The organism is Ktedonobacter sp. SOSP1-52 (assembly GCF_016587395.1).
Window position 1 is genome coordinate 2,749,075 of record NZ_BNJH01000001.1, and the last position, 57,671, is coordinate 2,806,745.

Genomic DNA, 57,671 nt, shown 5'->3' on the forward strand with positions numbered 1-57,671 from the left:
GTGCGTGCCTTCGTGCGTAAACCATCTGTTGCTGAAAAGCTGGAGGCGCAGGGCGTAGAAACATTTTTAGGAGATATGACAGAGCGAGAAAGCGTCCAGAAAGCGCTTCAGGGAATCGAGCGCGTCTCTCTTATTTCCCCCACCGGTATTGTCAACGTAAAAAAATTCGTTGATGAGCTTTCACCACGTCGATGCCACATCAACCAGAATTCTCGAGCAACCAAGGCAAGAAAAAGGGCGCAATCCCCACTTTGAGGCCTGTTTCTCTTCTATAAGCTCTACAATTTCAATGAAGTTGACAATACCCATCATTGGAATAGATTTCTTGAGGTGAGAGCAGGAATGCGTCTTCGTTCTCAGGGATGGGGGTACGTGAAAGGGAGAGCTACCGCACGATGTCGAATACCGAACAGACCCAGCGTCTCACGCCTGCGTCGAGTGAGACGCTCCTCACGCTTCTTGAGACGCTTCCTGGGGCCTTGTTTGTCGTCGATGATGCCGCAAAGATTGTGTATGCCAATGCGAGCGCGCAGGCCCTGCTCGGCGCCACACGAGAGGACGTAGTGGGCAAGCCCTTGTGGCGCGGTGCTTCCCAACTGGTGAGCACCGCACTCTACCAGGCTGTTCAGCAGACCAGACAGACCCGAGCACCCGCCGAAGTGGAGTATGTGTCTCCTGTGACCCGAACCTGGCTGCACGTGCAACTCGCTCCCACGGCTGGGGGCTTGATGGTGCAGGTCCACCAGGGCAGAGCCGCAGCCCGACGAGAGGCGCCGGTTCCCCAGGGCGAGCGTTTCTCCATCGAGGACCTGAATGGCTTGTATAGCAGAATCGGCGTGCTGACCCCCGAGGGGATCGTCCTAGAGATCAATGAGGTTCCCTTGGCGGAAGCGCGCGTCCGACGCGAGGAGGTCATTGGTTACCCGCTCGCCCAAACCCGGTGGTGGTCCTGTGCTCCGATCAGTCGAGAGCAGTTGTGTGCCGCCATCGCGCGAGCTAGCAGGGGAGAAACCGTGCGGTTCGAGGCGGTGGTTCACCTCAGAGAAGGCCTGGACCGTCACCTGGAGGTCGCGATCACTCCCCACAAAGATGCGGATCACCACATCGCGTACCTCGTCATCGCTAGCATCGACATCACCGAGCGCAAGCGCGCCGAAGCGGAAATCCATGCCCTCATCGATGCCATCCCCCAGCTGGTCTGGACCACGCAACCGGACGGCTCTCAGGACTCGTGTAATCAACGCTGGCGCGACTATACCGGCCTGAACACCGAAGAGGCCCAGGGGAGGGGTGGATGCAGTGTCTGCATCCGGAGGATCGGTCACGCGTCCGCTCCGCGTGGCAGCGTGCCGTCCAGACCGGCGGGGTGTATGAAACGGAACTGCGCCTGCGTCATGGCACGACCGGGGAGTATCGCTGGTTCTTAGCCCGCGGCATGCCTGTGCGTGATGACGCAGGCCAGATCCTCAAGTGGTTTGGCACGTGCACCGATATTGGGGCGCAGAAACAAGCCGAGCAGCAGCTCAAAGAAAGCCGGGAAGAACTTCGCGTTTTGCTGGAGACGATGCCTCAGCTTGTGTGGACGACGCGACCGGATGGCTTTCTGGAATATGGCAATCAGCACATCCTTACCTATCTGAACGTTCCCGTTGAAGGGGTCAATGGAGACCAGTGGTTGCATTTCGTCCATCCCGATGATCGACAAAAGACGTGGACTGTCTGGCAGACGCAGCTCCGCACCGGCCAATCTCATGAGGTCGAATATCGCCTGCGCGAGGGCAAGACGGGGAACTACCGCTGGTTTCTGGTACGAGGCATCCCTTTCAGAGATGAGCAGGGACACATCCTGAAATGGTTTGGCACGTGCACCGACATCGAGGACCAGAAGCGGACGGAGGAAGCCTTACGCCAGAGTCAGGAGCGCGCGAGCGTCCTGATGAACTCCAGCATTATCGGGATCAATATCATCGAAGGGGAGCAGATTGTGGACGCCAACGACACCTTTCTGCGCATGACCGGCTATACCCGCGAAGACCTGCGTGCCGGGCGCATGAACTGGATGCACATGACGCCCCCAGACTACCTGGCTCGTACCCAGCAGGCCCATCAGGAACTTGCCACGCAGCAGTCGATAACGCCCTATGAGAAAGAGTACGTGTGTCAAGATGGCAGCCGTCTTCCTGTGCTTGTGGGGGCCGTCGTCTTCCAGCATCACCCGTTCCAAGCCATCGCCTTTGTGCTGGATAATTCGGCCCGCAAGGAACTGGAACAACGCAAAGATGACTTTATCAGCATGGCCGGCCATGAACTCAGGAACCCGCTCGCCGTAGTAAAGATGCAGACCCAACTGGTGCGAAAGCGACTGGAAAGGCAATCCCAGCACGAGGCTGCCACAGCGCTTTCCCGGGTGGAGGGACCCGTCAAGCAACTGGAACGCCTGATCGGCGAGTTACTGGATGTCTCCAAGATCCAGGCGGGCAAATTGGAATATCGGCAGGAGACGGTCGACCTTGATGCGTTGCTTCATGAGGTGGCAGACACCATGCAGCAGATACATACGACGCATACCATGGTGGTGCGAGGTGCCGCCCCACGCTCACTGGTCGGGGACAAAGACCGGCTCGGACAGGTCTTCACCAACCTGATCAGCAATGCCATCAAGTATTCTCCCGGCGCAGAGACGGTCGAGATGGATCTCTCCACCTCCGAAGAGACGGTCACGGTCCGTGTCCGTGATCATGGCCTGGGTATCCCACGAGAGCAGCGCGACAAGATTTTTGAGCGCTTCTATCGGGCCTCTGGTCCCAGGCAGAAAGCGATCCCAGGCCTGGGCATGGGACTCTACATTGTGCAGGAGATCGTCAAACGCCATGGGGGAACCATTACCGTGGACAGTGAAGTCGGTAAAGGATCGACCTTTACGGTGACCCTTCCCAGGAAGAGAGATGCCTGAGCGATACGAACAGGGAACATCCGCCCCAGGACGACATTGGTCTTGAGATGGTACGTCGCGACTGGACGACCTACCATGACTAGACCCGGTGGATCCTGGAGAACATGCTGACCTGATGGTTGCTGCTCCAGCGCGATCGAGGTCACGAGCACGACCACCTCCCCTCCGTTTCAGTGCTGCTTGAACCGAGGGGGTGCCTGGCTTACGAGATGTGCAATGAGCTAAGCGCAAGGAGAGCTTTGTCTTCAGGCCGAGTAAAAACCAGGAGGGATCTGCTGATAGTGCGAAAGAGGCATCTGTTCCTTAACTCCTTCTGCTTCCACCCCCTCTGATTGTGCTCTCTTCTCTCAGCTTTTCTCTCGCCAATCTCAGCCGTTTTGAGGAGGAGACCCCGCCTGGGGAGACGATGACAGAAAGTTGCACACAACGAGATGTATCTATGACTGAAGTGGCTCTCGAACGTCCTTCATTGCTGTTATGCTTTCTGTGAAGAAGTGACATTCCCCCTCTTGTCAACAAGCAAATGCTGTGGCCAAGATGGCTTCTGAAGCCGTTTCGCACTCTACCAACTGTATGCTGCTGCAATCTCGTTGCGCAATCCGTGGGTTCAGCGCGTTCAAGTACATACCCAATTAGGGGGAAGTATGTCCCCCTATAATTGAAATATAGAGGTTATCTAAACTTCTCCGGGATAGCACCGTGCGTCCCGTTTCATGTTCCTTACACGACCACACGAAAGGAGCAGATATGTCCTATCTTTTACATTACATACGACGAACCATCATGTTTGCTCGTCAACATCGTAGGCAGCTGTGCATACGACGAACTATCATGTTTACTCGTCAACATCATAGGCAACTGCAGGGAATGCTCCTCATCGTTGCTCTCCTGGCCAGCATGATCCTGCTTGCCCACTCCCTCGCTATCACCCAGCAAACGGCAACGCACTATGCACCCTCGTTACATCCATCTATCGGCTATCCACATGGTGCTAGTTCCCCCGCTGCCGTTCCGCAGAACTCGACCCCCCAGGTCGTCTACTCGGATGGCGCTAGCTCCCCCGCTGCCGTTCCGCATAACTCGACCCCCCAGGTCGCCTACTCGCATGGTGTTAGCTCCCCTGCTGCCGTTCCGCATAACTCGACCCCCCAGGTCGCCTACCCGCATGGCGCTGGCCTCCTCAATATGACCTATCCTGGGTGGACTCGCTCCTATCATCGTCTATCCTGGCGACAGCCCATCCATCGCCTATCCTGGCGACAGCTCATCCATCGTCTATCCTGGCGACAGCTCATCCATCGCCTATCCTGGCGACAGCTCATCCATCGTCTATCCATCTAGCGGCCCTTCCGCTCAGCTGAAATAGCAACCTGTCACGCAGTGTTGTTGGAAAGACGCAGAATCCCGTCGGTTCCGTTGCGACCAGTGAATTGTCACAAGCAGTTCACTGGTTTCTTTGTCTTCAAAGACCCCTTTGAGCATACCCACATTGGGCACGAATGCCAGGCGGGGTTTGAGTGCAGGAATCATTTTCAGTTCGGTATCGTAGTAGAACCCCTCTGGCCCCATCTGGATGTCCAGATGTTGACGGTGGAGACGCAAACAGGTCCGTCGAAGGTTTCGTCTGCTCCAGTCTCGCCAGAGCAGCGGAGCCGATCCCACCGGCAGAGGATGAAGCAGGAGGCTCATCGGGCGCGGTTTGGTCGTGGTGCTGCCGTTGCATTGGCACTGTTCGCGCAAGGAACACGGACGGCAATCGTGAATGCTGGCCCCATAGACCACGCGCAGGGTGCCATCGGCTTTGCGGCGGTGTTCGTGCGGGAGGAGTGTGCTGCAGCCAGGGAGGGAGAAGATCGGTGTACTGGTCCTCTTGACCTGGAAGGAACAGCGCGAAGAGCCACATGGTCGACGCTTCGCGCGTTTTCTTGTGTTCGCGACTGGAAGCCATCTTTAGTGGCTTTGTCCATGAACGGTGGAGGGTTGGCCGGCGGCATAGGAGCTGCTCACGGCTGTATTAGGCATGCTGGTTGAGGTGCAGGGTCATGGATGCCTGACGGGGTCCTGTGGGTTATAGAGCAGGTGTGCTTGCTGGCGTAATCATGGCTTTCGAATATGAGGCCAGATATATGCCTGATGAGCGCACCGTTCATGGTTTGGAGGAATGCTTCGGGAGGAGACTGTTTCAGGAGCAGAACAGGACCGGAACAGGGGGATGATGGGGGTGAGGTGAGTGAGAGGCGAGATGAATCCATTCACTTGCGAAAGATCCTTTTCCGCCAAAAAGAAGCGAAGAGCATTCTCCCCTGTCGCGGGGAGGATGCTCTTCGCTTCTTTTCTCGCTAGAAGAGACTACTGACATCGTGATAAGAAACTAAACTGAGTAGCCGCATTGCAGTGAACAACTACGAATAATGTCGCGTTTGTGACGTAATCGCTCTTTTGCTCGAAGCAGCTCTTGATACAAGTGATCGAGGTCCCGACAACAGAGATTGCCCATCTCGACGCGCTTGAGATACTGCCAGATGCCCTCATCTGGGTTGAGGTCGGGAGCGTAGCCTGGAAGTTGCTCCAAATGCAGTCGTTTGCCCATCTTCGTTTTGAGAAAGGTCTTGATCTCATGGTTGCGATGGATGGGAGAGCCATCCCAGATGATCAGGACCTTGCCGCTGATCTTACGCAACAGCACTTTCAGAAATCCGACCACTGCCTCCGCATCATAGGAGGTCTGGCGCACTTGCATGAAAAGCCGCCCATCCAGGGTAATCCCACTGATCGCGGAGAGGTGATCCCGTGTCAGTTTCACGCGCAGAAGAGGCGTTTGCCTGCGCGGAGCCCAAGTACGAACCGCCATTGGCAGCAGATAGAACCCAGCCTCATCTACCCAGAGGATGGTGTATTTCTCGTTTTCGGCTTTTTTTTAATCGCTGGCCAACGATCTTCATACCACTGCTTGATAGCTTCTTCATTCCGTTGCGTCGCCCGTTCGATTGGCTGTTGAGGACTCCAACCAGCTTCTCGTAACAGTCGTCCGGCGTGATCGGGATGGTAACGGACACCAAAGCTGCGATAGATCACTTCCGCGATCCGCTTCCCTGTCCAGACATCTCCCCGAAATCCATAGGCTTCTGCCCCCTCCACCAACAAGCCAGGAATCTGCGCTTGTTGCTCAATTGACAGTTTTGGCTTCACGCCTTTAGGAGGATGTGCTTTGAGTGCTTCTATGCCGCCTTCTCTTGCTTGTTTCATCCATTGGCTCACGGCTCCCTTACTTACCCCTAGTGCTTTGGCTATATCCTTTTGTTGCCATCCTTGTTGCTTCAGTTTCCATGCTTGTTTGCGTCGTTCTTCTCGCCAATCGGCTTTCTTTGGTGCTCCCATGCTGCCGATTCTATCACAGTTTACTTGCTTCCGTCGACGTCAGTAGTAGCGGTCGCGATAACCACCACCATTTGAGCTGCGACCGCGGCTCTGGTAGCCACCACCGGGAGCGCGACGCTCGCGGGCCTCGTTGACCGTAATGGTGCGGTCGCCCAAGGTTGAGCCGTTCAGCTGCTCAATAGCCGCGCGGGTCTCGTCATCGCTGCTCATTTCAACAAAGCCGAAGCCTTTGCTGCGCCCAGTCTCACGATCGGTGATGACTGTGGCGGAGGTAACCTGGCCGATCTGCTCAAAAAGCTGGATCAGATCCTGCTCGGTTGACTGGTAGGGGAGGCCCCCAACGTAAATTCTCATCTTAATTCTGCTCCTGTGCTGACATCTCCCGACAATTGATGCTCGTGAAACCAACTCTCACAGGAGCGATCTAATTCTTTCTAATGCCATACGTTATCAAAAACAACAGAGAGGGATAGTCTATTCCCTGATATGAGACGGTTTTGAAATCGTGAGATCGCATCACGCTGTGTGGCTTCCCGACCAACATACGCTCCTGCCATTGTCATAGCACATGTGACAAACACAGGTATGGTTGGTTTGAAGGCGTCGTGTTCATGACTCAGAGGGGAGATCGAGGTCAAAGTCCACAATGTGATAGCGTCCGTCGAGGGGGGAGTGCTCGACGACGCAATACGGTTCGAGCGGCGGAAGGTCGAGGGATGGAGGAGATTGCCGGTACGTGAGCCAGGTCGCGAGCGCCTCTGGCAGATCGGGCAGAGAGGGAGAGAGCCAGGCAACGCGCGTCCAGGGCCTGCTCTGGGGTCAAGTCGATGCAGCGGCCATCGGGCAGCTGCATGTGTAGGGTGTGGTCCACGGTCATGAGTATCTCCCAGCGTGAGTGTGAGCGTGGTCAGAGGATGTGTGTGTGATTCACCTCTTACGAGGGTATTGTCAACTTAAAAAAATTTGTTGATGAGCTTTCACCACATTAATGCCACATTCGCCAGGATTCTCCAGAAAACACGGTCAGAAAATGGGCATCATCCCCACTTTTGGGTCTGCTTCTGTTGTTTAAACTCTACAATTTTGCTTAAGTTGACAATACCCTTAACACAACCTCGACGATCGTGCGGTTTCCTCTCCTCGGACAGCTCTGCCTCTCCGAGCAAGACCTCGTGCCCTTTTTTCTGATGGACTCTCGTTTTTCTCATCTCTTTTGGCCTTTCCACCCTCCATTCCTCTGCTACTGCTTTCTCTCAGCGGGGGATCGCCCAGGGGCGCGCCGTTTCTTTCCCTCAGCTAGCAGATTAGCTCTTCAACACACTCGTTGCGCAACTCGTGGGTGATGCGCCTGATAACGTAGCCGCCACCAGGGTGAGGTGCATTATTCCATCTCAAGGAATAAGTAGAGAGAGTTTACCCGAGGTCACTCAAGATCTTGTATTCCTCCTCGCCTGCGTGCTCGGGATCTTGCACGAACCGACGAATAACCTCCAGATGCTTCCCACGCACAAGCTCCCGTACAATATCCCCATCCGCATCTGATTGCTGTTTAATGAACGAAAATACCACTGTATCGTCTGCATCGGGTGTTTCACGTAGGACGTTTAGCAGGTCTATGGCTAGATAGCGGTATTTGCTCGCGCTATCTGGGTGAAGTGGGAGTCGCCAATCGGTCCAGGTGCGATCAGGTTCTGGCCTGTGAATGCGGTTGTAGATCAGAGCAGCCACGGCCTCGGTCCAGGCCGCGCTAAGATATGTCTTGCCCATGCGCAAGCTCCTCCTGTTCTCTTTGCCATCGATTGATGGCCCTTCGCCATTGGTAAATATGTATCAAATTTATAAGTGTCTTGGCCGCGAAAGCACCGACCAGCACCGCTAGTATCACCTTAGAGCATTGCACGATGAACGTTTCATCCATCTCTCGATCACTATTACGGTGGCGCATTATCCGCCTGCCACCAGCAAATGGAACAAGATTGAGCATCGGCTCTTTTCCTTCATCTCGATCAATTGGCGTGCTCACCCCCTCACTTCCCTGGAAGTCGTGCTTGAGCTCATCTCTCACACGACCACCACAGAAGGCTTAACGGTGACCGCTGTCAAAGATAGTCAGATCTATCCCACTGGTCTGAAAGTCACCGACGAGGAACTGGCTGCACTCAATCTCTTCAGAGATGCCTTCATGGGGAGTGGAACTATACCATCAAGCCTCAAGGCAGCTTGCGCGATGCCCAATGCTCCTGCTCCGCTGGTCAACGGTTGCTGGAGCGCAAGCCAACTTGCCACCGAGGCGATCAGGAGGATTGCGCTCAAACCGCCTGAGATTCCTACGCTAGTGAGCGTGACGAGCAGTTTGCTCCCGGCGAGTGCTCCTTTGAGTCCTGCCAGGCCGATGCTTTTCCCTCCGGCAGCAACAGCTTGCATAAATGTGAACCACCTTTCATTGAAGCTGAAATGCCCAGTCGGTATGAGGTGTGAGGAGGAATATGGCTAATTTCCTTGCCTCATCAGGTAATGCCAGTAATGGCGGCTACGGTTTTAGCGCTACTGATGATGGACTTGGTCGTGTTCGTCACATCGCGATTGACTGCGCCGAGTGAGGCGCTCACGGCCTCTGAGAATAACATCCCGGGGATTTTAAAAGCGACGTAGATAATCGCGGTCCCTAAAAAGATGGAGATGGGGGTGGCGCTTGCAGATACGCTCGCGTGTCCAAGGCGATCCAAACAAGCCTGCTTGGCCTGGTCGGACATGTTGGCGCAGATATCGGGTGCATTGATGTTGACTTTGCTGAAATTGGCAATGAGCGCTGAGCCGAGACCAAGGATAATGACTTGAAGTGGTTGAACCAGAAGCGCTGAGAAAAAGGTTGTGGCCCTAGTCGTCCCCAGTTACGCGTCAACTCGTTCCCCAGCAGGACAATCCACCAGGGCGCGAGCACAATGCAGATGTCGAGCACGGCCAGGCGGACCATCGCGATGAACACATAGCAGATGGACGCCGCAAAATCGATGAGAATAAATATTGCCCAGACCACCGGCTGCTCTACCCAGTTAATGCCTCCCAGGGGTAACGTAAAGTCTCCTGCGGAGCGCCCTAAGATCCAGCCCAGGAAGGACATACTGATAAAGTTGCACAGCTCGATGAGCTGTGGAAGGATAAAGTAAAATCCCAGGTTCGCCGCAATGGCGGCGGCGAGGATGCGTGCAACCGATCCCATGAGACTTTTTTCTTGGAGGTCGAGATACCGGTACATCATCACCTGGTAGCCTGCAAAGATCAGCAAGAGGGCTACAAGCCCATTCATCGCTGTCAAGGCCCACGCTGAGCCTGCCCAGGGCTTTTTGGTTTACCCGTATTACCGTGATAACTTGCCACACAGCAGTTGCAAGGCCTCGCGAGGCTGAGCACAAAAATGCCGCATAGCAGAGGCGACATTGTTGACCTGCAACCAATCCATCATGGCGAGTACCCCTCCATTAAGGGCTGCTAACGCCGCTGGAGCCCCTGCCAAACGGACTTGAGAGGCATCTTCACCCATCGTCACATCACGCCGATAGTGGAGGCGGTTTTCAATACACCAATGGGCTTGCTGCAACTGGAGTAAGCGTGCTGCGTTGGCCAGACGAGGCGGCAGATTGGTGAGACCATAGACGATCTCCTCACGCACCTTCCCATCCTTTCGATGCGTCGTGTGCCTGCGCAACCGGAAGACCTGTGCCACACCTGCCCATTGCGGCTCAAACCAGTCATTCATCAGCGTGCTGCTCCACAGTTCTCTGATTTCCAGACGTCCATGCCCCTTTTGAACGCTCTTGACATACTGCCACTGCTGGCGGGGAGCGTCTTCTTCCTCAAAAAAGTCGCGGAGATCTTCATAGAGTTGTGGCTGATTAAGCTTGGCAATCAGCAGATAGTAGCCTCCATAGCGCTCAACCGCCGCACACCACTTTGTTTGCGTATGCATGGCATCGGCACTAATGATACGCCCTTTGACCAAGGCGGGATGCAACAAGGCAGCCGCCGCACTGATCTCATTTTCTTTGCTGCGAACCTCACGTTGGGCGAGGACAATGCCGCTTTGGCACTCATAGAGGCAGAGCAGATGGACAGGAGGCTGCTCACTGCTCTGGTGTCCTAAGGTTCCTCGCATCTGTTTGCCATCCATGGCTGCCTGAATGAGCGGCTTCTCTTGACCTGGCTTGGAAAGCCGACCAGATTCCTCACCGCAGTGCTCAACCGCTCTGGCTTTCAGTACAACACCAGCCAAGACGGTGGCAATCTCCTGGTCATTACACTGACTGAGTGCAAAGGTGTAGGTCGAATTCGTTGGAAAGCGCCTCGGCCAGCCCAAATAGCCCTGAAGCTGCTCCTTTCTCTCGTCAATCCACTCCACAATCCCGTGGATACTGCTCTCTCCTGCCAGCTTTCCTAACAGCAGCAGCGTCAATATCAACGGAAGGGGATAACGTCTCCCTCGTTTGCCACGTCGATCTTTCACCTGAGCAAAGGCGGCGTAGAAGGAGGTGGGATCCACGTGAAGCGCTTCGGGAAAGGCTTTTTTCATTTCGTCAGATATGGTAAGGTACATCCAAGGTCATTTCTCGCTTTCTTAGGGGTGTTTTGAGTTTTCCTAAGTGTAGCAAGAAATGACTTCTTTTTCACTCTTTTCGGGTAAACCAAAAAGCCCTGTGAGCCTGCCAGGATCATGGGGTTTTTATAGGAGAGGTCCGCCGGGGTGACATACATAAAACCAAAGCTGCTGGCCCAGTCAATAATTTGCTTTTGAAAAAAGTCGACAGCCGTCCGCCAGAATTGATTCCAAACATAGGTTAAGCCTTGCCAGAGCCATTCCCCTGGGTTGGGAAAAGGATCTAGCGTGCTCGATTGGCTGCTTTGTGCCTGGGATGTGGTGCTGCTGGTCAGCGGTACTTGTTGTGTTTGTTTTTGGAGGTTTACCGTTGGCGCGGGCGCCGTGGGCGAGGAAACAGCTTGTGCTCCTCCAAAGCCAGTCGGTGTTGTCGCTGCAGCTTGCGACTGGGTGGCCAGAAAAAGCACCAGAAAGCAGCAGCTGAGGCTAAGGATGACGACCGGCCTCGCATAGTGCCAGAAAGATCTTGCGGAGTTGCGAGACTTCTTCAGGTGGGACCTGGATGCCCAATGATGCATGATTTCTTTCTCCTCCCTCTGTGCGCGGCGATCCCAGCCCTTTGAGCAAGGCTAGAGAACACCGTATTGCAGAATAGCTTGCTTCTGTTCAAGCATAGAGGAGGAGGGCAGGAATAGGAAGGACCACTTTTCTGACCTCCCTCGGGGGAAGGAGAGAGAATGTTCCTACAAGAGAGAAGAGATATACCACTGAGTGGCATACATATAGCCACTAGCAGTAGTTACCAAGCCTAAACTGCCCAGGTGAACGTTCTCGAGAAACTGGCTAGGCTGGCTTCTCAAGCCCCTACTGCGTGACGAAAAGGTATCATTAGCTTTTTCAACTAACCAATAGTGTCTTGCAGTGGGAGATAGAAACGCGCACTAAAAAGTTGCTGGACTGCTATGCTGAAGCGTAAAAGTTTGTTTGAACTTGAGGCAGCTGTGGTGTCGAAAGATTTACGTAAGCAGGGAAACTTTTTATACATTCTTTCGCGGGGCTTCGTCCTCCTAGAGAGTCTGTTCTCTGTTCTCTGCGACCGTATCTGCTTGATCGTTTCCTATAGCTATGATATGGTAGTGGTGATTTGAATATCAGGAGCGGCGCAATGGATGATAGCCAAAAACTAGTATTCGTCTTATCTGAAAAAGACTTGCAAATAATGAGGCTCGTCGAAAAAGGGAAGACAAACCCAGAGATCGCATCAATCCTCGGCATGAGTAGCAAGGCCATTACGAATCGCCTGCAGAAAATATATGCTAGATTGGGCGTGACGAGCCGAATTGAAGCAGTTTGGGTCTGGCGCGGGAAGATATTGCTACGGCAATATTTTCCCTACCCTTTCAATACATTAACAGGTTCAGAAATGCAAGTTATGTGCCTGCTGGCCGAAGGCAAGACGAACCAAGAGATTGCAGAAGAAATTAAGAAAGATCATAGAACAGTTGGCACGCATCTCACAAATATTTATTCCAAACTACAGATATCTAGTCGGGCAAAGGCAATCTTACTCTTTCAAAAGAGTATAGAACAAGCAAAGCTGGAACACAGAGAACACGCAGAGAAGTCCGCCAACACCCCCAACAATACAGAGCTTCATCAGGTTAATCTCCTGAATCAATATATTGCCCTTCATGGTCCTATCCCGATCACAATTCTCAACCAGCCAGGAACCATACAACTGGCGTTTTATAATACCGGCGGCTTTCATGTCGTCTTCAAGCCTGCTCCTGGTCGATCTCCCCGGCAGGTACTTCTTTATGATGAAGCACAATGGCAGGCTTTGCTGATGCAAATTGAAGCGTGAGAGCCAAATTACGAGAAAGTATAGGGAGCCAGGAGGGTTGGGATTCCATTTCGTTGAAGCAAGAAGGCAAGCAATCTTTTTCATTGCTTGCCTTTCTCCTGTTTATTCCCTGGCTCTCTGAGAGGATCGTGGGTCAAAGGGAGCCACTGTGTTGTAATCAATTGTCTTGCCTTGCAATGCGGCAATAAGCGGGTCAATTTGTGTATGAGTCAGGCCGATGCGAGGATTGTGATGTAGAGCATCCGCATGCTGAATTGACTGAACGGTCTTGTTGACCGCATACTCCACACGTTGCAGCTCTTGCTCGGCTTGCGCTGCTCGCTGGAAACGAACAAGCAAGTTATTCAGTGCTCTTGAAATCTGCCAGAGAACATTTCCCTGGGTAAGTGGCGCACGTGCATTCAGGTTGCCGTTTGCCACCTCAATATGGATGTCCAGAATTTGTTGAATACCTTGCTCAAGTTCTTGTTTCTGATCCGCCAGTTCATGCTCCAATTTGGCTATCATTTCCGCTTTGTCAGCGCGCTTAGCTGCCTTGTTCGTTCCACTCACCCATAAAAATGAGACAAACGCAACGAGCAGTTGGACCGCTATGGGCCTGATCAAGATGGGGAGAAACTGAGATTGCATATCATGCATGAGAACCTGGTTGTGTGGCTGCCAAATGAGGCTTACAGCAATGACCGCCATATTATAGACCATGACGATAAAGACACTGCCTGGAGCAAGGAGCGAAACGCAGAGCAGTTCGCCAAAGACAAATAGTTCATATTGTTGGATACTCGGTTCGTCGAGGGGCCAGGTTGTGAAAATGACCATGGTGAGAGCCGCTTCGAATGCGAATGTAAGCAAAATGCCTGCGGCCTGGAGGTGTCTGGCGCGATTTAAAATGAGCGCGGGAATCGAGAGCACAAGCATCCCCAGGTCCGCATAAATTACATAGGGGTTGGGTAAAGCAAAGCAAGCAGGGATAAACAAAATAAAGGACACGCAAAGCCAGAAAACAATGGTGCTCAAAAGATGTGATTTTCTGGCGGCTTCTCGCTGCGCGAAAGAAGCATTTGCGGGAGGTTCTGGGATGGAGGTCAGATTATACCACCATTGTACTAACCCATGTCGCTCGCTTTTCTGTTCCACCAATTCATTGGGAGACCATCCTTGATTGGGCATACCTTTATTCATTGTGCCTATCCTTCCTTGATAAAGCTTAGGTTATAGTGATGAGTTTGAGGGCTAAGAGTACACGAAGCGCTTCCTCCGTGACCTCTGGCCGCAGTGGCATCTCTCTCTTTATCGCCTCAATGCTTCGTTGCCCATCGATTGCTCTATACACTGTCGTTAACATCAGCTTGTGCTGGTCTGTCCAGCCATGTAATGTTGTCACATCGAGCGGCGCAACGATTCTGGGGACAGGAGTGCTGTGCTCCGGGCGAGGAGAAGAGTCTAATCGTGATGTTGGTGGCGTTGGTGAAGGTGGTGCTGGAAGAGGGAAAAGTTTCCACTCAAATGGCCCCTTCTCAGTATCGACTGTGATTAGGGTATTGAGTGCCATCGGTTGGCGTTCCCCGCTCCTTGCCTCAACATAACAAGAGGTGACCACCCTTCAACGAGCTGTATATATCCCATACAGCGACCACTAATGCCAGGTACATGATGAATCTCGGCCCGCAACAGGCCGTTTTTCCGGTATCGCTCAAATACGCTGAGACTAAAAGCTAAGCCAAGGCTCGCATCGAAAAGATCTTTACTCATGTCGCGCCTCTTACCCATTGCTGAAAATATTGGCATTCCCTCCTCTCCACGATCTTTTGCAGATATAGCGCGTTTGATCTCTGTGAAACGGAGATCTTCATACTCCACAAAGAGTTAAGACGACAAGGGTCAGCCAGAGCCAGGAGAAGCCCTATCCCATGGGACTCAGGTTAAATGTAGCATATTCAAACATAGAAATCTATAAGGTTGAAGGTGAATGCTCTATTAGCGTTCTATCAGCGTCTCATCACTAGACTTCATTTGTTTCGGAAGAAGCAGAAATAAATTTAGATCGTTTGGCTCCCTAAGCCACTTGAGCTGCATTTGCTCTTGATAGAATTGATAACTTTTCGCAGCGTTGAACGCCCATTAAGAGAATTCTGACCATTTTTTGAATCCTAGCAAAATAGTCTCATATAAATGCTTGAGTTTATTAGCATGCTGGTTCATATTTTGTATATTTGTATCTGCTTTATAGCACTTTTGCGCTATCATGGGGAGATAGTTAGACAATATATTGGTGAAGTGGTATATACAAATAAGGTTGAACCATTTGCACTTTTATCGAGAGAGGAACGTTTTTTTCTAAATATGGTCTATTTTTCAGGCGGAAAGGCATGGATTGCCGTGTTCTTCCCTGTGCATCGCAACAATGTACCGGACTCTCGGCAGAGATTCGCCTGAGAGATCCTCTCCTCGTGCCCCACTGCTTTTAGATATAGCAAGTGAAAGGAGCGATTTTATAAAATGCAGGAAGTACAGGAAGCGCAGGAAGCGCAGGAAACATCTACTGTGACGGAGTCACTGACCACACCGGCTATGCTGGAATCCCCTGCCATCCACATCCTATTGCAAACTCTTGAGGAGGTAGGTGTTACCCATATATTTGGAGTTCCAGGCGGCCCCCTGGTTCCACTCTTCGAAGCCCTTGCGCAACGGCAGCGTATTCAACCCGTTTTGGCCAAACATGAGGAAGGAGCCGCATTTATGGCCGAGGGCTATGCACGTGTGCGCCGTGGATTGGGGGTCTGTTGCGGGACTAGTGGTCCTGGTGCGACGAATTTGCTGACGGGCATCACCAGCGCAACGAGTGATTCTATTCCCGTGCTGGCGCTCACCGGTCAGGTCGCAACAAGTGTCTTTGGCAAAGGTGGCTTGCAAGATAGCAGCAGTGGGAACCGGACCATCGATATCGTTGAGGTCTATCGTACTGCCAGCAAATTGTCGCTGATGCTCCAGAGTGGCCAACAGATGCAACATATGATCCGCCGGATGGTCCGCGCTGCTTTGACCGGGCGGCCTGGCGCGGTGCATCTCAATCTTCCTGCCGATGTGGTCAAGCAATCCGCTCCCGATGATGGACTCCCTGTCACAAAATTTTTCTCTCATACACTTCCCTCGGGCGATCCAGTGGCGATCCGGGATGTAGCCGCTACCTTGCAGACAGCGCAAAGGCCTGCCTTGCTTGTTGGACATGGGATTAATCTTTCTGGTGCGTGGGCTCCTCTCCAGCAAGTGGCGGAAGCGTTACAGATTCCAGTTGCTACGACGCTGAAGGGCAAGAGCGCCTTCCCGGAGCGGCATGCGCTCTCGCTTGGAGTGTTTGGCTTCGGCGGTCATCCCCTGGCGGAAGCATATTTGTGTTCTGAAGAGGTTGACGTTCTGGTGATCATTGGCACGAGCCTGGGAGAATTTCAAACGAACGGGTGGGATAAGAGACTCGCGCCCCCTCACCGTACCATTATCCAGATTGACCTTGATCCCCTGGCAATCGGCAATATCTATCCTGTTGATCAGAGCGTGACTGGTGATGCGAAGGCAATCCTCGAAGCGCTTGCGAAGGCATTTGGTACGCTGACTCCGCTCCCACAGGAAAGGCCGCACCCGACAGAGAATATAGTGGAAAGTATGCGGACAGAGACCCCTCGCTACTATGATGTCGAAATGCTTCAGAAAGGGGCTTCCATCCTCAAGCCGCAAGCGGTCGTCTCGAAAATGAATGAGGTGCTGCCTGACGAGACGTTGCTCTTTGTCGACAATGGTAACTGCCTCTCGTGGGCAGGTCAATTTTATGAAGCACGCCAACCTGGAACGGTGTTTTTCGCGACTAATACGGCATCGATGGGCTACTCTGTAGCCGCGGCCATTGGTGGCAAGATCGCAGCCCCCAGGCGACCGGTCGTTGCACTGCTTGGTGATGGGGCCTTTGGCATGCACGGTATGGAGATCCATACGGCTGCGGAATATCAATTGCCGATCATCTGGGTGGTACTGAACAACGGGGGTCATGGGATGGTGTACAATGGCGAGAAATTGCTCAACGGGCAATCGTATCTAACTACTTTTAGTACCCCATTAGATGTGAGTGCCATCGCCTGGGGTGTTGGTATAGATGCTTTTAAAGCTATGAATCTTGCTGAGTTCGAAGGCGCTCTGCACCACGCGCTTGAGGCGCAGGTGCCTTGTGTGATTGAAGTCATGGTTGATCTCGAAGAAGTTCCGCGTTCATTGCAACAACGCGCGGATACACTGACCGCCTTCTTTGGCAAAAAAGGGTAGGCACGTTTCACTGTGACAAATCCCGTCTCAGATAGAAAGTACCTGTAGCCGCGAACCCGATTGATCAGGTTCGCGGCCTATTTGAATGGGCCTATTCAACCTGGATCCTTTTGTGTTTATATCAAATATTTAAATAAGCAAATTACAAAGAGAAAAAGAACAAGCATGCAGCAGCTACTGAAACATTTGGTTAGTCAGCCCAAAGCAATGGCTCAGAGCAGGCAAAGGAAAAGCTTGAATCGCATAGGAATCAAAGGGTGCGGCTTTAGCGTTCCGCCGAACATTCGCGTCAATGACGATCCTATTTTTCATCAGGTCATCACAGAAGCAAACGCCCAGGGGATCGCCGAAAAGGACCTCTTTACTGGCATGAAAGAAAGGCGGTACCTGACTCAAGGTGAGCGGCTTGAACCACTGATGGTTGAAGCGTCTCGGTTAGCGTTCCAGCGAGCGCACGTGACTCCAGAAGAGATTGATCGGCTCTACGGATATGCGTCAGTCCCTGAATACTACACACCCAATAGTCTCTATCTGGTACATAAAGGTGCCCAATTGCCCGAACACACTCTGGTTGTGCCAATCAATAACGAATTTAGCACCTTTTTGCTTGGCGTGCTTGAAGCATGCACTGCCATTACAGCGGGTTGGAGCGATCATGCATTGATCGCCTGCGGAACTAACTGGACACAGTATATGGATTACACGCAAGGGCATGCGCTCAGTATTGGCGATGGTGCGGGTGCTGCAGTTGTTGGGCCAGAGGCAGATTTTGAGTTGGTCGACTACGCAACGCAAACGCTGAGTGCTCAATATGGCGCGATGACCATGCAAGCGCGTGATACCCCACGCGCGACATACAAGATCACGGAGGATACAGGCATTTATTCCTTCCAGGTTTCGGCAATGGAAGGGATACCCACGATGGTTCAGAGCTTACTCAACAAACATGGGTTAACGGGGGAGAACATCGCCCTTATTACCCACCAGGCATCGCGAGTTTTGATGGATCACTGGGCAGAGCGTCTTCAGCCCAAACAATATCTGGACACCCTGGAACAGTTTGGGAACCTGACGCTGGCCTCCTATCCTGTCACTCTTGCCTACCATTATTTAAATATCGCGACCGACTACCTGGTGTTCGCGGCGGTAGGCGTGGGCTATCATCAAACGGCACTGCTTTTAAAGCGACACAACCGCTAAACATGTGGCATACCCAGGCTGAAGAGACGAAGTAAGAAGAAGGGGGGCGATCTCTCCTCTCTCACGCACGTATCTACGCTTTGTGGAGTTTGGCCACCTTTGTAGGAGTATCTCTATGTACTGGGACATTGATCCGTATAACACGCTCGTTGAATTTTCCGTGAAGCACCTGATGATTAATGTCGTCAAAGGACGCTTTAATGAGGTACAAGGAACTATTTATCTGGATACCCAACAACCGGAAAATTCTTGGGTCAAGGCATCGGTCAACACGGCCAGTCTCTCAACGGGTATTGAGCAGAGAGATGCACACCTGCGCTCTGCTGATTTCTTTGACGTCGAACATTATCCTACCATTACCTTTGAGAGCACGCGGGTCAGGCGTACTGCCTCCAAAAGCTGCGTTATCACTGGGAATCTGACTATGCGTGGCATGACGCATACTGTTAGTTTTCAAACAGATTTCAATGGCTACGCACGCGATCCCTTTAGCGATGGTTGGAGACTTGGCCTCCTCTCAATTGGTATTATCGACCGGCGCATGTTTGGTATGCAGTTCAACCAGGTCTTGGATATGGGCATCTCCCTTGTTGGCTACGACACGCGCATTGAGCTCTGCATAGAAGCTGTCAAGAAGCCGTAAAGGCCTCAATACAGCTACAGGAGTGGCAATGGACACTATGGATAATCAACAACGGTATTGTCAACTTGACTGGAAGCCTGCTTGAAAGCTGGGCAATATGATACAATACGCCTTATGAAAAAGAACAGCTCAGCATCTCCTTACAAGGGATACCGCTTTCCACCCACTGTTATCAGTCATTGCGTATGGGTATATTTCCGTTTTTCGCTCAGTTTCCGTGATGTTGAAGCGCTCATGGCAGAGCGTGGGGTTGTGCTCACCTACGAAACCATTCGTCACCGATGTATGAATTTGTCAAGAAAAAAAGCAAAGAGAGATCTTCCCAGCTGCAATCTGATCTTTTCCCCAAAAAACGCGCATGCGACCCTCTGCCATGCTGAATGAAACAAGAAGGAAAACGGTTGTTTGGTCTGTTCTTAACATGGCATCAAACAGGAGATGGCAGTGGCCGATCATTTGGCGCCAGATGAGAGAGGGAGACCAACTCTATCCAGATGACTGGAATGGTGCTGGTTCACCACCTTCAACCTCGGTTGCCAGTCCTAATTGCCGGAGATAATCCTGCAACAGGCGCGCTCGTGTCCCTGGAGCACGATGTTTTCCTGGAGTGATGCCCGTCCGAGAAATCCATGCGAGCAACGGGGCGCGCGTACCGCCTGCCGATCTGCGTGCCGATCTGCTTGTTCATGCGAGAGGATATGCCAGATGGCTACCAGTAATTTGCGCGCGATCGCCACAATCGCTTTCTGCTTGCCAATACGGTGAGCCAACCGTTCAAACTGCTCTTTCCAATGGGAATGGTGCTCCACCGCCATCCAGGCTGCTTCTACTAATGCGACCCGCAGGTCACGGCGTCCTTCCTTAGTAATGCGGCCACCTCGATGCGTCTGACCCGACTCGTGAATACTCGGTGCCAGCCCAGCATAGCTGACTACCTGCCGAGCTGTGGAAAATCGCTGAATATTGCCAATGGCTGCCAGGACTGTCATGGCATTGAGCACCGCAAAACCGGGGAGTTGCAACAGCAATGGCATCCTCTTGATCCAGGGGTTCTGGATACTGAGGGCATGGATCTGTTCATCAGCTTCCTCAATGAGCGTTTGCAAGGTCTGGAGAAGACGTCGATCCTGTTGCATTTGCATGGTTTCGACTGGCGTCAAGGGCAATTGGCTCCACCAGGCCGAGTCGGACACCGTTGTGAGAAAACGTTGATGTTCGGGCTGCTCCAGGTTATGGCGTTGAAGCAATCCATGGAGCCGATTGAAAGCTTGGGTGCGTTGCGCCACGAGCCGTTTGCGATGCGCGAGCAGCGTTCGCATCTCTCGCACATCATGGGGAGGAACCCAGACTGCTGGAACGAGACGGGCGGCGAGGAGTTGAGCCAGCTTGATGGTATCACGAGCATCGGTCTTGATACGAACTGAGGCGAGGAGTTTGACGGTAGACGAGTGGGCAACGGTCACATTGGCTACCAACGGGACCAGGCGATCGTGCATTTCCCACGCGTTGGTGCTTGCTTCCAGAACGACTGCATCCGAGAGAGACAAGTGTTCTGGCGCCCAGGCCCAGAATGCCGCGAAGCCAAAGCGGCGTGGAGTTAACATGATCTGCTGGCTCGCGTCGACAGCCCCAACAACCAGGTAGATGCGGTGAAGATCCAGGGCCACAAAACGCGTCACCCCGGCGAATCAGAACGAGTGTGCATGCAAAAATCCTTTCCTGTGCATGAGAAACCATACCAACAAAATCAGGATGAGGCACGTGTTCATGGGCAAGAGGTGATCATTCACCGATACGAGCTCTGGAGTCTTCTCCAGTCTCAGTTGAGAGATCCGGGTGGGCAACCAAACAGTGGTACGAGCTCCTACGTCTCATGACGAACTTCGGTTGGCCCAAACACCACATTCCCCTGAGGCGTTCCCACCTTCTCTACGGGAGTAGGATACCATCCACGTGCCTTCATCACAACATTCTAACAGTGGTGTCTCACATTCGGCCAAATGTACGCCAATGAGTTGAAGCATCGACGCTCGAGACCGGGAGACAAGTGGTATCTGGATGAGGTGTTTTTGACGATCAATGGCAAGCGAAGCTATTTGTGGCGCGCGGTGGATCAGCATGGCAACGTGCTCGATATTTTGGTGCAGTCTCAACGCGATACAAAGGCCGCCAAAAAGTTCTTCCGCAAGCTTCTCAAAGGGCTGGAGTACGTGCCTCGTGTGATCATTACTGACAAGCTTGCGAGTTACGCCGCTGCCAAGAGGGAAATTCTGTCCAGTATCGAACACCGACAGCACAAAGGCTTGAACAATCGAGCGGAAAATTCCCACCAACCCACTCGACAACGAGAGCGGACGATGCGACGGTTCACATCTCCTGGCCATGCGCAACGATTTCTCTCGGCCTTTGGACCAATCTCTGACCATTTTCGACCAAGAAGACATCGACTCTGTGCTTCAGATTATCGTACCCTCATGCAGGAGCGCTTTGAGACTTGGAACGATATCACCGCTAGAGACAGGGTTGTATAGCAAGCCCATTTCTCCAGTTTCTTCCCTGCCATTGCTCTCCCAACAAGCTTTTCCTCAGAACGACGCTCTTCCCCATACAATAACTTGACAACACCTTCATCTGGATGTCTTGAAGAGCCCACACTAGGGGAAGAAAGGGAGGTGAGCCATGTTTGTGTTGAGTCGACGGCAGCTCCGGGTCATGATGCGTTTTCTGCAGGCACTGGCGGGGCAGGGTGTGGTGTTGGTGGTGCGCCAGGTGATGAGGTGTGAGACGAGATGAGGTACAATAGAGACGTATTTTGGGAGAAGGAAGGTATGCAGGATTCATGCGGTTAACGAAGACAGAAGAGGGGGTGATGGTCCATTCGATCTTGCCATGGGAGGAGGAGCAGCTGGCGGCACTGGCGGCGCAAGGAAAAGAGAGAGGGGAAGCGATCTGGGTGCCACTCTTGAGCATGGGAAAGCAGATGCGGGTCCTGGGCAAGATTCACAGCCAATCGCGCATGATTCAGTTGGGGCCAGGTGTGGAGATTGTGGATCGGCAAGTCGTGGTGTTGGGTCCGATGGAGTCGACCAGGCGGTAAGTAGAGGAGATGCGATGAGCGGGAGTTCGCGGGAGGTATTGATGCGGCCGCGTGAGTGGCCGTGAGTGGCTAAGAGGGGTGAGCATGTCCTTGAGGGTGAGGGGATATTTGGAGGAGCAGTCGCGCCACTTCCCGTCCTCAAATCTTTTGGCCCGCTTATTGAAAGCGATAGGAAGGGATGGAGGACTTCTACCTGGGACAAACAGGTGCAGGAAATGCTTGCCCATGCTCATCAAAGCAGTGACGTTAATGCTCAGCAAGAGGCAAAAAAATTGCAGAACGTCTACTTGCTCAAGGGTATCAGACTATCTCGTTTTTACAATGTAAGAGCATGTTTGGGAAGGTGAGTTCTACTGTTATGTAGGCATAAGTCTATCAGAGAGATGGTTGGGTGTGCAAACTCGAAGCCCTGTTCGTCGTGAAGCTTTGTAGCGGCAAAAGAAAAAAACGCTACAAAGCTTTTTTCGCATCTCTTCAAATTCGCCTTCTCCGGATCCGGGGAATGATGATACATGTGAGAGTCGGGTTATACTCATCCCATTTCATTAATGGAGGTAGGTGTAGAGAACCTCACGACGTGGAAGAAATACTGGGTGACATCTATGAGTTGTTGGAGAAAAAAGGGAATAGCGGTCGCAATCTCACCGAGTCTGTCATCAAGGAGGAAGAGGCAGAAGCTCCGCCGAAAGGGCTGGCTGCTCTTCTGCAAAATAAGCATTTCACGGGAAAACTGTATACTGAAAAGCCCTGGTAAGAGCCACCGCTGACCCGACTCTCCACATGGGGACGAAACCAGGCCAGCGTTGGTTCTTATGGCCGTTGACGAAGGAAATCTGCTTTGAAACCATGCTACGCCGCTTCGATCTCACCGCTTTCAATCTGGCTCTGGATCAGTTGGGCATAGTAGCCTCCATGACGCAGGAGCCTTTCATGAGACCCTTGCTCCACGATACGCCCTTGATCCAGCACCAGGATCAGATCCGCGTTGCGGATGGTGCTTAAGCGGTGCGCAATGACGACCTGTGTACAGGAGAAGCGCGAGAGATTCTGTTCTACCGCGTGCTCGGTCGTGACATCGAGCGCGCTTGTTGCCTCATCTAATAAAAGGACGGCTGGCTGGTGAGCCAGGGCACGAGCCAGGGCCAGTCGCTGGCGCTGCCCACCGGAAAAAGAACTTCCTCCCTCAGACAGTAACGTCTCATACCCCATGGGCATCTTCTCGATATCCTCATGGATGGCTGCCAATTGTGCTGCTCTCATCACCTGTGCCATGTCCATCTCTGGATGATTGAGCGCGATGTTTTCGCGTACGGAGCCGCTAAAGATGAACGATTCTTGCAGAACGACTCCAAACTGACTGCGAACCTCGCGATAGTTCAACTCTTGTAGTGGTATTCCATCAAACGCGATCGTCCCTTGCGTTGGCGTGAGCAGCCCAATCAATAATTTCCCCAATGTGCTTTTGCCTGAGCCTGTTCTCCCAACCAGCGCAACCCGCTGTCCAGGAGCAATATTCACCGTAATATCGTTCAAAATCAGCGGCGTGTGTGGTGCATACTGGAAACGCACATTGCGAACCTCGATACGACCAGTCAGTGTTGGCGGTGTACGCACCTGCTGCGGATCTTGCTCAGGTTCGGCCTCAAGCACATCGGCGATGCGCTCGAAGTGGGCGCCAGCAATCTGCAATTTCTGTCCACTCGATGCCAGCGAACTGAGCGGCATCAGGAAGAGGTTTGCCAGCGTATTAAGCGCGAACATCGTGCCAAGAGGCATCGCGCCATTGATGACTTGCAGCGTTCCAATCCAGAGCAAGAGCGTGGGGGAAAGATTGTAAAGCAATTCGAAGACTACCCCAATCAACGAGACAAGATAATTGCGGCGAATGGAGATATTCATCTGCTCAAAGTACAAATTCGTCCAGCGGTCGAATGCGCGCTCTTCAGCGCCAGCAGCCTTGAGGGTAGCGATGCCAGCCAGAGTTTCATTCAAGTAGCCCTGAGCTTTCCCCTGGGCCATGAGCTCGCGTTGCATAAGCCTACGCACAGATGGAGCAGTGAGCAGCAGCAAGCCAATCTGAAACGCGCCAATGAGTACGGTCACACCCGCAATCAGTTTGGATAACCAGATCAAGGCTATCAGAGAAAGAAGCACGCTGCTGCTATCGAGCACTGTCGAGATCAATTGGCTGGAGAGAAGATCGCGGATCGCAGCGTTACTGCTCATACGGGAAAGCAAATCACCACTTAAGCGAAGCTGGAAAAAGCGGTATGGCAAACTGAGCAAATGGGTAAAGAAGTGCTGCGTCATGTGCACATCAATGCGCGTTTGCAGATAAATAATCAACGTGGCACGCAAAAGCTTCGTGACCCCTTGCGCGAAAATCAACAGGAGCATTCCAACGCCAAGCAGCATGAGAAGATCTCGATTCGCGGATGGAATGATCGTATCGACCGCCACTGCTGTCAGAAGGGGGGCGCAAAGACCAAGCAACTGCAACAGCAGCGACGCACCGATGATTTGGACGAGAATGCCGCGGAGAGACAACATGGAACGTGCATACGTCCCCAGAGAGAACGAACGCTGGGAAGATTGCCGCGTAAACTGAGGTCCTGGCTCGACCATAAGGACGACGCCAGTGAAGCCTTCTTCAAACTCGGCGTGGGTGATGCGTCGACGCCCAACGGCCGGATCAACAAGGTCAACATACCTCTTCGACCAGCGTTCAACAACCACAAAATGATTAAACTCCCAGTGAATGATAGCCGGAAGTGAGACAAAACGGAAATCCTCGACCTTTAACGAGACCGCGCGCACCTTGCATCCATACTGGCGCGCGGATTTCGCAATGGCACGCGCGGACAAGCCATCCCGACCGACTCCACATCGCTCCTGCACATCCGAAACACGTGTGGCGCACCCATAGTAGGTGAGAATCATCGCCAGGCAAGCCGCTCCACATTCAACCGCGGTCATCTGTCGCATTGCAGGAACACGACGGAGGCGCTTCAGACGGCGAGGACGAGCAGGTTCCTGGGTGCGCGCCTTTTCCGTTGCTTGTCGCGGTTGCTGGCGCTCCTGCGAGGATTGCACAGAGGGAACGGGTCGACCTTGAGAGGAACTGGCGACGTCGACACGCTGTCTATTCCTCGACGGCACGGCCTCTTTCTGTCGGCTGGGTAGCGACAGTATGGCCGGATGCGTCGTACTGTGCTTAGCAGTCTGCGGGCTGGGTGAAACTGATCTCGAGACGCCTGTGCTTCTGTGATGGCTGGGTAAGGCAAGCAAGCGCGGTCCCGAAGGTGTCTGCACTTCTTCAGTTGAGAATAAGCGCGAGGGATCAATCACCATGGTTTTAATAGATGCCACGGGTCGTGCGGACTCTACTACGAGTTCTTTGAGCGCTCTCATGGGATGGGTAGGAGTTTCAGCGCTTGTGGGTATCGGAGCAACTGGCGCAGACGGCAAACACCCACTCTCCCCCTGTTCATGACTGGGCAGTGATAATCGAGGCTGCACAGCTTTCTGCCTCTTGCTTGTCTGATGGGCATCATAAATGGCCCGAGCGGTCTCATATCCCTTTGGTGTGTGTTCTTCCATAAGCACAGCATCCCCCTATGAGCATAGTATCCTCCCGGTAATGAAAAAAGGCGCATAGGAAATGGCCTACTCACCCTTGAAGTGGTCGTACAGAGAGAAACAGTTGGTATTGGGTTATCCAACTACGAAACGAGTTGGTTGAGGCCAGGCAACAGGGAAAGCACACTCTGTGATCCCACCTGGACACGAGCTGAAAAGGTACTTCCTGCATAGAGATTGGCTGAGAGCGTAGCATCAAGACGCAGAGCCGCCGTTACAGAAGGCTCAGCAACCATCGACGCGCTCTCACCTTGAAGCTGAAAACGAGTGCGTATATCCAGAGGACTCATCACGTGTGATTCAAGAGACGCAACGACACCGCGTAAAGAAACCGCCTTTGGGCCAACACGTAATTCGACAGTTTGACCGGGATGGATTTGCTTTTGTTGGCTCACTGGCACAAAGAGCACCGCGACGATGATCGCTCCATGTGTGGAGTTTTGTCGCGTCAAAATCCCCTGCCCTCCCACGAAAACTGGGACCTGCGTTCTCCACGCCAGGAGACTGGCTCCCAGGAAACAGAGCAAAAGCAGCCAGGCAAAAATCCACACTGGAGGTGTCGCCAGGCGTAGGATAATGCTCTGTTTTTGCTTCTGAAGATGCCGCTTATAAGCATCTTCACGAAAAATCGAACGATTTGAAGAGGTCATAGAAAACATGGTAAAATGAGCGCCGGTTGGTAAGTGCTTCGAACAACTTACCAACCGGCTGGAGAAACTCTGCTCGCAATGCATTTCCCAGTGACTACGAGCAGAGCCGCATTTGAGAGATCATATGACAGAGCAAATAGAAAACGCCTAGACGTTTTCCCTGCGTTCCATCGATCTTTGCGCTGCTAGAGGCCGAGATCAGTGCCAAGACCAAGGTTCACGCTACCGGCTAGAGTCTGCACGCCAACGTTCACACCACCAGTCGCAAGAGGGAGGCTTGTTGACGTCGCCATCGTCGTGGCATTTGAAGCGGTACCGTTGACTGTATTCAAGACCGAGCCCACGACACCGCCAAACAGACCGGAGCCGCCAGCAACCTGGTCCAGATCCTCATCGGTCAACTCCTGGAACATGGGATTTTTCTCGTCGAACATAAAAACAAATCCTCCTTGACAAACGACTAAAAGACGAGTGATCTGCCATCTCATGAGAGATGGATCACTAGTATCAAGTTCAGGTCGACCAGCCTTCCCATAGCAAGGCATCGTAGCCACTCTGTTCGCATGGAATCGCGACGGGGATATATGGGAAGCGATCTTTCCCAAACGTCCAAGAACGTTCCCATTGCATAGGCGTTCTTGAAACTATGGATAGTATACTACTCTCGAAATAGTCTTTAGCTCACGCCATCTGCAATGTAGCCGGATGGTACCACTTCTCGACGACAAAATACACAAAGGATGAGTTTGTATAATGTAATATACTCATCATTATTAATGTACAGATTTTTTACTGATAGTGTGATAAATATAGGGTGCGTATGTCACTTCTACTGCTTGTGTGGCAAGAAGTCTATCGATCTGCTACAGTTGGGAGAAAAGAGCAAAAGAGGATATGCCTAAACGGTCCCAAACGAGAGTCCCCAAACGCTTCCCCGCTCCGTTCCTCCATTCGTTCTTGATCAGTTCGATCCCCTACGAGAAAAGGCAAAAAAGGCTCTGAAAGAACACCAGGAGCCATTTCTTCTTACTTTTGTCTACCGGGATGCGCTGCTCATTTTACGACACACTGTATGCGTTTTAAAGATTTGGTCCATCTCAAAGCACCAGTTGGAGTTGGTGTTGAGGCTAAATACGTTTTAGATACGTTTAGATCCCTAAACGGTTTATTCGTTTGTAACGTATCTTAAGGGAAGGGAGTTTCCAGGAGATAGAAGCAATATCTTCATTCTCTCAAGATGTATTGCTCGTTTCTTGCACATGCTCCTCGTTTTTGCTTCTAGCGATGATGGGGAAAAGTCATCTCCTTCGCCAACCGCAAGGTTGGCGAAGGAGATAAGCGAGGGATATGTCCTTGACTGAGCACACCCCTGACACCTGCATCGCGAAATTGTCGTCATGAGAATGCAGAAGGAGGGTACACTTTGAGTACTTTGTTACGCCGGTCCATTTCAGGACTGGCAGCATTTGTTCTAGCCCTGCTCAGTGTCTTTGTATTTTCCTCGACACCTGGCGTTTCCGCAAGCGGATTTGTCTTCACGATCTTTGAGCTTTCGAGTACCCCCAGCGTCACCTGTCCTGGTGGTGGGGCAAGTTGTACCAATAATGCGGCTGAACCACAGATTCGGGCAGATATGGCCGGACACTTCTATGCTTCCTCGGAAAATGGACTGGGTGCGGGAACTCAAGCCTGGCGGTCAACTGACAGTGGGCGTCATTATACGGCCCTCGCCTCACCCAACGCCGTGTCGCAGGGGGCGCCCGTTGCGCCCGGCGGTGGTGATACTGATCTCGCCACAGCGCCGGCCAAGAATGGATCAGGCAACTATACTGTCTATGTGGCCAGCTTAAATCTGGCCAACATCGATGTCAGTACATCTATGGATGCGGGCAAGACCTGGAAGCTGAACCCAACCAGCGCGACTGTTCCTGGTGATGACCGCGAATGGATTGCGGCAGATCAAGCCTCGAAGGTCTGCATCTCGTATCATGATGTGGCAACCTTCAACATTGACGTCAATTGCAGCTACGATGCGGGAACGACCTTTACGCAGTTGGGAGAGGCGTTTGACCCCACCCATGCCTTCCTTGCTCAGAACAACGCGATCGGGAATCTGGTGATCGATCCACGCAGTCACATCATCTACCAGACCTTTAGCGGCATCGCGAATGCTGGCGAGGTTGCTTGCAGTCAAGCGGGTTCCTGCGGCTATCATGTGGTGTGGGTGGCCGTTTCTACCGACGGGGGCAAGACCTTCACGGACCACGTGATCTACAATAATCCGGATACCACGGTGAGCTATGGGCACCAGTTTGTGAACATGAGTGTTGACCGTGGGGGAAATGTGTATTCTGTGTACAGCGACAACCACAACGTCTCCTATAGTTTCTCGACGACGCATGCGACGACGTGGTCGGCACCCACCAGGGTCAACTCGGCCCCATCCAATACGGCCATTATGCCTTGGAGCATTGCCAATCAGGCAGGCCATATTGATATTGTCTGGTATGGGACGTCGTATTCTGATGGGACGACCCAACCTGATACCTATCCAATGAGTGCGGCATGGTATGTGTACTTCGCACAGAATCTCAAGGCGACAACCGCTGGCAGTAGTTTCAGCCAGATGCAACCAACGCCAATCATTCACTATGGTGGTGTCTGTGAGGGTGGTATCAGTTGTACAGGGAATCGGGACCTCTACGATGATTTTGGGATAGCGGCGAATCCTCTCACAGGCATGGCCTCGATTGTCTACAGCGATGACCAGTACACTAATGACCCGAACAATCCGCCTCAGACGGGATGCACACCTTCGTCCTCCAATTCATCCACATGTAACCACACCTCTATAGCGACACAGACGTCTGGAACAGGCATCTAACAGCAGGTTTTGCTCATGGAAGCGAGCCTCTCCCAGGTTTGCAAGCCTGGGAGAGGCTCGCTTCAACATCGGCAATCAAACACGTAGTAAGCAGATCCAATCAATTATGTTATATCGCATCGCCATCATGCTGCCCGCCGACCTCGATGACCTGGTCTTTCCATCCCAGTCCGGTGGTTTCGACATCAAGAGCGCACCAATGGTTTGTCTCCACGATGGCGGCAACCCGCCAGAGCACATGATAGCGATCAGCACAGCAGGCATACGTTTGCGCTCTCTGCCCATTTCTTTCCCTTTCTGCTGGAGTTTCAGGGGTATTGTATCAGGATGTGGAATATGAAGGCCAGGATGCTTCATGTCATCGCTCTCTCAGCTTTGCTCCATGGCGGTTTGCGTGAATGAGCCAAGCACCTTGCACGTTGTGGTATACCCCGCCAGATCTGCCAGCGCACGACACATAGCTGGATCATCGCGATGCCCCTCAATATCGAGAAAGAAGATGTATTCCCAGGATCTCTGGCGCGCTGGGCGCGAGCTGAGTTTGAGCAGGTTAATCTGTCTTGCTGCCAGGGCACCCAGGCAGCGAGAGAGTGCACCAGGTTGGTGCATGATGGCCAGAGCGAGCATCGTTTTTGTCGGACCTGGGAGGCGTAACGTTGGTTTGCGACTGAGTGCGATGAAGCGCGTGTAGTTTTCTTTGATGGTTTGAATGCTCTCGGCTAGAACCTCTAACCCATAAAGTTGAGCCGCCGCTACACTGGCAATTGCCGCGACGCCTTGAAGCTGTCCATCGCGAATGGTTTTGGCGCTGCCCGCAGTATTGTAGGTGGCTACTGTTTTCACTCCGAGCTCTCGCAAAAAAACATCACACTGCGCAAGCGCTTGTGGATGGGAGATGACCTGTTGGATCGCTCCTAGTTGCTGGCCTGGCAGGCATAATAAATAATGATTGACCGGATAGAGAATCTCTCCAATCACATAGATATCATGCTGAACCAGTAAGTCATACACGTCATTGATACTGCCAGCTTGCGAGTTCTCTAGAGGGACGATACCGTAATCCACCTCGCCCGCGCTGACAGCGTGAAAGACATCAGCGAAGCTATGATGGGGCTGAAAGGACGCTTCTTGCTGACCCTCCTGGCGGAAATATGCCTGTGCAGCCTCGTCCCCAAAGGCTCCCCGCTCCCCCTGGAAGGCGACACTACTCATGTTGGCTACGCAACTGGTGCCCAACTGTTTACTGGGAGATGTTACCATTGATTGATTTTCCTCCATGTATTCAGGAGGATTGTGGCAGCTTTTCTCGGGATCTGTCAAGAAGAGTACCTGCTATGTAGTATTTTTGAGTCATTATAAGGTGCGTGAATCTATTTCCTGTAGTCAAGGAAGAGGAGGATCTGACGTGCTGGAGGAGGTGATCGATCTGCGGAGGGATTGGCTGCTGCTGCTGCTGCTGTAGAGGTTGTCCTTTCCCTCTCTCGTATCGACGATCGACTGCGTGGATGGTGGGAGCGCACGTCTCTCCTGCTCGTGTGGTGCTAGGCCGAGACTCCCCTGCCCTATAGTCGTTGGGGAACGTGTATTTGGAACCGGGCGAGGGAGATCGCGCCCACCTATTGTCGCGCCAATGTGCAACCCTTCCAGTCTACAGCGGTACGCATAAGTTTTGAACCGAAGAGTAGGCTAGATACATGAGAGCCTATTCAACAGACCTGAGAGAACGAGTGGTGCGCGCCGTCGAGGAAGGCCGGCCCCGCGAGGAAATCATCCATCTGTTTGGGGTTTCGCGCGCCACCATCAAACGCTACGTGAACCAACAACGAGAAACGGGTGATCTGGCGCCAAAATCGATTCCCGGTCGTCCAGCAGCCAAAGGAGATGCCTTACGAGCGGAGTTATGGAGCCAATTGGAAGCCCACCGGGAGGCGACCCTTCCCGAACACTGCCAGATCTGGGAAGCCACGCATGGTCAGCAAGTCAGTCCTGCGACGATGGGCCGTGCCATCAGGAGCCTGGGCTGGACACGAAAAAAAAGACGTTGGTGGCCTCCGAGCGGGATGAGGAGGCGCGAGCAGCCTGGCGAGTCCAGGCCGGTCAACAACAGCACGACCAATGGGTGTTTGTCGATGAATGCTCCACCCATCTGGCTCTAACCTCCTTGTATGCCCGCGCTCCCAAAGGCGTGCGGGCAGTGGGCAACGTTCCCCGCAACTACGGAACCAATACCACCTTGATCGCTTCGCTGTCTTTACAGGGGATGGGTGAGGCGTTCATACTTGATGGCGCGGAGGATGCCTGTGCCTTTGAGGTGGACATCGAGCAGGTTCTGGCTCCCAGCTTACACGATGGGCAAACGGTCGTCATGGACAATTTGAGCACGCACCAGGGCAGGTATGTTCGTCAGGCAATCGAAGCCAGAGGATGTCGTTTGCTGTACTTGCCATCCTACTCGCCAGATCTCTCGCCCATCGGGCAGGCATTCTCCAAGCTGAAAACCTGCTTACGGCGCAGAGGCGCTCGCACACGGGAAGCTCTGTACCAGGCGATTGCTCAAGCTCTGGAGGTGATCACGGCTCAGGATGCTCGTGGCTGGTTTACGCACTGTGGGTATCTGGCACGTGATGGGGAACCCACCTTTACAGAATCACAGCAGTTTGAGGCTCAAGCCTTTTGATCCTCGCTGTAGCCCTCTTTTGTCAGGGAGGGATAGACTGAAAGGAGAAGGAGAAAAGGTATTGGAGCAGAAAGAGGTGATGGGAGATGACGGTAGCAAGACAAGCAGCCCCCACAGTGGCCTTTATCGACGAGTATTGTACGTGCTATGAGGATGTCTTCCCTGACGTGCGCAGTTTTGAGCATTTCAAATATATCCATCTGGGACTCTTGTCGGAGATCAAGCGCAAGACGTTGCCAGCCATCGCCAAAATCTGTGGAGAGGTTGACGCCCAGGCGCTCCATCATTTTGTCGCCAATGGTCTCTGGGATGTGCAAGAGGTGCGAAGCAGACGACTCCAGTTGTTACGACAGGCTCTTGCTGGCCGATCCTTCGCGCTCTGTATTGATGAGACAGGCGACAAGAAGAAAGGGAAGACAACCGAGTATGCGGCCTCGCAATACATCGGCAACCTGGGCAAAATCGAGAATGGCATCGTCTCGGTCAATGCCTATGGGGTCCTCGATCAGATAACCTTTCCGTTGCTCTTTCGCGTGTTCAAACCTGACAAGCGCCTCAAGGGAGAGGACCAGTACAAGACCAAACCGGAGTTGGCGGTCGAGATCATCGAGGAACTGCAAGCCTGGGGCTTTCAGTTTGACGTCGTGTTGGCAGACAGCTTGTATGGCGAGAGTACCCAGTTTGTGCGGGAACTGGAAAAGCGACATCTCACCTACGTCCTGGCCATTCGCGACAATCACGGCATGTGGCTCCCGCCTGGTCAGCGCATCCGTTACACCACCTGGCTTCCCTTCGAGCGGACCTTTTCCAACGGGAAGTCGCAAACCCGCTTCATCCGCGAGGTGATCTATGGCCAACGCTTGAGCGTCCGTTTCTATCTGCTCACGACCGATCCCAAGACGATGCCGACGCAAAGCACGTCGTATGTGATGACCAATCTGCAAGGGAACCTGCGAAAAACGCTTGGCGACACCTACGGGTTGCGGACCTGGATTGAGTATGGCTTCAAACAGGCGAAGAATGAACTGGGCTGGGCTGATTACCGGGTCACCGATTACACCTCGATCGAGCGCTGGTGGGAGCTCGTGTGCTGCGCCTACCTGCTGGTGAGCCTCTACAGTCCCGTTTTCCACCACCAAACGTGTGAGTGGCTCGAGCCGCTTCCTCAAGCCAGTGCCCAAGCGCCTGCTCCAGAGGCTGCATCTGACCGCTTCTCTGGGCATGTGTGGTGGGATTCGAGGCAGGGATGGAAGAACCTGCTCAACAACCTGCGGCTCATTCTCCAGCCTTATGTGTTCTACTCTCTCATTTCCCCCTGGCTGATGGTCTTTGATATCCCTGATCTCCACTCCGGCTTTGCCGCACTCGTTTCCATCATGAACGATTTTCACGCCTCCCTCCCTTTCTGACAGAAGAGGGGTAGGGATCAGTAGGTTGAAATATGTAAGCTGAGAATGTGCTGGACCTGCTTATCCATTTGCAGCCTGAGTTGTTGCATAAGAAGGCCCGAACTGTTTCCGCTCATGGTTCTCCAGTCGATCCCAGTGTTGATGTGATAGTAATCGAAATATGCGTGAATTGCCTCCCAAAATTGATTTTTATCAACGGGTATGGTTGTAGATTGGACGAAGAGATAGTAATCATGCACAAGTCCATAATACTTGAACCAATCTTCTGACAGCTGGGTTCTAGGGAAATATGCTTCCAGTTCTGCCCGAATTGTCGCTCCCTTGGTCATCCAGTCTCGATAGACACTATTGATGCGATCGCTGCGTTTCTCCTGATCTTTGCTCTCTGCTCCAGCGCCAATGAGTTCTGCTTCTGTGAGTGTACTCGTCGTAGCATCCGTGATTTGGTTGACTAACGCCGTTTTAAGTTCAAGTTCCTTTTGGTGGTCCTGCCAACCCCGTGTGAGAGATGGAATGAGATAGCTCGAAATGATGGCCCCAACCACAAGAAGGAGAAACGAGTGCGAAAGCCAATCATACCAATGAGAACCCTTGGATTCATTTTTTGAAGCTTCCTTGACGCGCTGCGCTTCGGAAGTCTTTTTTTCATCAGCCATCTCTTGGTCCTTTCACATTACTGGTCCATTCTATCTCTACGACTCCTTTTCAAAGAACGCTCATCCCGATGTTTTTTACTCGTAAAAATTGGCCACTGGCTGGTATTGGCGCGGTGGCTGCTGCTGTATGTGTCTGGTATGGCTTTACTATAGTGCAAGAGATCATTCCCTGCTTTCTCTCATGGTATGCAGCAGGCTCAAAGAGGGGTTGTGTTGCAAAAAAGGAAGCTGATCTGCTAGAGTGGAGGGAAAAGCGAAAGAGGTCTCCTTTATGCGTATCCAAAGTCAAAATCCCTTTAAATGGCGTCACTTCCAGTCTGAGATCATTTTGCTCTGTGTTCGCTGGTATGTGCGCTATTCGTTGAGCTATCGAGACCTCGAAGAGATGATGATGGAGCGAGGCTTATACGTTGATCACACGACCATCTACCGCTGGGTTCAGCATTATGCGCCAGAATTGGAGCGGCGATGTCGTCCCTATTTGAAAACCACATCGGATTCCTGGCGGGTTGATGAGACCTACATCAAAGTGAAAAAAGAATGGGTCTATCTGTATCGAGCGGTTGATGCGCAGGGAATGACACTCGACTTCGTACTCAGCCCAACCAGAGACGGAGAAGCCGCCAAGCGTTTCTTTCTGAAAACCCTTGCCGCCCCTCATACTGCTGAACCACGAGTGATCAATGTGGACAAAAACGCAGCCTATCCCAAAGCATTCAACGAGCTCAAAGCAAGAGGACATCTCCCCGAAAGCTGTGAGTTGAGACAAGTCAAATATCTTAACAATCTGGTTGAACAAGACCATCGTTTTATTAAACGCCTAGCCAAGCCCGGGATGGGCTTTTTCTCGTTCGAGACGGCAAGGCGAATCCTTCAAGGGTACGAAACGATGAACATGATCAGGAAAGGACAGTTGCAAGGGGTAGACAAAGGGGATGCAGAAGCCCAAGCAACATTCGTCACTCAATTGTTTGGGGTGGTTGCTTAAACAAAGTAGAAAGGGATATTTCTTACTCATCTTCTTTTCTTTAAATTTCTTGCAACACAACCTCTTGGCTTGCATACATTAACTCCATATAAAATATGCCTGCCTTGCATTGTCAGCTAGGCAAGCATATAAAGTTAGTTTTTATCTCCATTTGAACTTTACGTCTACAATAACATTGGTCTTCTCCTTTCTAGACCTAAGCTACAAGTCTTTACTAAATGCAGGAGTAAAAATATGGTGTGGAATTCGCTCTTTGGTGATGTTAACCTGTATGAGTCAATCTGACAAACACAGAGCGATCAGAGCGTCATGATCACTGTGACGAAGGTCTATGCCGATCAGGGGCGTACAGTCATTGCCTATGACATCGCTTCAGCGCAGGCAAACAGAAGTTTTCTTCTAGGTTCGTATGATTTAAAGAGCCCAACATCACAGAAGCAGGAGGTGCTTACTGCTACACAATGTGATGCTCCACAGAATGGCGTTACCCACTGTTATATGTTGCAACCAGCTTTTCTGGTTCCGGCGGGGGCAACAACTCTTGCTCTTACCTTGGATATACACCAGCTAGTGGAGACCGGCAAATCGAACGCTGCCCTGGCAGGTCAGTGGCATTTCTCGTTTACTGTGCCCTTTCACCATGAAAACAGACGTGATATTCGTGATCCGATTCAAGGTGTAAAATACGAGAATTAAATGAGGTAATTCTGGTTCATGCGCACTTTGTGTGGAGCAGGCATGCCGGAAAAGGAGTGATATCTGGCGGATGGGCTCCTCTTGAGCATTTTCTATAATTCTCTTTTTGATATGTCAGAGCTTTCCACACAAAGTGCGCATGAACCTAATTCTCGTACCATTAATTGCTACTTGATCGCTTTAAACAGCACTTGATTGAAAATAAGCAGGCAGCAGCTGTCGCAAAACTCCCTCATTTAATTCTCTTATTCACATGCAAAGAGACCTTTAAAAGCCAAATTAAACTTACCATTTCAAACCTACGTTCTTAACGCTTCAGAAGCGAAACGACACCACAGGAAGGTGTAAAAAGAGGGGCGCGTGTTACTAGACCGCGCCCCAACAATGTCTCACTTCCGTAGAGCATCCTCTTTTGCCCAACAGTTGGGACAGAGAAGGCGTATTTGTGGCTTACTGGCCTGATCTGGCTTACGCACAAAAGGCTTACACTGCGCACGTTTTCTACAGATGTGGCAATAGGTATCAAACAAATCTCTCATGACCTTCTCCATAAGGAAAGCCCTTACAGCAGTTGCTATAAGGGCTGGTTAAGTGACATCAATGATAAAATTAAGAAACTAGAGATAGGAGTCATTACGTGACGAAAAAGAATCTGTCCCCATTTCCCTCTGGCTTGCACAAGGTGCTCTCGTTAGAATAGAACTACAAATTTCTCTTCGTTTGCTTCAGACTTATGAGGCCATTTACACTGTTTCCTCATAAGGCAACTAGGTGTAAGCTAGCGAATACTATTTACTAGAGGGAACTAGAACGTGTATGACAGAAATCTCGTATGAAGTTTTTCCGATCACACTTCGTGAACAGCATGTTGTCCTCCTTCAAGATCAACATGCTTCGCGACTCACTCCCTGGATGATTCCTCACCAGCCACACCTTCATCCTAATACTCAAATCATTCAAGCTCTCACACGCTCCTTGCGTGAAGAATTCCAGCCAGAGAAGAGTGTTGTGCATTCAACCTCGTGGCGCTATGAAGAGGCTGAGGATCACTTATTACTCACCTATCTTGCTATTCTGCCTCAGGGGCAGCTCCTTGATACATGGCTTGAAGCAGCACATATGACACAAGAACCAATAGGAGATCTGCATCTGGCCCAAGGGAATAATTTACATCCCCCTGCACATATCACACATCAGAATGTTCTGGCACATGCACTCGATCATCTAGCGTTACTTATCACCTCGGATCCTGCTATTGAGACTGTGCTAGGAGCAGAATGGCATGCCATTCTGCGTTATCGACGTCCACAGGGTGCGGGGCGCCTCTAAACATCCTATATCTCTTCGATCCATTTCACACTCAGTTTGTTTCCAGATCAAGTAATTTACAACCTGCAGAATTGCACCGCTTTATAGGCTCCTTTGAGGAATATAGAGTGGTGCAATTCTGCAGGTTTGCTGTCTTTCGAGAGTGTGCCATCGACAAATTGAGAGAGACAGCTATAGCAGGTGCTATAAGGGCTGGCTAAAACTATTTTTGCAAAAGAGGAGTGTAGAAAAAAGAGTTATCTTTATGAAAGGGGTTACTTATTTATGAGAGAGCAAGACCCATTGCTTTGCCCAGCATGTGGTGATCAACGTATACCAGTGGAATGTAGTCCGTGGATGCTCGTCAACCTTAAAAGCGCCTCCCAAGAAGTTCGTTTGCAAGCATTAGCTTGCCTGAATTGCGGAGCCACTACTTTGTACGTCAATCCAATGTATCTTCGTAAGGAACAAGCAGTACGAATACAACAGTCCAGCTAGTTCAACTTTCACAGCCCTTACAGCTAGTGCTATAAGGGCTGGTTATACCATCTGTGTTATCTTCGCCGCCGAAACGCGACGGTTGGGTGATCACTGTCGGGATCGTCAAGAATGGTCACGTCGCCGCGCTCTTCGGCCTCAAGCCAGTCTTGCGCCGTGGTGTCTCGCGGTTCTTCCTGCGCACTCTTCGGCCAATAGGCAACGAGCACAATCACCACCACAGCCGCAATGAGAAGCAGTCCTACCATGGTCGCTGTCCTTTCATGAGGTGGTCGACTTCGACGCGGGCCAAGGCGGTATATCAGGGTTTCTCAAAAGTCTTGAAGCAACCAGGGAAGCGCTTCCTCTGGATGAGAGGCAAAACGACGGAGTTGACGAGCGACCGTAGAAACCCGATGAGCATTCATCAAAGAAAGAACCACCGTATTGAGCACCGCAAGCATTTCCATGACCGGAATACAACGGACGCGGCAGCGGTCCTCTCCCAACAAGGCATCTCGACGCCAATGAAGATGATTCTCCACTTTCCAATGCGCTCGGATGTAGCGGAGAAGCTGTTCGGGGGAACATCGATGCATGGGCAGGGTCGTCAGGCCATAGACCACTTCGCAACTCTGTTCTCCTTTGACGGTTCGTTCTCGTTGCAAGCGAAAGACCTGTCCAATCTCGCCCCAGTCTTGAAAGAAGAAGCTATTGAGATCAGGACTGCAGCGTATCCATCGACGTTCCAAACGACCATGACCCTTTTCAACCTGCGTGTATGATTGCCAGGTGTGCTGATCCGCCTGCGGGTCTTCAAAAAAGAGTTCGAGATCGGCACGAGCAACGGGCGTATTGTCCTTGATGATGAGAATCACCTCACCTCCTGCTCGTTTGACCAACCGAGTTATCTCATGATAGCTCTGAGCGGCATCCGCGGTCATCACTCGCCCTTTGCACGTCACTTCGGTCAAGAAGGGTTTGAGTGCTCCAACTTCATTGGTCTTGGTGCCAATCGGGATCTGCTCAAGCACCACCCCGGTTTCGGCTTCATACAGATGCAACAGATGTTGTTGCGGAGCGTCTCCTCCATAGGCCTGCTCGCCGGTGCTTTTGAGCGCTTTGCCATCAATTGCGAGATGCGTGTGGTGATCGTTTGACCCTCCCGCTGGGTGCTGGGCCATCTGGCGCACAAACCACGCGGCGAGATGGGCGTTGACCTGTTGGCTGTCTAAGCGGGCCAGGACGTAGCTGTAGGTATTGGCACACGGCATCCCCTTCCAGCCAATACCTACACTTCTACGGATGATCTTTTCCTGATCCTTTGCCCATTGACTGACTGCCAGTACACTGCTCATTCCTGCCAACTTCGCCCATACCAACACGAGCAGGACTCCCGCAAGGTCATAGCGCTTTCCTCGTGCCTTCCTTCCATCTACCATCTGTTGGCAGGCCCGATACAGGGATGGCATCTGAGTTGGCCAAGGCAATTCCTCCGTCTTGTTTTTTTCCAAGAATGTTGTATAGTCCATCGTGAGTCGCTCCTTGAATGCTTTGTTTTTTTGAGTATATGCATTCTACTGGATTGACTCTTCTTTTTCACTCCCTCCCAGACTTTTGAGAAACCCTGGGCGGTATATACGGCTGTGTTGCAAAAAGAAAGCTGATCTGTCAAAATAATGAGAAAAGAAAAACAAGAGAACAGTCATGGCAGAGCAGCACCCCTTCAAATGGCGTCATTTTGAAGCAGAGATTATTCTTCTCTGCGTGCGCTGGTATCTCCGTTATTCATTGAGCTACCGGGATCTGGAGGAGATGATGTTGGAACGGGGTTTGCGTATTGACCACACCACGATGTACCGCTGGGTCCAAAGGTATGCTCCTGAGTTGGAAAAGCGTTGCCGGCCGCATCTCAAGGGGACAACTGATTCGTGGCGGGTGGATGAGACGTATGTAAAGATCAAGGGAACCTGGATGTATCTTTACCGTGCCGTGGATTCCTAAGGGAAGACTCTGGAGTTCCATCTGAGCGCTACTCGTGATGCAGAAGCCGCCAAGCGCTTTTTCGCGAAAGCCCTTGGTGCCTCCCACACGGTGATTCCTCGCGTGATTACGGTCGATAAAAACGCAGCCTATCCCAAGGCCGTGACCGAATTGAAAGCGACAGGAACGCTTGCCATTGCTTGTGAATTGCGGCAAAGCAAGTATCTTAACAACCTGGTCGAACAGGATCACCGCTTCATCAAACGACGCGTCAAGCCTGGGTTGGGCTTCTTTTCATTCGAGACCGCATGGCGAACCTTACAGGGATATGAAGCGATGCATATGATCAGGAAAGGACAGATGAAAGATGTAGGTAAAGGGGATATCCTCAGTCAGGTAATCCTTGTTTCCAGCTTGTTTGGAGTGGCTGCCTAAGCTGAACAAGAAAGAACGTCGTTGCATCTCCTCCTGATTTTTTGCAACACAGCCGCATTTTTGTCACCTGACGGACAACTTCGCGGTTGATTTGTTTGCATGTTATGACGTGGAGGGGTTACCTGCCACCAACAATGATCTAGAAGGCTGCTTTGGCGTGGCACGCGTCCATGAGCGGAGGGCAACAGGGCGACGCGGCGCTATTGCTGGCGTGGTGGTACGTGGTTCGGTCCGTGTCATTACGGCCGTGGTCTGCAAGCACCAGGTCTTCCTCCCAGAGGATCTGCAACCCACCGATTATCAGCGCTGGCGGGACCTGCGTGCCCAATTGCAGCATCGAGAAGAGTGCCGTCGGCAGCAGTTTCGCTTTCGCAAAGATCCTGTCGCGTATCTGGCCGCTCTGGAAGCTCAACTACTCATATGAAGTTTGCCATTCAGCAGAAAAAAAAGCATGCCTTTTATAACTTCCCCAGCCGCTTCCTCCTCAACACCCGGGCCTCAGATGCCCTCGCCATCCTCTCTCACGCCTCTAAGCAGTTCGAGGCACTCCCTCGCTCCCAACGCCACATCCCATCCTTCCAAGCCTTCACGTCCACACCCTCCACCCAAACCGTCTCCTTGCCTTCCGCCACCGAATAGCTTTGATAACAGGAAAACCTTGCTCACAAAACCAAGAACATAAAGAGATACATCCACTTTCCCTATACAACCGTTCATTTTCTTGCTATACTCCTTGAATGATACAAAATACTTCTTCACGTTTCTTATTTACCTAATGGCTTCAGGAGGAAGCATGGCAAGTTCTGATCAGCGTGGGCAACGCATTCAGGGCAATCAGTACAACGCTGGCCGGGATATTCATTTTGACACTGTGAATCAGCCAGCCGATTTGATAGCAGAATTAGAAAAACTCAAGGAAGCAGTACAGCAAGCGAAACAGGACGGCTCCATTGATAAAAAGAAAGCCACTGACGTTGACTATCAACTCACCAAAGCAGCGCTAGAGGCAGAAGAGACACAACCTAACAAGAAGACTATCCTGGATCACCTTCAGACAGCAAAATCGCTCCTTGAGGGTATTACAGCTGTAGGCGGGGTGGTCAATGGCATCGTTGGGGCGATTGAAGCTGTACGGCACATATTCGTCTAAGAAGAGGCCACACAATGTCAGCATTCGATCAGCGAAACCAGTGCATTCAGGGCAATCAGTACAATGCTGAGCAACAGTATTTTGTCACCTATCATCAACCCGCAGCTCCACTATCAGCAAGAAGGGAAGACCTAACGCTCCCTATCTGGCACATTCCATTTCATCGCAATCCCTTCTTCATTGGACGAGAGGCAATTCTCTCCGAATTGCATACTCATCTCAAACCACATACAGCATCCACCCCAACGTTTTCCTCCCATGCAATTAGCGGCCTGGGAGGAATCGGCAAAACGCAAATAGCAATTGAATATGCCTATCGCTTCTGCAATAGCTATGATGCAATTCTTTGGCTTCAGGTGGACTCCCCCGAACACCTTACCTCCTCCTGCATAAAGTTGGCTTTTACCCTCAACCTTCCAGAACACAACGAAGCAGACGTAGAGCAAGTTATTGAGACTGTACGTCGTTGGCTCGCCAGTCACAGCAAGTGGCTCTTGATCCTAGATAATGTGGAAGATTTGAATCTAGCTGAGCAGTTTCTTCCACCAGGTCATACAGGTTCTGTATTACTCACAACATCTGCACAGGTGACAGAACCATTAGCACAGGCACATCAACTGGACATTCTATCAGAACAAGAAGGCGTTCTCTTTCTACTTTATCGATCTGGTGTCTTACCTAGAGCAGGCACTCCAGAGCAAGCTGATCCCAAAGAGCGTCTGCTGGCGAAAGCATTGTGGGAGATTGTCGAGGGCCTGCCTCTCGCACTAGAACAGATTGGGGCCTACATACGCTCATCCGGGTGTAATTTCGCCCATTATTACACCTTGTACGTTGAGCATCGTCGTCACTATGATCTATTGCAAAAGCCCAAAAGGTTCTCAACTCTCCATCCGGCCTCGATCGTCACCACATTGACTCTGGCATTTGCACATGTTCAAGCTAACAATCCTGCTGCTATGTCTTTACTCCACATCTGTGCTCTTGTACATCCCAAAAAGATTCCTGAGGAATTGTTCCTTCAGAAGCAGGCCTACCTTTATCACAACCTCTCTTCCGTGATTACAGATCCTCTCAAACTCGATGAGGCATTGGAAACACTCCAATCCTATTCGCTAATACTTCGAGATCCGCAAGAAAAAACGCTCTCATTGCATAGGCTCGTTCATATGATCGCTTTTGAGATGCAAGAGAAGACACAACAGCAACAATATAACGATACCATCATCACGATTCTGGACCTCCTTTTTCCCAACGAAGGCCACTCAGCATGGAGGCAATGTGAACGTCTCCTCCCCCATGTGCTAACATGCCTCGACGAAACACGCACAACGGACCATCTTGATCGCACTCAGTCATTGTTGACGAAAGTCATTAGCTATCTCCAGCAACGCGCCCGCTATCGAGAAGCCATAGCGCTGGCTCAACGGCTTCTCACTCTTTTAGAGCACACTCTAGGAACAGACCATCCCTTTGTCGCCCAGACACTCAATGGTCTAGCAGATCTCTATCGCCTTCAAGGAAACTATCGCGACGCTGAATCGCTCTACCAGCGTGCATGGCACATTGGCGAGAACATCTCTGGAGGACTTCCTCTTCCGTTCATGGTAACCCTCCTCAATAATTGGGCCATCGTCTATCGTATTCAGCGAAAACAGCAGGAAGCCGAACAGCTCTTTCGCCGAGCATTCACCCTGTTGAAACATGCTCGCGGATCCGATCGCTCCTTGATTCCTTATCCTCTTCAGGGTCTAGCTCATATCTATCACGAGCAAGGAAAATACAAGGAAGCAGAAAGACTCTATCGGAGTGCAATAAGAATTTGGAACCGCACACCTGGCCCCAATGCTCTTTCCATCGCATCCACTTTGACAGATCTAGCAACATTGTATTCTCAGCAAGGTGCACCTGAACAAGCAGAGCCTCTCTACCTACAAGCCTTACACCTTTGGGAACAGGCTAACGCGTCTGATCATCCTGATGCAGCGACAACATTCACGAGTCTAGCTAATCTCTATAAAAGACAACAACGCTATCAAGAAGCAGAACCTCTCTATACCCATGCCTTGGAGCTTCGCCAACAGATACTGGGAGCAGAACACCCTCACCTCGCCTATCCACTGGTCGGCCTTGCTAACCTGTTACTTGAACAGGAACAATTTGAGCAGGCACAACCATATTATCAACGCGCCCTGGAACTTCTCGAGCACTCATTTGATCCGTATCACCTTGAAATAGCCTATCCACTTATGGGCTTAGCTATGTGCTCTCAGCAACAGGGAAAATACATGGAAGCTCAGCTTCTCTACCAACGAGGCCTTGCCATCCGCCAGCAGCATCTTGGATCCAAACATCCCGATACCCAACATATCCAAGAAATGTATACCCGTCTCCTCCAAGCCATGGCATACGATGGTAAGGCTCAGATCTCTGACTCGCATCGAGAGTCCTGAGGAAAGTACCCTTTCCTCATCTTAAATAACATAAAAAACGGTATTGTCAACTTGGCAATAGAGCTGAACACTATGCTAGAATAGCTTCATGAAAACAAACACCATTGCTCCCGATTACAAAGGTTTCCGCTTTCCGCCTGAAATCATGAGTCACGCCGTGTGGCTCTATTTCCGTTTCTCGCTCAGTTTTCGCGACGTGGAAGAGCTTCTGGCACAGCGTGGGATTGTCGTGACCTATGAAACAATTCGGCAATGGTGTTTGAAGTTCGGGCAGACGTATGCCAATGAATTGCGGCATCGCCGTCCTCACTGCGGTGACAAGTGGCATATGGACAAGGTCGTGCTCACCATCAGGGGCAAGAAGCATTACCTGTGGCGAGCAGTCGATCAGCATGGCAACGTGCTGGATATCCTGGTGCAGAGCCGCCGCAACAGGCATGCAGCAAAGCGATTCTTCCGGAAACTTCTTAAAGGACTCCAATACGCCCCTCGCGTGATTATCACCGATAAGCTGAAGAGTTATGGGGCTGCGAAACGAGAGATTCTGCCTGGAGTAGAGCATCGGCAGCACAAAGGGCTCAACAATCGAGCCGAGAATTCGCATCAACCAACGCGACTGAGAGAGAAGAAGATGCGGAAATTCAAATCGGCTAAACACGCGCAATGCTTTCTTGCTGTCTTCAGTCATATCACTGGACATTTTCAACTACGAAGGCATCATCTGAATGCTGGGGAATATCGCGCCATGTTACAGGACAGATTCCTGGTGTGGAGCGAGGTAACCACAGTACAAATGGTCGCATAACGGTCCATTCTCCTCAGGATATTACCGCTCCTCAGGATCTTTTCCCTCTCGTCCCCATCATACACTGCGTTCCCAATGAACAAGTTGACAATACCCTCTAGTATATCCTGGGAAGAGGGAGAGTCCATACTTGCCCTCTCACTCCCTGGGATCGAACCGGTGCGCCTGTACGTACCTTTTCAGAACTGCTGAGCGGGTTGGAGATGACCTGGTAAGTTCTTCAAGATGGCTTGGAGCGCCGGCATCCTGCCGATCTGGAGGATATGTTGCAAGGCGAAAAAGAGGAGGTGACCTACGGCACTACTCGAAAGTCGGGTGATCTGGCACCTGCTCGAACATGACCTGCATCATGCTGGGGAACGCTCCTTGACGCTCGGCATGCATGGGATCGCTGGCCTCGATCTCTCACAGAATGGCAGCCCGCTTCTGGTCATGATGTTATACAAGATCTCTGTCAAACGCCATCTCCCTCTAACCCAGCATTTCCGGCTAGTTGTTTGTCAGCCATTCGTGATTCCAATTTTGTCTTTAGCCAACGGGAATCTTGGGTAGGCGAATATCTTGCATCACTGCCCAGACAATGGTCAAGCAAGAAGTTTCCGTCGTGAAAGCGCCGATCTGATCGGTGCGTTGTCTCACATTGCTAAACAGACTCTCAATCGCATTGGTGCTGCGAATGTAGCGATGCATGACTGACGGGAAGGCATAAAAGGTCAATAGGTGCTCTTCATCTTCAGTCAAACTGCGGATAGCTTCAGGATAGCGCTTCTGATATTTGGCTTTGAAGGCCGCCAGATTCACGAGAGCGTCATCCTTCTTCTCCTGCTGCCAGATCCCCTTCAGTTCAGTCATCACCTCCTGTTGCTCACGTTTGGGAATAGCGCTCATCACATTGCGTTGCTTATGCACCAAACATCGTTGGCGCAGCGTTGCGGGAAAGAGATCAGCAATGGCTGCAAGCAGGCCATCATGCCCGTCGGTGACAATCAGATCAATCTGGTTGACTCCACGGGTTCGCATTTCCTGAAGGAGAGCACTCCAGCCTTCTTTACTTTCTTCCGCGCTGGCACGAAAGATCAGCACTTCTCGGTTGCCTTCCAGATCGACGCCCAGCGCCGTTAAAATCATGGTCGCATCGGTTTGCGTGCCATGACGAACGGTAAAATGGACTCCATCAAGGTACACGACGCGGTAATGACTTTGAAGGCCACGCTGCCGCCAGATTTCAAATTGTTCGGTCAACGTTTGATTGAGACGGCTGACAGCACTAGCGCTAGGAGCCACTCCCATCAAGGTTTGCGTGACTTCTCCCACTTTTTGCGTGCTGACTCCTGCCACAAACATTTGGGTCAATGCTTCGGCGACTGCTGGTTCATAGCGGTTGTAGCGCTCGAATGCTTGACTGTGAAACACTCCTTCTCGATCTCTGGGGACCTTGAGGTCCTCAATACGCCCTGTGGGAGTGATGAGATCGCGCGTGTAGGACCCATTGCGATAGCCACGGCGATGAGGCGTGTATTCTCCCCAGGACGCTCCGATGCACTGCTCTAGTTCTTCACGCATGACTTGTTCGATTAAGACCTGGACTGCGCTCACAGCCAGACAACGTAAGTGCTGACGAAATTCCTCCTGCTCTGGTAGGGTATTTGACGAGGACTCTGGTGTTGAACCATCTGAGGACTGTGTGGTAGGCTTTTTCTTGGGCACAGGCATAGCACCCTCCTTTGGGAAAATTGATCGAAGTATCTAAAGGAACAGTCTATGCCTGTAGTATCTCCTCGAAACCCCTTTTTGCCAAGCCTCTTCGGCTACACAACAATCGGGATGGTGTCGATGGATGAGGGGAAGTGTTGTTGCAGAGGAAGTCAGAGAGAAGCGCTTGATCCGAGAGGAGAGCGTTTTTTTTGTGGGAAAGAAGAGGGGAAGAGGGAAGGCAGAAGCGGGAGCGTGGAAGGGAAACGGAGTGTTAAAAGGAGGAGGCCAGGGGTGGCAAAAGGATAGGTAAATAGAAATATATGGAAATAGCGAAATGTTAAAGAGAACCTTGCCAGTAGAGCAAGAGATAAGTTATGATGATACAAGTGTATATATAGATAGAGAGGAGGATGGTGATGTATATAGGAGAGGGCGAACGGGAAGAGATACGGCGAGCATATTATGTGGAGCGGAAGAGTCAACGTCAGATTGCGCGAGAGAGTGGTCGAAGCCGGGAGGCGGTGAAGCAGATTGTCGAGGGGAGAGTTGGAATGAATCGAGAGAGAAAGAAGGAGAAAGAGGGAGTCTATGCGCCCTATCGAGAGAGAGTGGAAGCGTTCTTAGAAGAAAACGAGCATCTGCCACCAAAGCAAAGATAGACATCAGCGAAGATATATGAATTGGTGCAGGAGGAGGGATATGGAGGATGTGAGTCAGGAAATACGGCTCTTGCGCAACCTCGATGATCTTGAGAAAAGATGAGCTTCAAAAGAGATCAATTCCCAGCTTCAAAAGCCTGTTGATCAGGCTGATACTGATGGGTCATTCCTCAGAATCATCGAGGTTGCGCAAGAGCCTGGGAATGTTGGGATTTACAAATAGCCATTGTCTGATGGCATAAAAAGAGCAATTCTCATGAGGCCTGTGGCCTCAGATCTTGCAAAAAGGTTTTCATCGCGACCTTGGCCGCTGATGAGAGGACATCAAAACGTCGTTGAACCAGCCCAAAGACAAATTCTTCATTCAGGTCTGCAACGGGAAGCGCGACAAGCTCAGCACTCAGGCTTGAGCGCGTCATGCTCGGTGGCAGGAAGGTGACGCCAATTCCCAACTTGATAAGCGCCTTGAGTCCTTCGATGAGATCCACTTCTACTACTGGTTGCACGGGAAAGCCGTGCTGCTCATAAACACGCTCGATCACCCGGCGCGCTCCGAATCCTTCGCTTAAAAGAAAGAGGGGCTCGCGGGCAACCTGCTCAAGCAGAATGTGTGATCCTTTCAACTGTGCCAAAGGATGGTGTGGAGCGACAAGGACATGCAGGCGATCGCGAAAAATCTCTTGCACCATCAGCGTCTCAGGAGGTTTTCCGCGATCAAAGGTCATCCCGACCACAACAAAGTCCAGTTGCCCTTGCTCAACGAGTTGGAGCAGTTCGTCTGTTCCACGTATACAAATCTGCAAGCGAATATGGGGATAGCGTTGGTAGAAGCGCGTAAAGATCTCTGGCAGCCTATCGAAGGCAAAACCCTCAATACAGCCCATCCGCACCAAACCTCGTTCGCCTTCGTGTAGCTCGGTCATCGCCTGCTGACCCTGGTGCAATGTCTCCAGCGCATGCTGTGCATACACAGCAAACTCACGACCTGCTTCAGTTAAATGGACGCGTTTGTGAGTACGCTTGAAAAGCTCGACCCCTAGATCCACCTCCAGTGCCGCTATTTGGCGACTGAGTACCGGTTGGGCAACTGAGCAGAGCTCTGCTGCACGCCGAAAATTGTTAGTCTGTGCAGCAGCCAGAAAATACGTGAGCTTGGGAATCTCCACCACATACCTCTCTCTTGCTGAAAAAATGTTGATACCTTCCAGGTATCAGGAAAACAGAAAAAAAGTATTGGACAAATCAACTGCTTCTCACTATACTCGCTACGACGACCCCTGGCAAGAAGAACTGTACGAAAGAGAGACACGATGCGTTCAGATCAGATCAAGCTCGGCTTCGAGCGTGCTCCTCATCGTGGTTTGCTGCGTGCAACCGGTGTAGTGGGTGAACAGGATTTCAAGAAACCATTTATTGCGGTGTGTAATTCGTATGTTGATATCGTTCCCGGTCATGTTCATTTGCAAGACTTTGGCAAGGTTGTCAAAGAAGCTATCCGTGCTGCGGGCGGCGTTCCCTTTGAGTTCAATACCATTGGTGTTGACGATGGTATCGCCATGGGTCATATCGGCATGAAGTATTCGCTGCCCAGCCGCGAACTGATTGCCGACTGTGTAGAGACCATGATCGAGGCTCATCGCTTCGACGGTATGGTCTGCATTCCCAACTGCGATAAGATCGTTCCCGGCATGCTGCTGGCCACGATGCGCCTGGACATCCCCACAATCTTTATCAGCGGTGGTCCAATGAAGGCCGGGCTGACCTCCGACGGGCGCAGCGTCGACCTGATCAGCATCTTCGAGGGCGTCGGAGCTTACCAGGCGGGCAAAATGAGCAAGAGCGAGCTCACTGAACTGGAGCGGGTTGCCTGCCCTACCTGCGGCTCCTGTTCAGGTATGTTCACCGCCAACTCGATGAACTGCCTGATGGAGGCACTTGGTCTGGCTCTGCCCGGCAATGGCACCTACCTGGCTATCTCTGAAGAGCGCAAAGAGCTGGCTCGCGTGGCTGGTCGGCAGATCATACGCCTGATCGAGGCCAACCTGACCCCGCGTCAAATTGTCAACCAGGAGAGCATCGATAACGCCTTTGCGCTCGATATGGCTATGGGCGGCTCGACCAACACCGTCCTGCACACCCTGGCTCTTGCTCGCGAGGGCGGCATCAACTACTCGCTGGAGCGCATTAACGAGGTGGCGGCGCGGGTGCCCCATCTGTGCAAGGTCAGCCCCGCCGGCAAATGGCACATGGAGGACGTGGATCGCGCGGGTGGCATCAGCGCGATCCTCAAGGAACTCGCGAAGAAGCCCGGCACGCTCAACCTGGATCGCCCAACGGTGACGCTGCGCACTCTGGGCGAGAATATCGCCGAGGCCGAGGTGAAAAATCCTGAGGTGATCCTGCCCATCGAGGCTCCACACAGCGAGCGCGGCGGCCTGACCATTCTCTTTGGCAATCTTGCCCCTGATGGGGCCGTGGTCAAGGTTGCGGCGGTGGACCCGATGATGATGAAGCATGTTGGCCCGGCAAAGATTTTCAATTCGCAGGAGGAGGCCTGCGCGGGTATTCTCAACAGGCAGGTCAAAGAGGGCGATGTGGTTGTGATCCGTTACGAGGGCCCGCGCGGCGGCCCCGGCATGCAGGAGATGCTGGCTCCAACCGCCAATATTGTGGGCATGGGTCTGGGTGATAAGGTCGCGCTGATTACTGATGGCCGCTTCTCTGGGGGAACTCGCGGTGCCTGTATCGGTCATGTCTCCCCGGAAGCTGCAGCAGGCGGTCCCATTGCCGCACTAGTAGACGGAGATCTCATTCACATTGACCTGGTCGAGCGTCGCTTGGATGTTGCGTTAGCGCCGGAGCAAATAGAAGAACGTTTGAAAGAGGTCAGGCCGATCAAAAGACGTGTGAAGAGTTCCTGGTTGCGCCGCTATGCCTCTCTAGTAACATCGGCCAATACAGGAGCCGTCTTAGCCGATCCAGGAGACATCTAAAACAGGTGAAGGGCAACCATTCTCATCTGCTGTTCTCAAATGTGGTGTCAATCCTAGGATACTATCGGGAGAAATGAGTACAGGTGTCTGGATGGGCAAGCGGTTTGAAAAGACGGACTTTCGGCAGGGAAGGGTGCAAATCCCAACATTCCCAGGCTCTTACGCATCCTCAATGATTCTGAAAACAGATGAGATACGAGGAAAAGCATAAGTCGCTTAGTGAGCAGACTTTGACCCCATTCGTTGCTCTGCTTGAGCTTTCTATCATCGAGGTTGCGTAAGAGTCATATCCTGGCCAGTGGCACCATTTTTGACCGATAACGTGTCCTCTGGTCCATCGGCGCTGATATGGCTCGCGTAACCCTGGTTGGCATGGACTACGCGGTCAGAATATGGTTTAAACCGGACATGACATGGTTCAAAGCCGACAAAAAAAGAGGTTTGGGCCAATAAACTGCATGGCTGGCGCATAACTGAGATGAGAGAACCTGTTAAGCTCAACTTTCTAAGGTACCTTCTCCGGCTGATGGACTACTTTACCGTTTTGACCCATAAACCGTCCAGCATGCCTTTGAACGATAACCCGTCCAAATTGGTCAGGATCGATGGCAAATCACAGTAGGATTTATAAGCAATATATTCGAGAGATAGAAAAAAACATTCTCAAATGAACCGTTAGAGTTTAGAAACGTGGAAAGATTATACACTCTCAACGTAAAAGTGCGCTACAGGACAAACCACAGTTGTGATGTATGCCTTGTTATAAACCGATCATGAACTCCTATCCCAACGGTATTGGCAACTTGGGAACGTAGCTGAACAACGTGCTAGAATAGCTTCATGAAAACACCTCCCACTGTTCCAAGCTACAAAGGCTTTCGCTTCCCACCTGAAATTATTAGCCACGCCGTTTGGCTGTATTTCCGTTTCTCGCTCAGCTTTCGTGACGTCGAAGAGCTTCTGGCACAGCGCAGAATCGTGGTGACGTATGAAAAGGTGCGTCAGTGGTGCCATCGATTTGGACACATATATGCTAACGAACTGCGTCGTCTTCGTCCGAAGACGGGAGACAAATGGCATATGGACGAGGTGTTGGTAAATGCCCTACGAAGTGGACGGATTTGGCCCTCAAATATGGAAAATTGCCCTCAATCGTGGGCATTGGTACGAACATATCTGGGTAAACCGCTCCCCATCTAACCTCTTTCACCGAAATATTGTAAATTGGCATCGCATGGAAGCTTCCGAGCTTATTCAAGTAAATGCCAAACTTGTGCAGATAAGCGAGCAGCTCCGTCCACATCCACAAGTTTTCCGGCGCTATCTTAACTCAGGGCCAAGACAAGCGACATCGTATCGCACAGCGAACCCTTGCCATATCTCTCTTTTCTGTGACGTTGAGATAACTCATCCACAAGGTACTCGTGTGATTTTCGCTGCCATCATGGTGGAATGTACACACATCTCTTGAAGGGGGAGCGCACCAGCTTACGTAGCGCTCCCCCACATAACCTCCATAAGCACATCGTAAAATTGCATGCAGTGGGGTCCCACGTCATTTCACTGTTTTCGATTGATGAGATTCCCACGAACTGTGCGCCAGAACCAGTTTTTGTCCACGTGTTGCGGAAGCCCTCTCTTCTATCACTCAATACTCAACGGGATTGATCCGATGGTCAATCCCTCCCGGTTCGCAATCTCCGTTCCCAACACACACAGCGGCTTGCAGGCCTCGGCGAGGGCCATTCCTTCTTCGGTGAGCGAGTAGACCACCTTCGGGGGGACTTCTTTGAAATCCTGCCGTATCGCGAGGTTGTCCGCCACCATCTCTTTCAGCTCCTGGATGAGCATCTTCTCGCTGACTCCCCCAACGAGCCTTCGCAATTCGCCGAACCGCTTAGGTCCGCTGGCGAGTTGCCACAGGACGAGAAACTTCCACTTGCCCTCGATCAGTTCGAGAACGACATCCAGACCACAGGAATAGTGTGTCTTCTTCATACCTGGTAACTCCTTCTCAAATGGTGAGGACCTCCACAGAGAACAGCGCAGGGCACCCTTCTCCCTTCCCCGGAAGCAACAGCAAAGAGCGGTCCTCACAAATACTTCCATGTGCCTTTTTTCGAGCAATTCGAGCCCCAATGATACTTACTAAAAAGTCAGTACTTGTTATAAGGTAATCTCTCTTCTATACTCTATCATAGTGGTTGAGGAAACACAAAACGCATGTCTCTCAACCAAGAAAACACAAAGGACATCATCTCAAAAGGAGAAGTCATGGGAAAACTTGAAGGTAAGGTTGCAGTCATCACGGGTGGATCGAGCGGCATGGCGCTGGCGAGCGCCATGCGGTTCGTTGAAGAAGGCGCCTATGTTTTCATCACGGGCCGGAGGCAGGAGGCGCTCAACGAGGCCGTCAAGCTGATTGGCCGGAACGTGACCGGCGTGCGCGCTGACTCCGCCAGCCTGGCGGACCTCGACCGGCTCTACGAGAAGGTGAGATCCGAAAAGGGCCACATCGACATCGTCTTCGCCAGCGCCGGCGGCGGAGAAGTCGATAAGCCGATCGGGGTGATCTCGGAGCAGTTGGTCGACGATACGCTCAATCTCAACGTCCGTGGTACGCTGTTCACCGTCCAAAAAGCGCTGCCCCTCATGCGCGACGGCGGCTCGATCATCCTCAACGCCTCGAATGCGCACCTCAAGGGATATGCTGGAGCAAGCGTGTACGCAGCTGCCAAGGCGGCGGTCAGGTCGTTCGCGCGAAGCTGGGCGAACGACTTGAAGGACCGCAAAATCCGGGTGAACAGCATTAGTCCGGGAGCGATCGGCGACACGGCTGCCTACGCCGGAATTTCTAAAGAGTTGACGGATTTTTACGTCTCGGTGGTTCCGTTGGGACGCTTCGGGCTTTCTGAGGAGATTGCGGCTGCGGCACTCTATCTCGCCTCGGACGACAGTCGTTTCACGACGGCAATCGATCTCGTTGTCGACGGGGGCATGTCTCAGGCCTGACGTCCGGAGGTCATGTCAACTACTTGTCGGAATAGGCTGGAGCTGGCGTTTCGCCCAAGCGACCTCCCTGTTCCCGACGATTATCAAAGGAGCATTCAATGAGCTATGCAATCATTGGGCTTGGCAAGATCGGGACGGCCATCGCCCAGGCGTTCGCCCGCCAGGGGATCGAAGTCGTCGTTGCAGGCAGGCGGCCCGTGGACGCGCTCGCGGCGCAGATTGGCCCGTTACTCATCCCCCAGCGGGTAGAGGACGCAGTCAAGGCCGACGTCGTCGTCCTGACCATGCCCTTCGCCGCCCACCGGCAGATCGCGCGGGCTGCCGAAAGCTGGCAAGGAAAGATCGTCATCGACGCAACCAATGCGTTTGGCGTCCCACCCGAGGAACTGGGCGGACTGCCCTCAACCGCCGCTATTGCACAGGTGCTGCCGGGCGCGAAGGTGGTAAAGGCCTTCAACCATTTGCCAGCTGACATCCTGGCCCAAGGACCGACGACCCCCCAGGGGGGCCGGCGGGTCGTGTTTCTCTCCAGCGACGACGAGGCGGCGAGCGCCTCGGTGGCGGCTCTCGTCGACCGGCTCGGCTTTGCTCCGATCGAGTTGGGGAAGCTCGACGAGGGCGGGCTGCTCATCCAGGCACGGGGCAACACGTGGGGCCGACTGATTTTCCAAGACCTGGCCAAGTTCGACTCATCGAAGTGTCAATGAAATCGCTCTGTCGTAATTTTGTGATAATGAGCTGTCGTAACTGTACATGTTGGAATTCGGTGAGCGGAAATCGGATCATTCGGCGAGCGAAGATGGCATCCCTTCCTCCTTGCCCGTGCTCTTGAGGAAACCAGCTTTATCCCGTTGGACCTTGGCAGCCTGATCGATGGCGGAAGACTCCAACAATTCGGAGGGCCGCTAAACGCGTTACACCTGAATCTGCTCGATCAAATGAAATTTTAAATCCGTATCAACAAATACAACGATAAAAGGAGAAAACATATGAGCAACAACAACGGACAAAAATTAGCAGGAAAAATTGCGGTCATCACAGGCGGCAATAGTGGCATAGGCTTGGCCACAGCCAAGCGCTTCGTCGAAGAAGGTGCGCATGTCGTGATGACTGGGCGAAGAGAGAAAGAGCTGGCTGAGACCGCAGCTTTCATCGGGAGAAACGTGACGACGGTCGCAGGCGACGTCTCGAACTTAGAAGATCTCGACCGGCTCTATGCCGTTGTGAAAGAGAAGCATGGTCACATCGACATTCTCTTTGCGAACGCAGGCGCAGGGACAGTCGGGCCGCTTGCGACGGCGACCGAGGCTCATTTCGACAAGACCTTCGATGTCAACGTAAAGGGATTATTCTTTACCGTGCAAAAAGCTCTTCCCCTTTTCAAAGATGGCGGATCGATCATCTTAACCTCTTCGGGCGCAAACGTACTGGGATTGCCAGCCTTTACCGCCTATGCTGCTAGCAAGGCAGCCGTGCGCAACTTCGCACGCGGCTGGACGATGGAGCTAAAGGATCGCAAGATTCGTGTGAATTCGATGAGTCCTGGCCCAATCGAAACTCCGGCTTTGGAGAAGACGACAGGCCTCACCGTTGAACAGGCAGAACAGGCGGCAGCTCAGTTCGTCTCGCAAGTTCCGCTCGGCCGCAGAGGTAAGCCCGAGGAAATCGCTGCCGCCGTCGTGTTTCTTGCTTCCGATGAAAGTTCATATATTACCGGTGTGGATCTCGCAGTCGATGGCGGTATGGCGCAGGTCTAACGCGAAGAGGCCTTTGTCTCCCAATGTAAGCCACCTCCCTACTTGCTCCGATCCAAGATCGGAGCAAGTAGGGACTCGTGCTGGGTAACAGTTCGGGGTATGTTGCAAACGATGAGCGATTGCGAGAGAAACGATAAGGACCGTTCCTCGTTTATCCTCCAACCACCTCCCAGTCGGTTTTTCCTGTAGTTGACCAGCGTTTCGCCGTCAAGGGAGTCTGCTGCTTGCGTGGGGGATGCGCTTTGAACCGGAGGACACCCTTGACCGGGGTAAGCGAACGCATTCTTCCACAACCAGGGCATTCCACCAGGTTGATGCCGCTGTCGGTAAACCGTTGGGGATCGATGTGAACCACTCCAGAGAACGTGCAATTGGCAGTTTTGGACGACGGCTCCTGTTCTTTCACCGTTTCCACTGTTTCCTCTGTTGTTGGTAAATTCCCTACCATATGGCTCATGACTAACTTTGGTGAAGCGGAGAATTGCTGGGGTTTGAAGGAGAGGAAGAAGGATGATACACTGCACATCACAAGAACTCGTTCGACTGTGTTGACAGAGAAATGAGGTCGTGATGGAAAGCAATCCCTTGCTCCCTCTTCCCCAAGGGATGCATATTGAGCACATCCAGACCAGCGAAAACGAGGTGCAGATCACGGTCATTGCGACGCATCCCACATCCTGCTGTCCCCTGTGTGGCCACCCATCGTGCTTTGTTCACAGCCGGTATCGCCGAAGAGTGCGAGATGTCCCCTGCGGTGGTCGCCGTGTCCAATTGGTCCTCTGCGTGCGCAAATTCTTCTGCCGCAATCCGCTGTGTGAGCGCAAAGTCTTTACAGAACGACTGCCTGAGTTGGTTCGCCCCTGGGCACAAATGACGATCCGTTACTTTGAGCAGATCACCTCTATTGGCCTAGCAACGTGTGGCAAAGGCGGTACCAGACTTGCCGCTCGTCTAGGGATACAGACCACACGCCAGAGCATCCTGCGCCACATCATGGCTCTGCCAGAGGGAGTTCCTGAATCGGTCCTCTATTTGGGGATAGATGATTTTTCGTTTCGGCGTGGCTGCCGCTTCGGCACCATCCTGGTGAACTTAGAGACAAGGCGAGTAGTAGATCTGTTGCCTGACCGGAAAGCGGACACCTCGGCAACTTGGATGCGCCACCACCCGGATCTCATGGCAGTGAGTCGAGATCGTGGAGGAGACTATGCAGCTGCTGCAACCGCTAGCGCTCCACAGGCGATTCAGTGTGCCGATAGATTCCATGTGATGAAAAATTTGGGGGAGGCGCTAGAAGGCTTGCTGGCGCGTCATTTTGCTGCTCATCGAACTCGCGTCGTGCAGGAGTTAAGAGCCATCCCTCTCCCCACTGCTCAGGGGAAAGGACCTCCGAAATTGAGTCCAAAGCAAGCCGCGGTGAGCCAGGCGAAGCGAGAAGAGCGCCTGGCTCAATACAAGCACGTCGTGGCCTTGCGCCAACAGGGCTTCTCGCAAACAGCCATCGCCTCTCAGGTGGGGATAGGCCATGCGACCGTCTCGCGCTGGCTGAGCAGTGACACCTTTCCTGAACAAAAGCCGCGGCAGCGCCTGACGCGGCTAGATCCATACCTCAAAGCGGTTGCAGAGAGGTGGGAAGCTGGTTGCCACAATATCGCTCAGTTACATCGGGAACTGGTAGCCGCAGGCCACACCCTCACGTACAGGTCAGTGTACAGACAGCTTGTTCGTTACCTTCCAGAAGGGCGGAAGACTGCAGCCTCTCCTGATCAGCTTCCATGCCCTCCTGTACTGGCACGGCAAGCCGTGTTTCTGTTTCTTCGCCGGACCTTCGAGCTCTCGACTGAAGAAGAAACGCTTGCTCTGCTTCGATCTCTGCACGCTGAGATGGATCAGGCATATGACCTGGTCCAGCAATTCACCCAGATGCTCCGCGAGCGTCGAGGTACACATCTCGATACGTGGTTGGCCCAGGTGAACCAGAGCAACATCCCCGAACTCCGCTCCTTTGCTGCAGGAGTCGAGAAAGACAAAGAGGCGGTGAGGGCTGGGCTGACTTGGTGGATCAATAACGGGATGGTGGAGGGCCATGTGGCCAAATTGAAACTCATCAAACGGAGCATGTACGGCAGAGCAGGATTTCCTCTGCTTCGCCAACGGGTATTACATGCCATGTAACAGAGAGGTGAGTGATGCTAAGTTCGTCCTCAGAAGCAGGACTGGCTCCCAGCTCTTTTTTTCTAGGATGGCAAGCCTGTCTTGAGAAGGATCTCCTCCAACGCCGCAAGGTAGGCAGCGGGATTCTTGCGGAAGCGCAACTGTTTGCGACGTGCTTCGTGCCGAAAGGTGAGCTGCTCACGCATACTGTACCACGCCTCTGGATCAGAGAACACTAAGGCCCGTGGTAAAAAACACTGTCGTCGTAAGGCCAAAGCCGTGAGCACGCGTACCGGCCCGCGCACCACCAGCGCAGCAATGGCTCCCCGCCGTCCTGAGGCGCGCCGTTCCCCGTAGCGCACCGAACCAAAGCAGTGTTCCAGTTCATTGTTGGTCCGAGGCAGATCAGCCACGTCATAACAGTGGAACAAGCCGGGCCAGTAGCTCTCGGTCACCTTCACGAACGTGTCAATGGCCTCACCGAGCGTTCCCAAGGAGGCTTGCTGCTCGCGCATGGTATCCAGTACCTTTGTGTAGCGCTCACGCACTGCCTGACCACTTTCGTTTTCGTGATTGGTCAGCACATGTGCCGCCTGGTGGACCAACGCATAGGCTTGCTCGAGTGCTGGCCACACCGCCTCAGTTTTCTTCAAAGCGCGTGTGAGGAGGCGGTGGAGTTCGTCCAAAGCCGGATGAAGACCCCCTTTTTGCCTCAACCCGCGCCAGTGAGTCGGAGATCTGGGTGAGGCGATCATGCAATTTGAGGCCGGAGGCGCATAATGGGGGACGGCCATCATCAGTGAGCGCGCTGCGCACCGCTAAACAGTAGCTCCGCATCGCGTCGGCTTGTTCCTCCTCCCCATTCTCCAGCGAGCGCTCAATGGGCCGAACCCCACGTACCAGTTTTTTCAGTTCGGTCTTGGCATGCCGGTCCGCCTCGAAGATCGGATCTGCCGCTTCATCCAAATAGTGATAGTGACAAAGTTGATGGGGCACTTCAGGCAAGCTGCGCTGCACTGCCTGGCGGATAGTCTGCTGCCCATCAGAAATCACCCCACTGATAGGCACAGGCACGGCTTCCTTGACCTCATCCAGGAGAGTGGCGAGATCTCCTCGCGTACTGCTGAGTAAGGTCCGGGCCAACAACACTTCGC

The 57,671-nt window shown here is 52.2% G+C and carries 52 protein-coding genes and 6 pseudogenes (2 of these 58 only partly in view); 34 read left to right on the plus strand and 24 right to left on the minus strand.

From position 1 onward, the window contains the following. The 3 genes and pseudogenes from JMJ16_RS13185 to JMJ16_RS13195 form a co-directional block, all read left to right on the plus strand. On the plus strand, positions 1–255 hold the 3' portion of the coding sequence (locus JMJ16_RS13185; RefSeq protein ID WP_201381891.1) for an SDR family oxidoreductase. The gene continues 75 nt to the left of window position 1, outside the view; the window shows 255 of its 330 coding nt (coding positions 76–330); its start codon lies off the left edge, out of view; the stop codon is at positions 253–255. Between the two features lie 140 nt (positions 256–395). After that, positions 396–2,953: pseudogene (locus JMJ16_RS13190) on the plus strand (PAS domain S-box protein). A gap of 747 nt (positions 2,954–3,700) precedes the next feature. Continuing rightward, complete coding sequence (locus tag JMJ16_RS13195; RefSeq protein ID WP_201381893.1) at positions 3,701–4,294, plus strand: hypothetical protein; 594 nt, start codon at positions 3,701–3,703, stop codon at positions 4,292–4,294. Positions 4,295–4,306: 12 nt separating this feature from the next. Here JMJ16_RS13195 and JMJ16_RS13200 read toward each other — a convergent pair whose 3' ends face one another. Then, positions 4,307–4,735, minus strand: coding sequence for a hypothetical protein (locus JMJ16_RS13200; protein ID WP_201381895.1), 429 nt, complete (start codon positions 4,733–4,735; stop codon positions 4,307–4,309). A 46-nt stretch (positions 4,736–4,781) separates the two neighbouring features. On the opposite strand from JMJ16_RS13200, the gene JMJ16_RS55985 reads away from it, so the two are divergent. After that, complete coding sequence (locus tag JMJ16_RS55985) at positions 4,782–4,907, plus strand: hypothetical protein (RefSeq protein WP_255553186.1); 126 nt, start codon at positions 4,782–4,784, stop codon at positions 4,905–4,907. Positions 4,908–5,324: 417 nt separating this feature from the next. Here JMJ16_RS55985 and JMJ16_RS54165 read toward each other — a convergent pair whose 3' ends face one another. From JMJ16_RS54165 to JMJ16_RS13210, 3 genes are read right to left on the minus strand one after another with little or no spacing between them, the layout of a single operon-like run. Continuing rightward, entirely contained in the window at positions 5,325–5,804 is a 480-nt protein-coding gene (locus JMJ16_RS54165) for a transposase (RefSeq protein ID WP_236601122.1), read from the minus strand. Positions 5,805–5,830: 26 nt separating this feature from the next. Continuing rightward, the gene (locus JMJ16_RS54170) at positions 5,831–6,331 is read right to left on the minus strand and encodes an IS630 family transposase (protein WP_236601123.1); all 501 of its coding nucleotides are present in this window, start codon (positions 6,329–6,331) and stop codon (positions 5,831–5,833) included. Positions 6,332–6,370: 39 nt separating this feature from the next. Then, a complete protein-coding gene (locus tag JMJ16_RS13210; protein WP_201381897.1) occupies positions 6,371–6,685 on the minus strand; it encodes an RNA-binding protein in 315 nt (104 codons plus the stop codon). 382 nt (positions 6,686–7,067) lie between these two features. On the opposite strand from JMJ16_RS13210, the gene JMJ16_RS55990 reads away from it, so the two are divergent. Beyond that, positions 7,068–7,190, plus strand: coding sequence for a hypothetical protein (locus JMJ16_RS55990; RefSeq protein ID WP_255553187.1), 123 nt, complete (start codon positions 7,068–7,070; stop codon positions 7,188–7,190). A gap of 554 nt (positions 7,191–7,744) precedes the next feature. Here the strand turns inward: JMJ16_RS55990 and JMJ16_RS13215 are convergent. Both JMJ16_RS13215 and JMJ16_RS54175 read right to left on the minus strand, forming a co-directional pair. Continuing rightward, the gene (locus JMJ16_RS13215) at positions 7,745–8,098 is read right to left on the minus strand and encodes a hypothetical protein (RefSeq protein ID WP_201381899.1); all 354 of its coding nucleotides are present in this window, start codon (positions 8,096–8,098) and stop codon (positions 7,745–7,747) included. Next, positions 8,079–8,354 (minus strand): hypothetical protein, encoded by a 276-nt coding sequence (locus JMJ16_RS54175; RefSeq protein WP_236601588.1) that lies wholly within the window; start codon positions 8,352–8,354, stop codon positions 8,079–8,081. Before JMJ16_RS54175 ends, JMJ16_RS13215 begins: the two co-directional genes overlap by 20 nt. Between JMJ16_RS54175 and JMJ16_RS13220 the strand changes: the two are divergent. After that, positions 8,256–8,545 (plus strand): annotated as a pseudogene (locus JMJ16_RS13220) (ISAzo13 family transposase); the annotation flags it as partial. The gene JMJ16_RS54175 and the pseudogene JMJ16_RS13220 sit on opposite strands and share 99 nt — an antisense overlap. A 451-nt stretch (positions 8,546–8,996) precedes the next feature. Here JMJ16_RS13220 and JMJ16_RS13225 read toward each other — a convergent pair. Genes JMJ16_RS13225 through JMJ16_RS13235 form a run of 3 tightly spaced genes read right to left on the minus strand, consistent with a single transcriptional unit; the run spans position 8,997 to position 11,500 of the window. Next, positions 8,997–9,647 (minus strand): hypothetical protein, encoded by a 651-nt coding sequence (locus JMJ16_RS13225; RefSeq protein WP_201381900.1) that lies wholly within the window; start codon positions 9,645–9,647, stop codon positions 8,997–8,999. A gap of 42 nt (positions 9,648–9,689) precedes the next feature. Then, entirely contained in the window at positions 9,690–10,922 is a 1,233-nt protein-coding gene (locus tag JMJ16_RS13230) for an ISAs1 family transposase (RefSeq protein WP_201381902.1), read from the minus strand. After that, positions 10,895–11,500 (minus strand): hypothetical protein, encoded by a 606-nt coding sequence (locus JMJ16_RS13235; RefSeq protein WP_201381904.1) that lies wholly within the window; start codon positions 11,498–11,500, stop codon positions 10,895–10,897. The genes JMJ16_RS13230 and JMJ16_RS13235 overlap by 28 nt, the downstream gene beginning before the upstream one ends. 587 nt (positions 11,501–12,087) lie before the next feature. Between JMJ16_RS13235 and JMJ16_RS13240 the strand changes: the two genes are divergently transcribed. Then, complete coding sequence (locus tag JMJ16_RS13240; protein WP_201381906.1) at positions 12,088–12,786, plus strand: helix-turn-helix transcriptional regulator; 699 nt, start codon at positions 12,088–12,090, stop codon at positions 12,784–12,786. Between the two features lie 102 nt (positions 12,787–12,888). Here JMJ16_RS13240 and JMJ16_RS13245 read toward each other — a convergent pair whose 3' ends face one another. Together JMJ16_RS13245 and JMJ16_RS54180 are read right to left on the minus strand one after the other, a co-directional pair. Next, on the minus strand, positions 12,889–13,968 hold the full coding sequence (locus JMJ16_RS13245; protein WP_201381908.1) for a hypothetical protein: 1,080 nt from the start codon (positions 13,966–13,968) through the stop codon (positions 12,889–12,891). A 25-nt stretch (positions 13,969–13,993) separates the two neighbouring features. Next, the gene (locus JMJ16_RS54180) at positions 13,994–14,338 is read right to left on the minus strand and encodes a hypothetical protein (RefSeq protein ID WP_236601450.1); all 345 of its coding nucleotides are present in this window, start codon (positions 14,336–14,338) and stop codon (positions 13,994–13,996) included. Positions 14,339–15,285: 947 nt separating this feature from the next. Between JMJ16_RS54180 and JMJ16_RS13255 the strand changes: the two genes are divergently transcribed. The 4 genes and pseudogenes from JMJ16_RS13255 to JMJ16_RS54185 form a co-directional block, all read left to right on the plus strand. Then, positions 15,286–17,097 (plus strand): thiamine pyrophosphate-binding protein, encoded by a 1,812-nt coding sequence (locus tag JMJ16_RS13255; protein ID WP_236601451.1) that lies wholly within the window; start codon positions 15,286–15,288, stop codon positions 17,095–17,097. Positions 17,098–17,331: 234 nt separating this feature from the next. Then, a complete protein-coding gene (locus tag JMJ16_RS13260) occupies positions 17,332–18,297 on the plus strand; it encodes a 3-oxoacyl-ACP synthase III family protein (RefSeq protein ID WP_236601452.1) in 966 nt (321 codons plus the stop codon). A 115-nt stretch (positions 18,298–18,412) separates the two neighbouring features. Further along, positions 18,413–18,940: a YceI family protein gene (locus tag JMJ16_RS13265; RefSeq protein ID WP_201381912.1), complete on the plus strand. Its 528-nt coding sequence runs from the start codon at positions 18,413–18,415 to the stop codon at positions 18,938–18,940. 114 nt (positions 18,941–19,054) lie between these two features. Beyond that, a pseudogene (locus tag JMJ16_RS54185) lies at positions 19,055–19,216 on the plus strand (IS6 family transposase); the annotation flags it as partial. A gap of 266 nt (positions 19,217–19,482) precedes the next feature. Here the strand turns inward: JMJ16_RS54185 and JMJ16_RS13270 are convergent. Continuing rightward, positions 19,483–20,607 (minus strand): IS110 family transposase, encoded by a 1,125-nt coding sequence (locus tag JMJ16_RS13270; protein WP_236601453.1) that lies wholly within the window; start codon positions 20,605–20,607, stop codon positions 19,483–19,485. Positions 20,608–20,916: 309 nt separating this feature from the next. Here JMJ16_RS13270 and JMJ16_RS13275 point away from each other — a divergent pair. The 3 genes and pseudogenes from JMJ16_RS13275 to JMJ16_RS13285 all read left to right on the plus strand — a co-directional run. Beyond that, a pseudogene (locus JMJ16_RS13275) lies at positions 20,917–21,471 on the plus strand (IS6 family transposase); the annotation flags it as partial. A 308-nt stretch (positions 21,472–21,779) separates the two neighbouring features. Then, positions 21,780–22,037, plus strand: a complete 258-nt coding sequence (locus JMJ16_RS13280; RefSeq protein WP_201381914.1) for a transcriptional regulator — start codon at positions 21,780–21,782, stop codon at positions 22,035–22,037. 577 nt (positions 22,038–22,614) lie between these two features. Then, a complete protein-coding gene (locus JMJ16_RS13285) occupies positions 22,615–22,791 on the plus strand; it encodes a hypothetical protein (protein WP_201381916.1) in 177 nt (58 codons plus the stop codon). A gap of 95 nt (positions 22,792–22,886) precedes the next feature. Here JMJ16_RS13285 and JMJ16_RS13290 read toward each other — a convergent pair whose 3' ends face one another. From JMJ16_RS13290 to JMJ16_RS13300, 3 genes are all read right to left on the minus strand, one after another. After that, on the minus strand, positions 22,887–25,637 hold the full coding sequence (locus JMJ16_RS13290) for a peptidase domain-containing ABC transporter (protein ID WP_201381925.1): 2,751 nt from the start codon (positions 25,635–25,637) through the stop codon (positions 22,887–22,889). A 122-nt stretch (positions 25,638–25,759) separates the two neighbouring features. Further along, a complete protein-coding gene (locus tag JMJ16_RS13295; protein WP_201381927.1) occupies positions 25,760–26,326 on the minus strand; it encodes a hypothetical protein in 567 nt (188 codons plus the stop codon). A 185-nt stretch (positions 26,327–26,511) separates the two neighbouring features. Beyond that, complete coding sequence (locus JMJ16_RS13300; RefSeq protein ID WP_201381929.1) at positions 26,512–26,760, minus strand: bacteriocin; 249 nt, start codon at positions 26,758–26,760, stop codon at positions 26,512–26,514. A gap of 989 nt (positions 26,761–27,749) precedes the next feature. On the opposite strand from JMJ16_RS13300, the gene JMJ16_RS13305 reads away from it, so the two are divergent. Continuing rightward, positions 27,750–29,210 (plus strand): hypothetical protein, encoded by a 1,461-nt coding sequence (locus JMJ16_RS13305; RefSeq protein WP_201381931.1) that lies wholly within the window; start codon positions 27,750–27,752, stop codon positions 29,208–29,210. A 369-nt stretch (positions 29,211–29,579) separates the two neighbouring features. On the opposite strand, the gene pheA is transcribed toward JMJ16_RS13305, so the two are convergent. Then, the gene (gene pheA, locus JMJ16_RS13310) at positions 29,580–30,470 is read right to left on the minus strand and encodes a prephenate dehydratase (RefSeq protein ID WP_236601454.1); all 891 of its coding nucleotides are present in this window, start codon (positions 30,468–30,470) and stop codon (positions 29,580–29,582) included. 434 nt (positions 30,471–30,904) lie between these two features. On the opposite strand from pheA, the gene JMJ16_RS54190 reads away from it, so the two are divergent. The 3 genes from JMJ16_RS54190 to JMJ16_RS13320 all read left to right on the plus strand — a co-directional run bounded on the left by JMJ16_RS54190 (position 30,905) and on the right by JMJ16_RS13320 (position 33,296). Then, a complete protein-coding gene (locus JMJ16_RS54190) occupies positions 30,905–31,366 on the plus strand; it encodes an IS630 transposase-related protein (protein WP_236601455.1) in 462 nt (153 codons plus the stop codon). Beyond that, on the plus strand, positions 31,255–31,887 hold the full coding sequence (locus JMJ16_RS54195; protein ID WP_374228957.1) for an IS630 family transposase: 633 nt from the start codon (positions 31,255–31,257) through the stop codon (positions 31,885–31,887). The genes JMJ16_RS54190 and JMJ16_RS54195 overlap by 112 nt, the downstream gene beginning before the upstream one ends. Positions 31,888–31,973: 86 nt before the next feature. Next, on the plus strand, positions 31,974–33,296 hold the full coding sequence (locus JMJ16_RS13320) for an IS701 family transposase (RefSeq protein ID WP_201381933.1): 1,323 nt from the start codon (positions 31,974–31,976) through the stop codon (positions 33,294–33,296). Between the two features lie 17 nt (positions 33,297–33,313). On the opposite strand, the gene JMJ16_RS13325 is transcribed toward JMJ16_RS13320, so the two are convergent. After that, positions 33,314–33,952, minus strand: a complete 639-nt coding sequence (locus tag JMJ16_RS13325) for a hypothetical protein (protein WP_201381935.1) — start codon at positions 33,950–33,952, stop codon at positions 33,314–33,316. 277 nt (positions 33,953–34,229) lie between these two features. On the opposite strand from JMJ16_RS13325, the gene JMJ16_RS13330 reads away from it, so the two are divergent. From JMJ16_RS13330 to JMJ16_RS13340, 3 genes are all read left to right on the plus strand, one after another. Then, positions 34,230–34,940, plus strand: a complete 711-nt coding sequence (locus JMJ16_RS13330; protein ID WP_201382860.1) for an IS6 family transposase — start codon at positions 34,230–34,232, stop codon at positions 34,938–34,940. A 309-nt stretch (positions 34,941–35,249) separates the two neighbouring features. After that, a complete protein-coding gene (locus JMJ16_RS13335) occupies positions 35,250–35,636 on the plus strand; it encodes a hypothetical protein (RefSeq protein ID WP_201381937.1) in 387 nt (128 codons plus the stop codon). 816 nt (positions 35,637–36,452) lie between these two features. Then, complete coding sequence (locus tag JMJ16_RS13340) at positions 36,453–36,965, plus strand: hypothetical protein (RefSeq protein WP_201381938.1); 513 nt, start codon at positions 36,453–36,455, stop codon at positions 36,963–36,965. A 533-nt stretch (positions 36,966–37,498) separates the two neighbouring features. On the opposite strand, the gene JMJ16_RS13345 is transcribed toward JMJ16_RS13340, so the two are convergent. Then, positions 37,499–37,690: a hypothetical protein gene (locus JMJ16_RS13345; protein WP_201381940.1), complete on the minus strand. Its 192-nt coding sequence runs from the start codon at positions 37,688–37,690 to the stop codon at positions 37,499–37,501. 63 nt (positions 37,691–37,753) lie between these two features. Next, entirely contained in the window at positions 37,754–38,953 is a 1,200-nt protein-coding gene (locus JMJ16_RS13350) for an ISAs1 family transposase (RefSeq protein WP_236601456.1), read from the minus strand. A gap of 175 nt (positions 38,954–39,128) precedes the next feature. Here JMJ16_RS13350 and JMJ16_RS13355 point away from each other — a divergent pair. The 6 genes and pseudogenes from JMJ16_RS13355 (at position 39,129) to JMJ16_RS13380 (ending at position 44,247) form a co-directional block, all read left to right on the plus strand. Beyond that, a pseudogene (locus tag JMJ16_RS13355) lies at positions 39,129–39,839 on the plus strand (IS6 family transposase). A gap of 109 nt (positions 39,840–39,948) precedes the next feature. Further along, complete coding sequence (locus tag JMJ16_RS13360; protein ID WP_201381942.1) at positions 39,949–40,263, plus strand: hypothetical protein; 315 nt, start codon at positions 39,949–39,951, stop codon at positions 40,261–40,263. Beyond that, entirely contained in the window at positions 40,260–40,478 is a 219-nt protein-coding gene (locus tag JMJ16_RS13365; protein WP_201381944.1) for a hypothetical protein, read from the plus strand. The genes JMJ16_RS13360 and JMJ16_RS13365 overlap by 4 nt, the downstream gene beginning before the upstream one ends. Before the next feature lie 154 nt (positions 40,479–40,632). Beyond that, positions 40,633–40,989 (plus strand): hypothetical protein, encoded by a 357-nt coding sequence (locus tag JMJ16_RS13370; protein WP_201381946.1) that lies wholly within the window; start codon positions 40,633–40,635, stop codon positions 40,987–40,989. A gap of 14 nt (positions 40,990–41,003) precedes the next feature. Continuing rightward, on the plus strand, positions 41,004–43,442 hold the full coding sequence (locus JMJ16_RS13375) for a tetratricopeptide repeat protein (protein WP_201381948.1): 2,439 nt from the start codon (positions 41,004–41,006) through the stop codon (positions 43,440–43,442). An 88-nt stretch (positions 43,443–43,530) separates the two neighbouring features. After that, positions 43,531–44,247 carry an IS6 family transposase gene (locus JMJ16_RS13380; protein ID WP_201381950.1) on the plus strand — a complete coding sequence of 239 codons (717 nt, stop codon included), beginning with the start codon at positions 43,531–43,533 and terminating at the stop codon, positions 44,245–44,247. 528 nt (positions 44,248–44,775) lie between these two features. Here JMJ16_RS13380 and JMJ16_RS13385 read toward each other — a convergent pair. Further along, the gene (locus tag JMJ16_RS13385; protein ID WP_201381952.1) at positions 44,776–45,960 is read right to left on the minus strand and encodes an IS256 family transposase; all 1,185 of its coding nucleotides are present in this window, start codon (positions 45,958–45,960) and stop codon (positions 44,776–44,778) included. Positions 45,961–46,358: 398 nt separating this feature from the next. Here JMJ16_RS13385 and JMJ16_RS13390 point away from each other — a divergent pair, with 398 nt between their 5' ends. Further along, a complete protein-coding gene (locus JMJ16_RS13390) occupies positions 46,359–46,601 on the plus strand; it encodes a hypothetical protein (RefSeq protein ID WP_201381954.1) in 243 nt (80 codons plus the stop codon). Positions 46,602–46,855: 254 nt separating this feature from the next. Here JMJ16_RS13390 and JMJ16_RS13395 read toward each other — a convergent pair whose 3' ends face one another. Continuing rightward, positions 46,856–47,767, minus strand: a complete 912-nt coding sequence (locus JMJ16_RS13395) for a LysR family transcriptional regulator (protein ID WP_201381956.1) — start codon at positions 47,765–47,767, stop codon at positions 46,856–46,858. A gap of 144 nt (positions 47,768–47,911) precedes the next feature. Here JMJ16_RS13395 and ilvD point away from each other — a divergent pair, with 144 nt between their 5' ends. Next, the gene (gene ilvD, locus JMJ16_RS13400) at positions 47,912–49,594 is read left to right on the plus strand and encodes a dihydroxy-acid dehydratase (RefSeq protein ID WP_201381958.1); all 1,683 of its coding nucleotides are present in this window, start codon (positions 47,912–47,914) and stop codon (positions 49,592–49,594) included. An 840-nt stretch (positions 49,595–50,434) separates the two neighbouring features. Beyond that, positions 50,435–50,692 (plus strand): annotated as a pseudogene (locus JMJ16_RS54200) (IS6 family transposase); the annotation flags it as partial. Positions 50,693–51,238: 546 nt separating this feature from the next. Here JMJ16_RS54200 and JMJ16_RS13405 read toward each other — a convergent pair. Further along, positions 51,239–51,592, minus strand: coding sequence for a helix-turn-helix domain-containing protein (locus JMJ16_RS13405; RefSeq protein WP_201381960.1), 354 nt, complete (start codon positions 51,590–51,592; stop codon positions 51,239–51,241). Between the two features lie 276 nt (positions 51,593–51,868). Here JMJ16_RS13405 and JMJ16_RS13410 point away from each other — a divergent pair, with 276 nt between their 5' ends. From JMJ16_RS13410 to JMJ16_RS13420, 3 genes are all read left to right on the plus strand, one after another. Further along, positions 51,869–52,606, plus strand: coding sequence for an SDR family NAD(P)-dependent oxidoreductase (locus tag JMJ16_RS13410; RefSeq protein ID WP_201382862.1), 738 nt, complete (start codon positions 51,869–51,871; stop codon positions 52,604–52,606). 98 nt (positions 52,607–52,704) lie between these two features. Continuing rightward, entirely contained in the window at positions 52,705–53,313 is a 609-nt protein-coding gene (locus tag JMJ16_RS13415) for an NADPH-dependent F420 reductase (RefSeq protein WP_201381962.1), read from the plus strand. Between the two features lie 282 nt (positions 53,314–53,595). Further along, on the plus strand, positions 53,596–54,363 hold the full coding sequence (locus JMJ16_RS13420) for an SDR family NAD(P)-dependent oxidoreductase (protein ID WP_201381964.1): 768 nt from the start codon (positions 53,596–53,598) through the stop codon (positions 54,361–54,363). 151 nt (positions 54,364–54,514) lie between these two features. Here the strand turns inward: JMJ16_RS13420 and JMJ16_RS13425 are convergent, their stop codons facing one another. Then, positions 54,515–54,769: a hypothetical protein gene (locus JMJ16_RS13425; protein ID WP_236601458.1), complete on the minus strand. Its 255-nt coding sequence runs from the start codon at positions 54,767–54,769 to the stop codon at positions 54,515–54,517. A gap of 164 nt (positions 54,770–54,933) precedes the next feature. On the opposite strand from JMJ16_RS13425, the gene JMJ16_RS13430 reads away from it, so the two are divergent. Further along, positions 54,934–56,538, plus strand: a complete 1,605-nt coding sequence (locus tag JMJ16_RS13430) for an ISL3 family transposase (protein WP_201381966.1) — start codon at positions 54,934–54,936, stop codon at positions 56,536–56,538. A gap of 62 nt (positions 56,539–56,600) precedes the next feature. Here JMJ16_RS13430 and JMJ16_RS13435 read toward each other — a convergent pair. Beyond that, a protein-coding gene (locus tag JMJ16_RS13435) for an ISNCY family transposase (protein ID WP_201382864.1) occupies positions 56,601–57,671 on the minus strand; the annotation gives its coding sequence in 2 pieces (ribosomal slippage) (positions 56,601–57,230 and positions 57,232–57,671; 1,479 coding nt in all); it runs 409 nt beyond the window's last position.

Bases quoted from the DNA above. Each gene is read 5' to 3' on its own strand.
- JMJ16_RS13195 (WP_201381893.1), top strand. From the start codon at position 3,701: ATGTCCTATCTTTTACATTACATACGACGAACCATCATGTTTGCTCGT.
- JMJ16_RS54165 (WP_236601122.1), bottom strand. From the start codon at position 5,804: ATGGCGGTTCGTACTTGGGCTCCGCGCAGGCAAACGCCTCTTCTGCGC.
- JMJ16_RS54170 (WP_236601123.1), bottom strand. From the start codon at position 6,331: ATGGGAGCACCAAAGAAAGCCGATTGGCGAGAAGAACGACGCAAACAA.
- JMJ16_RS13210 (WP_201381897.1), bottom strand. From the start codon at position 6,685: ATGAGAATTTACGTTGGGGGCCTCCCCTACCAGTCAACCGAGCAGGAT.
- JMJ16_RS13215 (WP_201381899.1), bottom strand. From the start codon at position 8,098: ATGGGCAAGACATATCTTAGCGCGGCCTGGACCGAGGCCGTGGCTGCT.
- JMJ16_RS13230 (WP_201381902.1), bottom strand. From the start codon at position 10,922: ATGTACCTTACCATATCTGACGAAATGAAAAAAGCCTTTCCCGAAGCG.
- JMJ16_RS13235 (WP_201381904.1), bottom strand. From the start codon at position 11,500: ATGCATCATTGGGCATCCAGGTCCCACCTGAAGAAGTCTCGCAACTCC.
- JMJ16_RS13240 (WP_201381906.1), top strand. From the start codon at position 12,088: ATGGATGATAGCCAAAAACTAGTATTCGTCTTATCTGAAAAAGACTTG.
- JMJ16_RS13245 (WP_201381908.1), bottom strand. From the start codon at position 13,968: ATGAATAAAGGTATGCCCAATCAAGGATGGTCTCCCAATGAATTGGTG.
- JMJ16_RS54180 (WP_236601450.1), bottom strand. From the start codon at position 14,338: ATGGCACTCAATACCCTAATCACAGTCGATACTGAGAAGGGGCCATTT.
- JMJ16_RS13255 (WP_236601451.1), top strand. From the start codon at position 15,286: ATGCAGGAAGTACAGGAAGCGCAGGAAGCGCAGGAAACATCTACTGTG.
- JMJ16_RS13265 (WP_201381912.1), top strand. From the start codon at position 18,413: ATGTACTGGGACATTGATCCGTATAACACGCTCGTTGAATTTTCCGTG.
- JMJ16_RS13280 (WP_201381914.1), top strand. From the start codon at position 21,780: ATGCGGTTAACGAAGACAGAAGAGGGGGTGATGGTCCATTCGATCTTG.
- JMJ16_RS13290 (WP_201381925.1), bottom strand. From the start codon at position 25,637: ATGGAAGAACACACACCAAAGGGATATGAGACCGCTCGGGCCATTTAT.
- JMJ16_RS13295 (WP_201381927.1), bottom strand. From the start codon at position 26,326: ATGACCTCTTCAAATCGTTCGATTTTTCGTGAAGATGCTTATAAGCGG.
- JMJ16_RS13300 (WP_201381929.1), bottom strand. From the start codon at position 26,760: ATGTTCGACGAGAAAAATCCCATGTTCCAGGAGTTGACCGATGAGGAT.
- pheA (WP_236601454.1), bottom strand. From the start codon at position 30,470: ATGGTAACATCTCCCAGTAAACAGTTGGGCACCAGTTGCGTAGCCAAC.
- JMJ16_RS54190 (WP_236601455.1), top strand. From the start codon at position 30,905: ATGAGAGCCTATTCAACAGACCTGAGAGAACGAGTGGTGCGCGCCGTC.
- JMJ16_RS13320 (WP_201381933.1), top strand. From the start codon at position 31,974: ATGACGGTAGCAAGACAAGCAGCCCCCACAGTGGCCTTTATCGACGAG.
- JMJ16_RS13325 (WP_201381935.1), bottom strand. From the start codon at position 33,952: ATGGCTGATGAAAAAAAGACTTCCGAAGCGCAGCGCGTCAAGGAAGCT.
- JMJ16_RS13335 (WP_201381937.1), top strand. From the start codon at position 35,250: ATGATCACTGTGACGAAGGTCTATGCCGATCAGGGGCGTACAGTCATT.
- JMJ16_RS13340 (WP_201381938.1), top strand. From the start codon at position 36,453: ATGACAGAAATCTCGTATGAAGTTTTTCCGATCACACTTCGTGAACAG.
- JMJ16_RS13345 (WP_201381940.1), bottom strand. From the start codon at position 37,690: ATGGTAGGACTGCTTCTCATTGCGGCTGTGGTGGTGATTGTGCTCGTT.
- JMJ16_RS13350 (WP_236601456.1), bottom strand. From the start codon at position 38,953: ATGGACTATACAACATTCTTGGAAAAAAACAAGACGGAGGAATTGCCT.
- JMJ16_RS13365 (WP_201381944.1), top strand. From the start codon at position 40,260: ATGAAGTTTGCCATTCAGCAGAAAAAAAAGCATGCCTTTTATAACTTC.
- JMJ16_RS13370 (WP_201381946.1), top strand. From the start codon at position 40,633: ATGGCAAGTTCTGATCAGCGTGGGCAACGCATTCAGGGCAATCAGTAC.
- JMJ16_RS13375 (WP_201381948.1), top strand. From the start codon at position 41,004: ATGTCAGCATTCGATCAGCGAAACCAGTGCATTCAGGGCAATCAGTAC.
- JMJ16_RS13380 (WP_201381950.1), top strand. From the start codon at position 43,531: ATGAAAACAAACACCATTGCTCCCGATTACAAAGGTTTCCGCTTTCCG.
- JMJ16_RS13385 (WP_201381952.1), bottom strand. From the start codon at position 45,960: ATGCCTGTGCCCAAGAAAAAGCCTACCACACAGTCCTCAGATGGTTCA.
- JMJ16_RS13390 (WP_201381954.1), top strand. From the start codon at position 46,359: ATGTATATAGGAGAGGGCGAACGGGAAGAGATACGGCGAGCATATTAT.
- ilvD (WP_201381958.1), top strand. From the start codon at position 47,912: ATGCGTTCAGATCAGATCAAGCTCGGCTTCGAGCGTGCTCCTCATCGT.
- JMJ16_RS13405 (WP_201381960.1), bottom strand. From the start codon at position 51,592: ATGAAGAAGACACACTATTCCTGTGGTCTGGATGTCGTTCTCGAACTG.
- JMJ16_RS13410 (WP_201382862.1), top strand. From the start codon at position 51,869: ATGGGAAAACTTGAAGGTAAGGTTGCAGTCATCACGGGTGGATCGAGC.
- JMJ16_RS13415 (WP_201381962.1), top strand. From the start codon at position 52,705: ATGAGCTATGCAATCATTGGGCTTGGCAAGATCGGGACGGCCATCGCC.
- JMJ16_RS13420 (WP_201381964.1), top strand. From the start codon at position 53,596: ATGAGCAACAACAACGGACAAAAATTAGCAGGAAAAATTGCGGTCATC.
- JMJ16_RS13430 (WP_201381966.1), top strand. From the start codon at position 54,934: ATGGAAAGCAATCCCTTGCTCCCTCTTCCCCAAGGGATGCATATTGAG.